The sequence below is a fragment of the Achromobacter sp. SD115 genome, assembly GCF_017355315.1.
GTDB classification, from domain to species: domain Bacteria; phylum Pseudomonadota; class Gammaproteobacteria; order Burkholderiales; family Burkholderiaceae_B; genus Achromobacter; species Achromobacter xylosoxidans_B.
The window spans coordinates 171451-226688 of sequence record NZ_JADIJM010000007.1 but is presented as its reverse complement, the minus strand read 5'-3'; the positions used below and the strand labels follow the sequence as shown (position 1 = coordinate 226688).

Sequence of the window (55238 nt, the reverse complement as noted above, 5' to 3'; positions counted from 1 at the left end):
TCGGCGGCCACCGTCGGGCCATCGGCGGGATTCATATCCGTGTCGGTCGACCCGGGATCGACAATGTTGACCGTAATGCCCCGGCCGCCGACCTCGCGCGCGAGGCCCTTCGTGAACCCGATGAGCGCGGACTTGCTCATTGCATAGAGCGTCACTCCTCCATACGGCACGCGTTGGGCGAAGCAGGAGCCGATGGAGATGATGCGCCCGCCGGCCCCCATGTAAGCCAGCGCGGCTTGCGAGGCCACGTACACCGCCTTGACGTGGATCGCCAGGGTGTCGTCGATTTCTTCGAGCGTGGCGTCCTCGACCGGCCCGTAAGGGAACACGCCGGCGCTATTGACCAGTATGTCCAGCCTGCCCAGCTCCGCGGCAGTCTGCTCCACCGCCGCCCGGACGGCGGCCGGATCGCGGCTGTCCGCCTTGATGGCCAGGATCTTGGCGCCGCTTTTGCCGAGTTCATGGGCGTAATCTTGCGCCGTCCGATCCGACCTGGCGTAGGTGAAGGCGACATCGGCGCCCCGTTCTGCAAACCTACGAACGATGGCGGCGCCGATGCCCCGCGTTCCTCCAGTGACCAGCGCGACCTTGCCTTGGAATTCCATTGCGAAAGCTCCTTTTATACCGATCGGTTAAAAAGATACTACGCGAGGCGGAATTCATCGTCAAGCATCACCGCCCGCGCAGGTACCCGTCCCGCGTTTGCGGCAGCTTCATCCCAAGCACCGCGGAAGCGACCTGGGTGCGCAGGATCTGCGCCGTGCCGCCCGCGATCGTGAACATGCGCGCATCGCGCACGTGGCGCTCCATCGGCATGTCGCGCCCATAGCCGGACGAGCCATGCAGCTGCAAGGCGTCGTTGGTCACGCGCTGCGCGGTTTCGGCGGCAAAGATCTTGGCCTGCGCGGCCAGCGACACGTCCGGAAAACCGAAGGTCCGCGGGGTACCGCTACGCGCGGCCGCGTGCAGCATGTGCCGCGCCGCATTCAGCTGGATGACCATGTCGGCAACCATCCACTGCAAACCCTGGAACTCCGCTATCGGCCGGCCGAACTGTTGGCGCTGCTTGACGTAGTCCACGGCCTCCTCGAAGGCGCCCTGTGCGATGCCCAGCGCCACCGTACCCGCGCCCACGCGCTGGGCGTTGTAGGCCTGCATCAGGCCGGCGAAGCCGCGCTTAAGCCCCTCCGGCGGGACTACCAGCATGGACTTGTGCACCTTGAGGTCATGGAACTTGATGTAGGTCTCGGGTATGCCCCGCACGCCCATGGCGTAGGAGCGCTTGGCGATCTCCAGCCCATCATCCGCGCCGTCCGGTTCGCGCACGTGGATGAACGCGCCTATGCCCAGATCCTCGCCATCGTCGATAACCCGCGCAAAGATCAAGTGCAGGCGCGACACCCCGCCTCCGGTGATCCAGTACTTCTCGCCGTTGATGAGATAGTCGTCGCCCTTACGGACTGCCCGGGTGCCCATTTCACTGGCTGCGCTGCCGGCCTGGGGTTCCGAGATGCAGATGGCGGGCTTGTCGCCCCCCAGAACGCAGCCGGCGGCCAGTGCCTTCTGCTCATGGCTGCCGTACTGCATGATGGCGCCGATTGCGCCCATATTGGCTTCCACCGTGATGCGTCCCATGGTGGCGCAGGCGCGGGCCATTTCCTCCACGACCAGGACAGTATCGAGATAGCTCAGCCCCTGTCCGCCGTACTCCCTTGGAATCGTCATGCCCATGAAGCCGCCTTCGCGCAGCAGGGCCACATTGTCCCAGGGATACTGTTCGGATTGGTCGGTGGCCGCGGCCGTCGGTTTGAATACGGTCTGCGCCAGTTCGCGCGCGCGCTGTTGCAGCGCCAATTGGTCTTGGGAAAGTTCAGTCATGGTTCATCCTTGCTACGTGCAAAACTCCGGCCGGGCCGCCTGGCCCGCCGGCATCAACCCACCTTGATATCCGCGCGCCGCGCCACCTCGGCCCAGCGTTCGACCTCGCTGCGCGTCAGCGCCGCCAGTTCTTGGGGCGTTCCTCCGCCCGCATCGGCGCCCAGCGCGATCCAGCGCTGCACGAAAGCCGGGTCGGCGAACGCGCCGTTGACCGCCGCGTTGAGCACGCGCACCACGTCCGCGGACGTGGACGGCGGCGCATAGATGCCATACCAGCTGGTCGCGTCGTAATTGGCCGCGCCGCTCTCCGCCGCCGTGGGCACGTCGGGCAGGCTGGGCGAGCGCACCTTGGACGTCACCGCAATGGCGCGCACGCTGCCGGCCCGGATGTGCTGGATGGCGGACGGCATGGTTTCGAACATCATGTGCACGTTCCCGGCGATGATGTCCACGATCGCCGGCGCTGAACCCCGGTAAGGAACATGCATCATCTGCGTGCCGGTGACGTTCTTGAAGTACTCGGCCATCAGGTGCTGCATGGTGCCCGCGCCCGGCGTGGCATAGCTGTACTTGTCCGGATTGGCCTTCAGCAGCGCCACCAGCTCCTGCACGTTCTGCGCGGGCAGATCCTTGTTGACGATCAGCGCATGGTTGACGCGTCCCAGAAAGCCCACGGCGGTCATGTCGCGGATGTCGTATCCCAGCTTCGGATACACGGATTGGGCGATCGCATGATGCACCGCGCCGAACAGGATCGCGTACCCGTCGGGACGGGCCTTGGCCACGGCGTCCGCCCCCAGCGTGCCGCCGGCGCCGCCCCGGTTCTCCACGATGACCGATTGGGCCAGGCTGGCGCGCATCGGCTCGGCCAGTTGCCGCGACAGGATGTCCACGGTTCCGCCCGGCGCGTAGGGCGCAATCAGCCTGATGCTCTGCGACGGGTACTTGCCTTGCGCAAACGCCTGGCTCAATGGCGTCAAGGCGGCAAGCGCCAACAACTGTCTCCTATCCATGCCTCTCTCCTCGTGTATCCGCCCTCGTCCGGGGCGGTGTTGTCTAAGGTGTGTGCCGCCAGGGTCCTGCGTGCAGGCTCTGTAAGCGCCCTACTCCGGGCGGCTGCCTTCCGCTGTCGTCCAATCGGCCAGGATCTGCTGCGCGTGCTCGTCCAGGCGGGGCGGCGGCCTGCGGTAGGAGACCGGCGTGGCGGACAGCTTCAAGGGATTCGCCAACAGGTTCAGCTCGCCGCCTTGCGCCCATGCGCAAGGCATGCGCAGATGCGCGCCGCGGGCCTGGACGTGCGGATCATTGAACACATCGCGCAAATCGTTGACCGGGCCGCAAGGCACGCCCACGGCTTCCAGCTGTTCCAGCCAGGTTTTTCTAGGACGCCGGGCCAGCGCTTCCTGTACCCGCTGGCAAAGCTCAGTGCGATGGGCGACCCGGGCCGCGTTGGAGGCATAGCGCACGTCGTCAGCCAGGCCGGCGACTCCGGCCACCTCGCAGAAACGCCGGAACTGCGCATCGTTGCCCACGGCAAGAATCATGGGACCGTCCGCGGCGTCGAACACCTGGTAAGGCACGATGTTCGGATGGCCGTTGCCCAGCCGCGCGGGCGGCTCCTGCGCCGCAAGATAGTTGGTCCCCGCATTCACCAGCCAGGCGATCTGGCTGTCCAGCAGCGAGATGTCGATGTGCTGCCCCAAGCCGGTCACGTCCCGATGGCGCAGCGCCGCCAGGATGCCGACGGCGGCATACATGCCGGTCATGACATCCGCAATGCCCACGCCCACCTTCATGGGCGCGCCCTGCGGCTCGCCGGTAAGGCTCATGATCCCGCCCATGCCCTGGATCAGGAAGTCGTAGCCGGCGCGCTTCGCGTAGGGACCCGTCTGGCCGAATCCCGTGATGGAGCAATAGACCAGGCGTGGATACTTGCTCTTGAGCTGCGTATAGTCCAGCCCATACTTGGCCAGGCCGCCCACTTTGTAGTTCTCGACCAGCACGTCGGCATGGGCCAAAAGCTGATGCAGCGTTTCGCGACCCGCTACGGTGGCGATGTCCAGCGCGATGGATCGCTTGTTGCGGTTGGCGCTCAGGTAGTAGGCGCTTTCCGTGGTCGCGCGGCCGTCCTGGCCGTTGATGTAAGGCGGCCCCCATTTCCGGGTGTCATCGCCCTCGTCCGGCTTTTCCACCTTGACCACGTCCGCGCCCAGGTCGCCCAACAGCTGCGTCGCGCTGGGTCCCGCCAGGATGCGCGAGAGGTCCAGAACACGCACGCCGCTGAGCGCGGAAGCTTCCACTGACTGCATACGCCTTCTCCATCAGAGTCGATCGATGCAGTCTAGAATTCGCAATCTTCACCTTCAATTGAGTTTTTATTCAATATGAAGGGAACTTGCCGCGCGTGCCGGGACCTGGCCGTGCGGCTTTACTTGACCGGGAACTTCAGCTTGGGCGCAGCCTCCCTGACCATGGTCCAGAAGGCATGCGCGGCGGGAGAAAGCCTGCGTTCGTTCAGGCATGCCAGGCCCATCCTGCGCTTGGAGGCGGGGCTGATCTTCCTGTAAACCAGCCCGTCGTAGGCCTGCGGCAGCACCAGCGACGCAAGCACCGAGATACCCTGCCCGCGTCTGACGAATTCCAGGATGGACATGATCTGCGAGAGGTCGTGCGCGATATGCGGCTTGGCGCCGGCGCGCTCGAACATGCGCGTGATGACCGGTTGCGAGCCCGCCCGCGTCATAATCAGGGGATAGTCGATCAGGTCCTTCACTGCAATCGTCTTAAGCGCCGCCAGCGGATGGCCGGCGGGAAGCACCACCATCAATTCATCGGTGACCAGCGACAGCGTGTCGAAATCCGGCTTGGGCAAGGCCACCACGCCGATCTCGATGCGGCGCTCGACCAGCGCGCGCTCCAGTTCGGGGTCCGGCTTCTCGGTGACGAACACGTCCACGCCTGGATAGCGGGCTTTGAACATCTCCAGCAGTTGGGGCAGGATGTTCAAGGAGGAACTCGCGCCCAGGGAACCGAGATTCAGCAGGCCCGAACGCAGGCCGGCGCTGGCGTTCGCCGTCGCCCGCACGATCTGCAGGGAGGCAAACACATCCCTGACATGCGGCAGGATCTGCTGCCCGGCATAGGTAAGCTGCACGCCCGACGCATTGCGGTCCAGCATGGGCGCTCCCAGCGTGGCCTCCAGCGTACGCAAGGCATGGCTGGTAGCCGATGGCGTCATCCCCAACCGCGCGCCGGCGCCCGCGATGCTGTCGGCCGACGCCAGCGCCAGCAACAGCTCGAGCTGTCTGAGGGAGAGGGATTTTGCTGCCTGATCCGGCATGGCCGTGGCTCCTTGGTTCTAATTCGCCAGCGCCTGCGCCAGCCCCAACGCCCGCGCCAGAAACGCCGACGCATCGTCCCTGCGATAACTGACGATCACCGGCGACACAAAGGTATCGGCGTCGATCGGCACATGCGCCACATCCTGGCGCTGCAGCCGCTGCACCGACGCCGGCACCACCGTCACCCCCAACCCCGCCGCCACCAGTCCGATGGCGGTCTGCAGTTCATTGGCTTCCTGCACCACTTGCGGCGCGTGTCCCGCCGCGCGAAACAACCCCAACACATGGTCGGAGAAATTCGGTCTTGGGCGCGCCGGGTACAGCACAAAGGGTTCGCGCGCCAGACGTTCGACCGACACCCGCCGCAGGCGCGCCAGCGGATGGCCCAGCGGCACCGCCGCCATCAGGGGCTCGGTCATCAGCACGCGCCGCTCGATGGCCGGATCGTCGAACAGGATGCGGCCGATGCCCAGGTCGATGCGTCCGGCCTTCAACGCCTCCAGTTGCGGCAAGGTGGTCATTTCCGTGAGGCCCACTTCGACCTGCGGGTCCGCATTGCGCAGTTGCCGGATCAACTCGGGTACGAAGCCGTAGAGCGTGGACGGCACGAAGCCTATGCCGAACCAGCGCCGCTGGGTCTGCCCCAGCCGGCGCGTGCCTTCCAGCACCTCTTCCAGGCGCGCCGTCAGCAGGCGCGACTGCTCCAGCAGGAAACGGCCCGCTTCAGTGAGGCGCAGCGCCCGCGTGGTGCGTTCGAACAACTGCACGCCCAGTTCTTCCTCGAACAGGCGGATCTGACGGCTGAGCGGCGGCTGGGCCATGTGCAGCCGGGCGGCCGCGCGCGTGAAGCTGCCTTCTTCCGCCACGGCCTGGAAATAGCGCAGTTGCCTCAATTGCATTGCATGGCCCCATACATACCAAAAAGGTATCAATCGGAACCCATATAGTCTTGGACTCGCACGGAAAACGCAAGCCATACTGAGCCATCGCACGAACCTGATCGTAAAAGTATGAATCCCGGGAGTTTCCTCCGGCGAGTCTGCGGACCATCGGCGCGCGGCGACACAATAATTCGAGCACTACGGAGACCCTCATGCGCTTGCGCCCTGTATTCAAACGACTCGCCCAGGCCTGCGTGGGCCTCGCGCTGCTGGGCGGCGCGTCCGCGGCGCTGGCGCAGACCTATCCGGATCATCCGGTCAAATGGATCGTGCCCTTCCCGCCGGGCGGCGCGATGGACAGCATCGCCCGCACCCTAGGCGAATCCATGGGCAAGCAGCTCAACACCACCTTCATCGTGGAAAACCGCGCGGGCGCCGGCGGCAATATCGGTGCGGCCAGCGTGGCCCGCGCCAAGCCCGACGGCTACACCATCCTGATCGTGGCCAACGGCATGGCCGTCAATCCGGCGCTGTACACGGATCTGAACTACGACCCGATCAAGGACTTCGCGCCGATCTCGCTGCTGGCCGTGGTGCCGAATGTGCTGGTCACCAATCCCGCGCGCACCGGCGCCACCAGCGTGCAGGACGTGATCGCCAAGGCCAAGGCGCAGCCCAACCACTACACCTATGCGTCGGCCGGCGTGGGTACCTCCATCCACCTGGCGGGCGAGTTGTTCCTGTCCATGGCGCAGGTGGACATGCTGCACGTGCCCTACAAGGGCAGCGGCCCCGCCGTCGCCGATCTGCTGGGTGGCCAAGTGGACTACATGTTCGACAGCATCACCTCCGCCAAGCCGCACATCGAAACCGGCAAGCTGCGGGCGCTGGCGGTGACCACCAGCAAGCGTTCCGCCGCCCTGCCCGACGTGCCCACCGTGGCGGAAAGCGGATTGCCCGGCTACGAACTGATGCCGTGGTTCGCGGCATTCGCCCCCGCCGGCACGCCGCCCGAGGTGGTCGCGAAACTGAACGCCGCCATGCGCGCCGCGCTGAATGATGCCAAGGTGCGCGCCACGCTGGATTCGATCGGCGCCGAGCCCATCGGCGGCACGCCGGATGAATTGCGCGACCATCTTGCGCGCGAGACCGCGCAATGGAAGACGCTGGTCAAGGAACGGAATATCAAGATCAATTGAGGCCCGTGCAGTCTGCGTCTACTCACCCATGATCGCCATCAACGCCCCCCTTGGTCGAACAATGCTAAATTCGGCTTCGACCAAGGATTGTCCGATCCCGCTCCGATAGCCACAGCCCAGAGCGACACGCTGTGCCAGGAGTGTCTGGAAGCCGCTGCCCGCAACGCCGCAACCACCGTGGCGCGAGGGTAGATCGGTGAATATGCAGGCAAAAGAGTACTTCGCAGCCCGTCTGAAGCAAACGCATTTCCCCCTGCGGCTTTACGGCCTGGTCGACGCGCTGCTGCACAATGAGGTTTCGGCTACCCATCCTTTATCCCGCTCCTCATCTTGCGTAGCGCTGTTCGACGGCACGCCTGATGAAGCGCTGGCCCATGCCGGCCCATGGCTGCTGGATTGCTCCGCCGACGGGAATCCCCACATCGCTGCGCTGCAACGCCTGGCCGAAAGCGGGCTTGGTTGTATCTGGATCCTCAGCAGCTACGCCATCGATGATCTGGCCGAAGCCTTGCAGGCGCGATTGAATGTACGCATGCCCAATGGATCCACTGCATTGCTGCGCTATTACGACGCAAGACTCGCGAACGACATCGCTGCGCTGCTAACCCCCGAGCAACGAGCCGCGTTCTTTGCCCCCGTCCACGATTGGCTGGCGCAACGCAACGGCGAACTCATCAGGATTCATCCCACCCATGGTGCTTGAACTCACCCCCCAGCAAGTCGCCGGCCTTTGCGCGATCGACGCCAAGGGATTTGTGCAGGGAGTCATGCGGGACATCCTGCGCGACTACCCCGGGCTGGCCGAGGCTGGCTTGAGCGCAAGACTTGCCACTGCTCTCTCGCAGGCGCGGGCCCTGGGAATAGACGAGGACGCGAATCTTGTCGAATTTCTCTGGACCGAGGCGCTGGTTCCTGGATTCTATAAACAGCCCGGGTTCCTTGCCTGGATCCGCAAGCCCGGACGCCCCGCGGATCAACGGTTTCATGACTACATGCAGGTGATGAAATGGCAGTCGCGCCAACAGCTCCGACAAGAGCATAGGAATTAAGGGAAATGCCTGGACCTCTCGCAATACCAATCGCAGGATGGGTGGCGGAAGCCATAGCAGCCGCGTTCGCTCGGGCGGCAGCAAGCGCCGCGGCAGGTGCAGTGCTGGGAGGCGTGGCCACTTTGCCAGGCGATACGCCTCGGGAAGACAGCGAAGCCAAACCAACCGACCGCGCCTTGCCCAGGACCGAAGAACCTTGCAAAAAATGCCCGCCGGACCTGGGGATGAAAGTCAGGCGCAGGCATGGGGAAAATTGGAACGCCTATGCATATCAAGCCCGGATTACCGGGTTCGACTACGACACCGAGTATTGTTTGTGGAGCGATGAATGGAACTGGAAGGGAGTCGCTCTAGGCAAGAAGTTTGATATCGACTTCGACGGCTTCGTGTCGGCGGAATGCCTGTTGCAAGAGACGAAGGGCGATTACGATCAGTTCATACTGGAAGACGGAAAATCGAAAAAGTGGTTCGCTGGTTTCGTTGTCATGGAAGACATCATTAGGCGACAGGCGCGCGCCGTTCGCACAAACCCGCCGACCAAACTCATGTGGTATTTCCAAACCCCAAGAACCAAGACCATGATGACAACCACGCTTGCAATGAACGGCGTGACATCCGTGTACCTTCCCTGAGATCCCGTCAAATGGAAATAAACGCTCAATTTAGAGACGAGTCGCTCATGTCGGACGATTTCGCTGAAATCCTCCACCGCCTGTACACAGTCACGTCAGCCATGAAATCCAAGGCAACGGATTCGGGCACATGGTATGCGCAAGGCAATAGCCTCGAGGAGGCCTATCTCTACCCCGCGTTTGAGGATGGAGGCCCTTCGCCTGCACTTCTCGCAATGCTCAAGCACAAGTATCGGAACGACTCCAGCCTGACGCACGTCGCGCTTTGGGACGGCTACGAGAACGAACGCAAGGGAGCTTCAATCGCGTGCCACGTCAGTGACAAGTTCTTGCCGGACTCACTGAGTATCACTTTGTATGATGACGCTCTGTCGGGTATTGCCTCATACGTCGAGGACATACTCAGATGTATCGTCGAATTGTTCCGCCCCTACTACGTATCAGTTTGTCCAAGCATGTACGCTGAAAAAAAAGTTTTCGACGACAAACCCGGCGTCGGCTGGATGCTATACCTTCCGCAAGTGATCACCGCCGAGCAAGTCCCGGAAGCCCAGGCTCTGATTCCCGTTCCTGCTGCCGGAAAGAAGCAGACCGGCACCATCATCGTCAGCGTCGCGAACGAAGTGTTTTCGCTGGACAACGCCAGCCACGTCGAATTGGCGAACCGCATCGAAATGCGTCTGGTGGACCAGGATCTGCTGCCGCGCTACGCGGACCTCTAGTCAACCCGCCGCCGCTTCGGCCTCGCCCCGTCCCACGGATACCCATCGAACGTATCCTTCACCAGCTCCCGCAGCCAGATGATCGCCGGGTCCTGGTGAAAGCGCGGATGCCAATGCTGCCTCAGCGCGAAGGACGGCAGCGGCAATGGCGGCTCCAGCACCTTGACCACCCCATAGCCGCCGAACACATTGCCCAGCTCCTGCGGCACCGTGGCGATCAGGTCCGGGTGCTGGTCCAGCAACAGCGGCACCACCAGGAAGTGCGGCGTGGACAGGAAGATGTTGCGCTTGACGCCCTGCTCCTCCAGCGCGCTGTCATAGGCTTCGGACGAACGCCCCGCCAACGTCACCACGATCTGCGGCATGCGCTGGAACTGTTCCAGCGTCAGCTCGTCGCCCACCTCCTTGTTCTTCACGCTGACCAGCGTCACGAAGCGATGCATGAACAGCTGCTGCTGAAACAGGCCCTGCGGCGCCGCGCGCAGCGATCCCAGCACCAGGTCCACCTCGCCCGAGGCCAGCAGCGGCTCGACCTGCTGCAGCGGCACCTGGCGCGTGCGCAGGGTGCAGTGTGGCGCCAGTTCGCGCAGGCGCTTGATCAGCGGCGGCAGGAACACCAGCTCGCCCATGTCCGTCATGCACAGGGTGAAGACGCGCATGGCCGAGGCCGGATCGAACTGCGCCTGCGACAGCACCTGTCCGCGTATGGTCGCCATCAGCGCCAGGATGGTCGGCGCCAGGCTCTCTGATTTCGGCGTGGGCTGCATGCCCTGGCCGGTTTTCACGAACAGCGGATCGTCGAAGAACGCGCGCAAGCGATTCACGGCATGGCTCATGGCGCTTTGCGACAGACCCAGCTGTTCGCCGGCGCGGGTCACGCTGCGTTCGCGCATCAGGCTGTCGAAGACCGCGAGCAGGTTGAGGTCCAGTTTCTCGTTATGCATAACGTGCATTTCCAGAATCAGGTTCATGATATTGACGCATATTCCGCCGCTATCTATCGTCTTGTCAAACGCCGCGCAGACCGGCGTTTCCACAAGGAGACAAGATCTTGAAGCCCCTTCTACACCCCGTGCGCGCGGTGCTGGTTTCGTGCGCCCTGCTGTCCTGTAGCGCCGCCTCGGCCGATGTCGGCGTAGGCGTCATCCTGTCGCTCACCGGCCCGGCCGCGTCGCTGGGCGGCCCCGCCAAAAATGCAATAGACCTGCTGCCACGCGAAGTCGCGGGCGAGGCGGTGCGCTACATCGTGCTGGACGACGCGTCCGACGCCACAGGTGCGGCCCGCGCCTTCCGGCGGCTGGTCGACGAGCACAACGTGGACGTGGTGCTGGGCACCTCGGTCACCCCCGCCACCCTGACCCTGCTGCCCATCGCGCAGGAGAAGAAGGTGCCCTTGATGAGCCTGGCGGCCGGGGCCAAGCTGGTCGACCCCATGGACGCGCAACGCCACTGGGTATTCAAGGTGGTGCAAAACGAGAACCTGATGGTGGCCAGCACCATTGCGCACATGCAGGCCGCCGGCGTGAAGTCGCTGGGCTACATCGGCTTCGCCGACGCCTACGGCGACAGCTGGCTGGCCGAAGTCTCCGCACAGGCTGCGCGCGCCGGCATCAAGCTGGTCGCCACCGAACGCTACGTGAAGACCGACACCAGCGTCACGGCGCAGACCCTGAAGCTGCTGGCCGCGAAGCCCGACGCGGTCATCGTGGCGGCCTCCGGCACGCCCGGGGCGCTGCCGCAGAAATCGCTGCGCGAACGCGGCTATGCCGGCCGCATCTACCAGACCTACGGCATCGCCAACCGCGAGTTCCTGCGCATCGCCGGCAAGGACGCCGAAGGCGCGCTATTCGCGGTGGGGCCGGTCGTGGTCGCCAGCCAGCTGGACACAGCCAATCCCATACGCGCGGTCGCCATGGACCTGACGCAGCGCTATGAAGCGGCCCACGGCAAGGACTCCATGTCGGTGTTCGCGGCCAACGCCTGGGACGCCGGCATCGTGTTGCAACAGGCATTGAAGACCACTCTACCCAATGCCAAGCCGGGCACACCGGAGTTCAGGGCGGGCTTGCGCGATGCGCTGGAAGCCACCCGCGACGCCGTCACCTCGCAGGGCGTGTCCACCATGTCGCCCACCGATCACGTGGGCTATGACGAACGCGCCGCTGTCATGGTGCAGATCAAGGGCGGCGCCTGGCGCTACGTCAAGTAAACACAGGAGCAAACCCATGTTCATCAAAAACACCTGGTACGTCGCGGCGTGGGACCAGGAAGTCGGCGCGGACGGCCTGTTCTCGCGCACCATCATCGGCGTGCCCGTGCTCATGTACCGCGACGCTGCGGGCCGGCTGGTGGCGCTGGAAGACCGCTGCTGCCACCGCGGCGCGCCCTTGTCGGTGGGCCGGCGCGAAGGCGATTGCGTGCGCTGCATGTACCACGGCCTGAAGTTCGACCCGACCGGCGCCTGTGTCGAGGCGCCGGCGCAGGCGCGCATTCCGCCGCAGGCCAGGGTACGCACCTTCCCGGTGGTGGAGCGGCACCGCTGGATCTGGATCTGGATGGGCGACCCGGAACGCGCCGACCCGGCCCTCATCCCCGACACCCAATGGCTGGATCATCCCGACTGGCGCAGCCTGGACGGCTACATCCATTACGACGTCAACTATCTGCTGATCGCCGACAACCTGCTCGATTTCTCGCATCTGCCCTTCGTGCATCCGACCACCCTGGGCGGCAGCGAAGACTATGCCGCGGTATCGCCCAAGGTCGACCGGCTGCCCGATGGCGTGCGCATCACGCGCTGGACGCTCAATACCGAAGCGCCACCCTTCGCAAGGAAGGTCCGTGAATGGCCGGGCCTGGTGGACCGCTGGAACATCTACAACTTCACGCTGCCCGGCATCCTGCTGATGGACTCGGGCATGGCTCCGGCCGGCAACGGCGCGCAGGAAGGCAATCGCGCAGGCGCCATCGAATTCCGCGGCTGCCAGGCGCTGACGCCCGAAACCGCCACCTCGACGCACTACTTCTTCGCGCACCCGCACAACTTCTCCATCGACCAGCCCGAGGTCACCGCATCCATCCACCAGAGCGTGGTGGAAGCCTTCGACGAAGACCGCGACATCATCACCGCGCAGCAGCGCTCCTTATCCCTGGCGCCCGACTTCAAGATGGTGCCGCTGTCCATCGACGCCGCGCTGTCCCAGTTCCGCTGGGTGGTGGCGCGCCGCGTCGAGGAAGAGCAGCAGCAGGCCGCGGCTGGCGGGTCCGGCGTGCGCGCGGCGCAGGCGGTGGCCTGAGATGCGGCGCTTGATCGTCAGCCGCATCGTGCGCGAAGCGAGCGGCGTGCTTGGCCTGCACCTGCGCAGCCCCGACGGCGCCATGCTGCCAGCCTTCGAAGCCGGCGCGCATGTGGATGTGGCGCTGGGCAATGGCCTGCTCAGGCAGTACTCCCTATGCGGCGATCCGGCAGAGCGGGACGTCTACCGGCTGGGCGTCGGCCTGGCGCCCGACTCGCGCGGCGGTTCGCGCTACGTCCATGATCAGCTGCGCGCAGGCGACCTGGTGGATATCGGCGAGCCCAGACAATTGTTCGGACTGCACGCGCAGGCCGCCAGCCATGTCTTCATCGCGGGCGGCATAGGCATCACGCCCATCCTCAGCATGATCCATGCGTGCGTAAGGCGCGGCGAGCCCTGGCGGCTGCTGTACTGCGTGCGCGACCGCGACGCGGCCGCCTACCTGTCCGAATTTGTCGTGCACGGCGAGCGCGTGGCGCTGCACGTCGACCGCGAACAAGGCGGCGCGCGCTGCGACCTGGACGCCTACCTGGGCGGGCAACGGGAACCGGGCCAGCATATCTATTGCTGCGGACCCGGGCCGCTGATGGACGCCGTGGCCGCCGCCTGCGAACGCGCCGGCATCGCCGCGGCCCGCGTGCATTTCGAACGCTTCAGCGCCGCCACCGCCGCCGCGCCCGAGCCCGGCGCGGCCTTCACGGTACGACTGGCGCGCAGCGGCGGCTGTCATGAAGTGCCCGCGGACAAGTCGGTGCTGGATGTACTGGAAGCGGCCGGCGTCGCCTGGCCATACTCCTGCCGCGAAGGCCTGTGTCGCAGTTGCGAAGCCGGCGTGCTGTCCGGCGCGGTGGATCACCGCGACTACGTGCTCAGCGACGAAGAACGCGCCGCCAACCGCAGCATGATGGTCTGCGTGTCGCGCGGCTGCGGCACGCTGGAACTGGACGTTTAAGCGTCAGGCCGGTTCCTGCAATGCCGACGCATCCAGCAGATGGTCGACGATGGCGAGTATCTGCTCGGCGGCCTCGGCGATGTGCCGCTCCAGCGCGGCCTCGGCCTCTTCCGCCCGGCCCTGGCGGGCGAGCGCGATCAGTTCGCTGTGTTCATCATGGGCCTGTTGGCGGATCGGCGCGTTGACGATCTGGAAGCGGAAGTAGCGTTCGGATTTTTCGTGCAGCGCGCGCACCATGGCCAGCGCGGCGGGCCGTTGCGCCGAGCGGTACAGCAATTCATGCAGCTGCCAGTTCAGGCGGCCCCATTGCTCGGGCTCGGCGGCGTCCATCTGCGCCACCACCTGGCTGGCCAGGTCCAGATCCTGGACCTCGCGCTGCTGCACGGCCAGGCGGAACAGCCACGGCTCCAGCCGCAGGCGGATATCGAAGAACTCCTGCACCTCGGCCCGCGACAGCATGGACACATAGGCGCCGCGGTGCGGGATCATGTCGATCAGCCCTTCGGCGCTGAGCTGGCGGATGGCCTCGCGCACCGGCAGGCGGCTCACGCCCAGTTCCTCGGCGAACAATTCCTGGCGCAGCGCGGAGCCGGGAGGAATCGCGCCCGACAGGATGCGGTCGCGCAGTTCGTCGACCACCAGTTCGACGGCGGTCTTGCGCACGAGGCGGCCGGGTGTAGCAGCCTGGGGACGGGACTGCGGAGGAGCGGAAAGCGGCGAATTCTGGGACACGTATAACCTGCCTGGTTGAGCCGCCGGGCGGGTGCCGCACGGCGTCGGGTTGCCGGAAACGGCCCCGTCCATGCCCAGGAAAACCCCGAGAGACAGCCGGTGCCCGCAGCCCGTTTAATGTGAGTATATTGGATCCATGATCCAGTTCAAGCCGCCACTCCCGGAGCGACGGTCCGAGGCCCCAGCCTCGTTTTTTTAAGTCCCATATTTTTGGATCCAATATCCAATAACCAACATCCAACCGGAACAAGCCGGATGGACCACGCATCAGGAGCCGCAGCATGAGCATTCAATGGCAAGGCGTATTCCCCGCCGTCACCACCAAGCTGAAACCCGATTTTTCGCTGGACCTGGAGGCTATCCGCCAGGGACTGGAACGCCTGATCGAGAACGGCGTGGGCGGCGTGGTGATGATGGGCATGGTCGGCGAAAACGCCCAACTCTCGGCCGAAGAGAAACTGCAGGTGCTGCGCACCGCCGTGGAGACCGTGCGCGGCCGGGTGCCGGTGGTCTCGGGCGTGGCGGAAACCGGCACGGCGCGCGCCGCCGCCTTCGCCCAGGAAGCCGCGCGCATCGGCGTGAACGGCCTGATGGTGTTCCCCGGCCTGACCTACAAGTCCGACGCGCGCGAGACCGTGGCCTTCTACCGCACGGTGGCGCGGGCCAGCGCCCTGCCCATCCTGCTCTACAACAACCCGCGCGGCTACGGCGTGGACCTGACTCCGGACCTGGTGGCCGAACTGCTGGAAGAGCCGACCATCGTCGCCATCAAGGAGGAATCCTACGACACCACCCGCGTGACCGACCTGATCACGCGCTTTGGCGACCGGCTGGCCGTGGTCTGCGGCGTGGACGACCTGATTCTGGAAAGCGCCGCGCTGGGCGTGACCGCCTGGGTGTCGGGCATGGCCAATGCAGTGCCCAAGGCGTCCGTCGACCTGCTGAAGCTGGCCGTCGAGGGCGATTTCGCGAGGGCCCGCAAGCTCTATGCCGCGCTGACGCCGCTGTTCCACCTGGACACCGTCGTCAAGCTGGTGCAGCACATCAAACTGGCCGAACACCTCATCACCGGCAGCGCCGAAACCGTCAAGCCGCCGCGCCTGGATCTGGCCGGGGCCGAACGCGAACGCACCATCGCCATCACCAAGCAGACGCTCGCGGACCTTTCCGCCCTGGGCTACTGATACCGGAGCCGCCACCATGCGCCCCTACCGCCTGTCCGCGCTGGCCCTCAGCGCCCTGTCCGCAGTTTCCGTCCTGTCCGCCGCGCATGCCGCGGACTACCCCGCCCGCTCGATGGAACTGGTGGTCGCCTACCAGCCAGGCGGCGGCAGCGACAACACCGCGCGCGCCATCGCCGAGGCGGTGCGCCCGCCGCTGCTGGCGCAGCCCACGGTGGTGATCAACAAGCCCGGCGCCAGCGGCTCCATCGGCTGGGCCTACGTCGCCAACGCGCAGCCCGACGGCTACCGGCTGGTGCTGATGACGCCTGAAATGCTGGTGGTGCCCTTGATGGGCATAGGCAAGACCACGGTCGGCGACTTCCAGCCCATCGCGCGCTTCACCGACGATCCCTCGTCGGTCACGGTACGCGCCGATGCGCCCTGGAAGACGGTGGAGGAATTCCTGGCGGACGCGAAGAAGAATCCCGAGCGCGTTGCCGTGTCCAACGCCGGCATAGGCACCGTGCCGCACATGGCGGCGGCGGCGCTGGGCGAGCAGGCCGGCGTGAAGTTCGTGCACGTGCCCTACCAGGGCTCGGCCCCGGCCATCATGGGCTTGCTGGCGGGCGACGTGCAGGCCACCACGGTCGCCTACGCCGAACTGCAGCAGCACGTCGAGACCGGCAAGCTGCGCACCCTGGCCGTCATGGCGCCCAAGCGGCTGGACAACCTGCCCGCCGTGCCCACCATGAAGGAAAAAGGCGCGGACCTGCAATTCAGCGTCTGGCGCGGCATCGGCCTGCCCAAGGCCACGCCCGCGGACGCGGTGGAGAAATGGCGGGCCGCGGCGCGCCAGGTGGCGCAATCGCAGGACTTCCAGGCGCTGATGCGCAAGCAGAACCTGACGCCCTCCTACGCCGACCTGCCGCAGTTCACGGCTGACGTGGCGCGCCAGGAGGAAGCGTTCAAGGCCCTGGTGCCGAAGTTGAATCTGAAGCCCTGAGCTTGAATCCCAGGGATTGAAGCCCTGGGTTTGGCGCTGTAACAAGGCAGCGGGCGCGGCGCCGAGACCACGCGCCCGCAAGCGCGCTGATAGCCTACTCGACCGTCGCGCCCGACTTCTTCACCACTTCCGCCCAGCGCGGGATTTCCGTCGCCATCAGGTCGCGCAGCTGGTCCGGCGTGCTGCCGACCAGTTCCATCCCCATGGTCTTGCCCAGCTTCTCCTGCACGTCCGGCTCTTTCAGGATCACCGCGATTTCCTGCGCCAGCTTGTCGAGGATGGGCTTGGGCGTGCCCTTGGGCGCGTACACGGCCTGCCAGGACGCCATCTGGAAACCCGGCACCCCGGCCTCCTGCATGGTGGGCACCTCGGGCGCCAGCGCGATGCGGTCCTTGGTCGTCACGGCCAGCAGCTTGAGCTTGCCGGTCTGCAACAGGGGCAAGGCCGCCGTCATCTGGTCGAACATGAAAGTCACCGCGCCGGAAGACACGTCGACCATGGCGGGTGGCGTACCCTTGTAAGGCACATGCGTGAGCGGCACCCCTATCATGCTGGAGAACAATTCACCGGCCAGGTGCGTGGAGGTGCCAGCGCCCGAGGACGCGAAGGTGCGCTTGCTCGGGTCGCGCTTCAACAGCGCGATCAGGTCGGCGACCGAGTTCACGCCCAGGTTGGGATCCACCAGCAGCACGTTGGGTAAGTAGGCGATCAGCGAGACCGGTTCGAAATCCTTGACCGGGTCGTACTTCAGGTTCTTGTACAGGCTGGCGTTGATGGCATGCGTACTGATGGTGCCGCCGAACAGGGTATAGCCGTCGGGCGGGGCCTTGGCCACATAGGTAGCGCCGATGCCGCCCGCCGCGCCCGGCTTGTTTTCGACGATGACGTTCTGATGCAGGCGGTCGCCCAGCTTCTGCGCCAGCACCCGGCCCACCACGTCGGTCGAGCCGCCCACGGTGAACGGCACTACATAGGAAATCGGCTTCTGCGCGGGCCAGTCGGCGGCCTGGACGGGCGCCGCCAGCGCGCCCAGCGTGGCGGCGGCCAGCAGCGCGGCCAGCGCGCCGCGTCGTTGCGTATTCATGGTTGTCTCCTGCCTCTTGTTTGGCTTATGGGGTTGCCGGCTGCGCCGGCGGCAAGGCTCAGCGGCCCTGTTGCTTGCGCCACGCGGCGAACTTGTCCTTGGTGCCCGGATCCGTAGGCGGATACAGCCCGAGGATGGATGCGCCCTGCTGCACCTCACTGGTCACGAAGTCCTCGAAGGCCGTCATCTCCACGGCCTCGATGGCGATCTCGTCGGCCAGGCTGGCGGGTATCACCACCACACCCTCGCGGTCGCCCACGACGATATCGCCCGGCCACACCGCCACATCGCCGCAGCCGATGGGCGCGTTGATGTCCAAGGCTTGGTGCAGGGTCAGGTTGGTGGGAGCCGAAGGCCGCTGGTGATAGGCGGCAAAGCCCATTTCGGCAATCTCGGGCGAATCGCGAAAGCCGCCGTCCGTCACCACGCCGGCCACGCCGCGCTTCATCAGCCGCGTGACCAGGATGGAGCCCGCGGAAGCGGCGCGCGCGTCCTTGCGGCTGTCCATCACCAGCACCGCGCCTTGCGGGCAGGTCTCGACCGCAACGCGCTGCGGGTGCGCGCGGTCCTCGAACACCTTGATGGTGTTCAGGTCCTCGCGGGCGGGGATGTAGCGCAGGGTGAAAGCCGGGCCGACCATATTGGGCAGCGTGGCGTTCAGCGGACGCACGTCCTGGATGAACTGGTTGCGCAAACCGCGCTTGAACAAGGCCGTGCACAGGGTGGCGGTACTGACGCCAGCCAGGCGGGCGCGGGTTTCGGGATTCATTGGGGACACGATGGCTCCGGGGGGCTGAAGACTGTGGGGATGAGGCGCGCGCGGCGCCTAGAAGATCTCGGGCTCGGGCACGGGCGCGCCGAAGCCGGTTTCCAGGAAATCGAAATCGCAGCCGTCGTTCGCCTGCAGAATGTGTTTCGAGTACATCCAGCCATAGCCTCGCTCGTAGCGCTTGGGCGGCGGCGTCCAGGCGGCGCGGCGCGCGGCCAGTTCCTCGTCGCTGACGTTCAGGTGGATGCTGCGCGCGGGCACGTCCACGGTGATCAGGTCGCCTGTCTGCACCAGGGCCAGCGGGCCGCCGATGTAACTTTCCGGCGCCACGTGCAGGATGCAGGCGCCGTAGCTGGTGCCGCTCATGCGGGCGTCCGACAGGCGCAGCATGTCGCGCACGCCCTGCTTCACCAGCTTGGTCGGAATGGGCAGCATGCCCCATTCCGGCATCCCGGGGCCGCCCTGCGGACCAGCGTTGCGCAGGATCATGATGTGGTCGGCGGTGACGTCCAGGTCCTCGTCGTCCACTGCCGCCTTCATGCTGGGGTAGTCGTCGAACACCAGGGCCGGGCCGGTATGGCGCAAGTACTGCGGCGCGCAGGCGCTGGGCTTGATGACGCAGCCGTCCGGCGCGATATTGCCGCGCAGCACGGCCAGCGCGCCTTCGTCGTAGATGGCGCGGTCCAGCGGGCGGATCACGTCGTCGTTGTAGACCTCGGCGCCGGCGATGTTCTCGCCCAGCGTCTTGCCCGTGACCGTCATGGCGGACCTGTCCAGATGGTCGTGCAAGCGCGACATCAGCGCCGGCAGCCCGCCCGCGTAGAAAAAGTCTTCCATCAGATAGGTGTCGCCGCTGGGCCGGATGTTGGCGATGACCGGCACCTTGCGGCTGGCGGCGTCGAAGTCGTCCAGGCCCACGGCGCAGCCGGCGCGCCGCGACATGGCGACCAGGTGCACGATGGCGTTGGTGGAGCAGCCCATGGCCATGGCCACGTTGATGGCGTTCTTGAAGGACGCCAGGCTCAGGATGCGTTGCGGCGTCAGGTCTTCCCAGACCATCTCCACCGCGCGCCGGCCGCACTCGGCCGACATGCGCATGTGGTTGACGTCCGCCGCCGGGATCGAGGACGCGCCCGGCAGCGTCATGCCTATGGCTTCGGCGATGGCGGTCATGGTGCTGGCCGTGCCCATGGTCATGCAGGTGCCGTAGCTGCGGGCGATGCCGCCTTCGACCTCGGTCCATTGCTCCTGCGTGATCTTGCCGGCGCGGCGCTCGTCCCAGAGTTTCCAGGCATCGGAGCCCGAACCCAGGATCTTGCCCTTCCAGTTGCCGCGCAGCATGGGGCCGGCCGGCACGTAGACACAGGGCAGCCCGGCGCTGACCGCGCCCATGATGAGGCCCGGCGTGGTCTTGTCGCAGCCGCCCATGAGCACGGCGCCGTCCACCGGATGGCTGCGCAGCAGTTCCTCGGTTTCCATCGCCAGGAAGTTGCGATAGAGCATGGTGGTCGGCTTGACGAAGGATTCCGACACTGAAATCGCCGGCAGTTCCACCGGAAAGCCGCCCGCCTGGAATACGCCGCGCTTCACGTCCTCGACGCGCTGCTTGAAATGGCTGTGGCAGGGATTCAGGTCCGACCAGGTATTGATGATGGCAATGATGGGGCGGCCCGCCCAGTCGTCGGGGCCGTACCCCATCTGCATCATGCGGGAGCGATGGCCGAAGGAGCGCAGGTCGTCCTTGGCCATCCAGGCGGCGCTGCGCAGGTTTTCGTAAGAGCGTTTCATAGGGGCGTGGCGGTGTTTACGTATTGCGATCGGGCCATTTAAACACTAATACATTAGTGCGTCAGCTAGGTAAAAACCCGCTAAACTCCGTTACTCTTCAGGCCCCACTTCGCACGCGCCCCGATGCAAAGCACCAAGCTCAGACTGGACCGCTCGCGCCACGCCGCGCCGCAGGTCTTCGAACATCTACGTGAACAGATCGTGTCGCTGGAACTCGCGCCCGGGGCGCCGCTCTCGCGCATCACCCTGGCGGAAACCTACGGCCTGAGCCAGACCCCGATCCGCGACGCGCTGATGCGCCTGGCCGAGGAGGCGTTGGTCGAAATCTACCCGCAGCACACCACGGTAGTCAGCCGCATCGACGTCGCCGCCGCCCGCGAGGCGCATTTCCTGCGCCGCTCGCTGGAGCTGGAAATCGTGCAGATGCTGGCGCAGCGCCCCGATCCCCTGCTCTTGCAGCGCCTGCAGGCCAGCATCGACCTGCAGCGCGCCAGCCATGCCAGCGCCCAGTACCAGCGCTTCATCGACGCCGACCAGGCCTTCCACCGCGACATGCACGAAGCTGCGGGCGTGATCCGGCTGTGGGAACTGGCGCAGCGCTACAGCGGCCACCTGGATCGGCTGCGCCGCCTGCACCTGCCCGAAGCCGGCAAGGCCGAGCGCATCCTGGACGATCACCAGCGCCTGCTGGACGCCATCGCCGCGCAGGATCCGCAGCGCGCCCAACAGGTGCTGCGTGAACACCTTTCGGGCACCCTCAGCCAGGTGGCCGAGATCTGCAAGCGCTATCCGGACTATGTGCTGACGGCTTAGGAGCCGTCACCCCTAAGGCGTTTGTGCGCCACGCGCCTCCGCCCTGCCCGGTATGATCGGGTACACGCCATGGCCACAAGCCGGGCGCCGGCGCGCCGCGCCACCACCGGAAAACACCAATGACCGCAAGGCACGCAACCCTGATCGCCCTGGCCGTAACCGCCTGGGTCCACCCCGCCCAGGCCGCCCCGCCCGGCGCCTGCGAAACCGTCACGGTCCGCGAAGGCGACCCGGTGCCCGCCGACGCCTGCGCCGTGAACATCGTGCCGCGCGATCCCGGCCCCGGCGGCATGCTGTCCGCCGAACCCGACTGGCTGCCGGTAGACCCGCAAGCCATGCCGGGCGTGTTCTACGACAGCGCATCGATCAAAGTGGTATCGGAGCGTCCGGCCGTCATGGCCGTGAACGTGGCCTGGTTCTACGCCCAGCCCAAGATCTCCGCGGCCAATGGGCAACCCTACCGCTCCGTGACCCAGCCGGTCACCATGAACTGCACCGCCGGCACCTATACGGTCAGCCAGGTCGTGCACCATGCGGGCGAGAACGCCACTGGCCACATTGTGGAGTCGCTGCCCCCGCCCACCATCCGCAATGCGCCGATCGCGCAAGACCCGGTGCAGCGCAAGCTGCGCGAGATGGTTTGCCCGGCCAATGGCAAAGGCGCGCGCAAGTAAGGCGCCGCCGGCGCGGGCGGTCCCGCGGCCGGCTTCAGCACATGGCCAGGCCGGTCACACTTGCGCCAGGGCCTGATCCAGATCGGCCAGCAGATCGTCGATGTGCTCGATGCCGATGGACAGGCGCACGGTCTCCTCGCGCACGCCGGCTTTCTGCAACTCTTCGGGATTGAGTTGGCGGTGCGTGGTGGACGCAGGGTGCGTGGCCAGCGACTTGGAGTCGCCGATGTTGACCAGGCGGGTGAACAGCTGCAGCGCGTCCTGGAAGCGCGCGCCAGCCTCGCGGCCGCCCTTCACGCCGAAGGTGAACAGGCCGGGCGCCTTGCCGCCCAGGTACTTCTGCGCCAAGGCGTGGTCGGGATGGTCCGGCAGGCCGGCATAGTTGACCCATTCCACCTTCGGATGCTCGCGCAGGTAGTTGGCGATCTTGACGGTGTTCTCGACGATGCGGTCCACGCGCAGCGCCAGGGTCTCGATGCCTTGCAGGATCTGGAACGAGTTGAAGGGCGAAATCGCCGCGCCGGTATTGCGCAGCGGTACCACGCGGGCGCGGCCGATGTAGGCAGCCGCGCCGAAGGCTTCGGTGTAGACCACGCCGTGATAGCTGACGTCCGGCGTGTTCAGGCGCTTGAAGCGCTCCTTGTGCTCGCCCCAGGGGAACTTGCCGGAGTCGATAATGGCGCCGCCCAGGCTGGTGCCGTGGCCGCCCAGGTACTTGGTCAGCGACTGCACCACGATGTCGGCGCCGTGCTCGATGGGACGCAGCAGGTAAGGCGACGGCACGGTGTTGTCGACGATCAGCGGCAGGCCGTGGCGGTGCGCCAGTTCGGCCAGTGCGGCGATATCGGTGATGTTGCCCAGCGGGTTGCCGACGGATTCCGCGAAGATGGCCTTGGTGCGGTCGTCGATCTGGGCCTCGAAGGCGGCCAGATCGGACGGATTGGCGAAACGCGTGGTGATGCCGTACTGCGGCAGCGTGTGCGCGAACAGGTTGTAGGTGCCGCCGTACAGCGTGCTGGACGAGACGATGTTGTCGCCCGCTTCGGCGATGGTCAGGATGGCGTAGGTCACCGCAGCCTGGCCCGAGGCCAGCGCCAGCGCGGCGATGCCGCCTTCCAGCGCCGCCACGCGCTGCTCCAGCACGTCGGTGGTCGGGTTCATGATGCGGGTGTAGATATTGCCCGGCACCTTGAGGTCGAACAGATCGGCGCCATGCTGCGTGTCGTCGAACGCATAGGCCACGGTCTGGTAGATGGGCACGGCCACGGCGCGCGTGGTCGGATCGGGGCGATAGCCGCCATGCACGGCAATGGTCTCTAGCCGCCACGGCTTATTCGATTGGGTCACGCGTGTCTCCTTTATTGATGCTGATAGCGGTGTATGCAGTCCAGGCCGATTGTAGTTATGCGGGCGGGATATGGATACCGCTCGGGGCTCATAACCATATCACCGCGCGTAGCGGCGCTCAGAACCGCTCGTCCATCAGCGCCGGCATCACGATCTCCCGCACGAACGACGCATCGGACAGATTCAGCAGCGCGCGCGTCATCGCCACCACATCGTGCACCGGTATCAAGCCGCCCTCTCCCCGCACGCTGGCCGCGTCGCGCGGCACGTCCAGGCCGTCTTCCGTGTTCAGGTAGCCCAATTGCAGGCAGGTCACCGCCAGCCGGCGCGACCTGAAGCTTTCGCGCAAGGCATCGGCGATACCGCGCAGCGCGTGCTTGGACGCGCCGAACGTGACCTCGGGACGGCCGCTGCCGGTCAGCGCGGAGGTCGAGCCGGTCAGGACGAGCTGTGGCCTGCGCGCGCCCAGGACACGCGGTATCAGGCGTTGCAGCAACAGGATGGTCGCGGTGACGTTGATGTCGACCATGCGCGCGATCTCTGCCGGCGTATCAGCCAGAAAGTCGTAGTCCTGGCTGAACGCATGCTCTTCCCACACGCCCAGGTTGTAGAGGATGGCATCGAGCTCATCCGGCGCCTGCGCGGCGATCTGTTCGACGGCGGCCTCGGGCTGCGACAGGTCCGCTTCGATCCAGCGCAGTTCGCAGCCCGGTGGGACGACGATGTCCAGCGGCGCGCGGCGCGCCACGCCCACGATCAGCGAGGCATCCTGGCCCAGCCCCTCCACGAATGCCCTGCCCAGTCCCTTGCTGGCGCCCACAACCATGACCCGCATTGCTACCTCCGTCCGATCACACCCGGGAAAGCGGCGACGCTCCCCGCGGCAAAGACGCCCGGTATAGCACGATCCGTGGTGGATTCCCGCAATGCCCGCAGGCGCTGGCGGACATTGCGCGCCGCTAGCGCGCCGCGCCTTGCAGCCACGCCGGCCGCGGCGCGGCGTCCAGCCAGTTCTTGACGATCAGCCCCAACTCGGTATCGCCCGAGATCCGCAACCTGCGCTGGAAGAACAAGGTATCGGCGTCCGTCTCGGAACGCATCAAGGCCAGCAGATCGGCCAGCCTGGCGCCCAGTTCCAGTTCAGCGGCCGCGCCGTTCCATACCGGGCGAAAGGCGCCCTGGCGCACCCCGAAGCTGCTGCGCAGGCCCAGGTCCTCGACCGTGATGGCGAAGCTGCGACCTTCCAGTTCGGCGGGCGGCGTCAGCCACTTCAGCCGCCGCGCCAGTTCCAGCCCCGCGGTGAAGTGCAGCGATACGAACGGCGCGGGCAGGCGCCGGCCCAGCCTGGCGAACACGCCGGGCACCTGGATCGCGGCGCTCATGCGGCAGCCTCCAAGAGATCGATGCCGGGCTTGCCGTGGAAATAGCCGTTGCAGCGGGCCATGCCCGCAGGCGGTTGCGCCTCTGTCGGCACCAGGCCGCGCCGCGTCGCATCGAGGGCGGCGATCGCTTCCAGCGTGCCGGCCGATTGCGGGCTCACCCGCAGCACCTGCACCCCCATGGCAGCAAGCTCTGGCGCCTGCGATAGCAGATCAAGACAGGCGCCCGACTGCACCTGGATGCCGTTGATCGCCAGGAAGTCGCGCGATTCCCGCGTGCGCATGTCCAGCCCGTCCGGATGTTCGATGCAGCGAAAGCCACAATCGTCCTTCTTCAGCCGGAAATGCCGCGCCGTGAAACAGCGCGCAGAGAATGCCAGCGCCATGCGGCCCCACACCATGACTTCCGCCTCCAGGCCGGCCGGCTTTTCGGCCATGAGGCGGGCCAGCGTCTTGCTATCCATTTCCAGCGGCGCGACGAAGCGTGCCGCTCCGCGCCCGGCCAGCCATTCCAGGGTGCCGCCGTGATAGGCATTGATATGGGGACCGGCCACGAAGAAGCGGCCGTTCAGGTGCCGCACCGCGCCCAGTTCGCCAGCCTCGACCATGAAGTCGTCCTGCCCGCAAAGCTTCTTCAGCGCGCTGGCTTCCGCGCCGGTCTCGATCAGGGTGCGGCCCGACAGCACCACCGTCTTGCCCGCGTCGCGCAGGTCGCGCGCCAGCTCCAGCCAGTCCTCGGCGCGCAGTTCGTGCCTGCGGCTGCAGACGGTTTCGCCCACGTAGATGATGTCGGCGGGACTGTCGGCCAAGGCCGCGTAGAAATCCAGCGTGTGCTGGCGCGGCCAGTAGTACTGCAGCGGTGCAACCGATATCTGGTATGCGCTAGGTTTCATTTCCATGGACGTTCGAATGCGCCTTGCGTGACTTGGGAACCCTCTGAATGGCGCGCCAGCATGGCGTTCCATTCGGGACGGGGTGAAAAGCGGGAGGCGTCCGCGTGCGCGCCATCCAAGGCCGCGCGCAGCGTCGACACCACCTGGGTGACATAGGCCGGGCTGCGTTGCCGCCCTTCGATCTTGACGGCCGAAACGCCCATCTCCGCCAGGCGAGGCAAGAGGCCGATGGCGTTCAAGCTGGTGGGCTCCTCCAGCGCGTGGTCGGCCTGGCCGTCCACGTCGAAACGGCCCTTGCACAGGGTGGGATAGGCCGCCGGTTCGCCCGGCTCGTAGCGATCGATCAGGATGCCGTTCAGGCGCGCGTCCATGCGGCCGTTCTCTTCCGACCAGCGCACCGCATGCGCGGGCGAACAGACGCCCTTGTTGTTGGGCGAATCGCCGGTGGCGTACGACGACAGCAGGCAGCGGCCCTCGGCCATGACGCACAGGCTGCCGAAACCGAACACCTCGACCTCGACGCTGACGTTGGCGCAGATGCGCGCGATCTCGGCCAGGGTCAACACGCGCGGCAGCACCACGCGGCGGATGCCGAACTGTTCCTTCATCAGCTCGATGGCGTCGGCGTGGGTGGCGGACCCCTGCACCGACAAGTGCAGGCGCAGGTCGGGATAGCGGTCGCTGGCGTAGGCCAGCAACCCGGCGTCGGCCATGATGACGGCATCGGCGCCCAGCCCGTGGGCCGCGTCCACGGCGGCGCGCCACTCCGGCGCCCTGCCCGCCTGCACAAAGGTGTTGATGGCGAACAGCACTTGCCGCCCGCGGCTGTGGGCCAGCTCCACGCCTGCGCGGATGTCGCTTTCGGTGAAGTTGAGCCCGGCGAAGTTGCGGGCGTTGGTGGCGTTCTTGAGCCCGAGGTAGACGGTGTCGGCGCCGGCGTCGATGGCGGCCTTCAGCGCGGCCAGGCTGCCGGCGGGGGCCACGAGCTCCATGGGAGAGGTTCGAGTTTCCATGCCGGCCAGTCTATGGGGCCGCCACGCCCCTGGCCTTGTCGCAGATCAAACGGCGACATCACCCTAGCCGCCATTGATCGCGGCGGACGAGTCCTTCAGCAACTTGATGAAGCGATCGAGCAGCATGGGCCTCAAGCTCGGCGCCCGCCGCGCCAGCAAGACCAGTGGAGGCAATTTCGGCTCGGAAACCATGGACAGGACTTTCAGGCCTCCCAGCCTCGCTTCTTCCTTGGCGTGCGCCATGCGCAACAATCCCAATTCGACGGTGTTCTGAGTGATCAGCGAGCGGGTAGTCAAGGGCGACAGGGCTTCCACGCGGTGCTCGGGCGGACTCATGCCAAGCTCCAGATAGACCCGCATGAAAGCCCGCCGCAACACCGACTCCGGCGGAGGGAGTATCCAGCGTTCGCCACTGAGATCGCCCCATTTGATGCGCCGACGCTTGCACCAGGGGCTTTTCGGCGACGCGACCACCGCCATCGAATCCTCAACCAGCCGCTCCAGACGCAGCTCATCGATGCGCGGATTCCGCAGCTCTTCGTCGGTGATGGGACCTACCACGCAATCCAGCTCTCCTCCGAGCAAGGCCGCAATCAGAAGATTGATCTGCCCTTCCCGGATCGACACTTGCACCGCCGGGGCCTGCTTGAGCAGCTGGGCCACGGCGAGCGTCGCATTGAGGTTGCCGCTTAGAGCGCCGACACGCAGCAGCCCCTGCTGCCCTTGGCGCTCAAGCTCAACTTCCTTCTCGATCGTCGCCAGTTCGCGCATCAGTATCGCCGCGCGCGCGATCAGCGCGGCTCCCGACCGGTTCGCCGCAATGCCTCGCGCGCTCCTTTCAAACAGCTGGCCGCCGAACATCTCTTCCACTTCGCGGAGCATGCGCGTGGTCGCCGGCTGCGACAGGTTCATCTGCTTGGCGGCCGCGTGAACCGTAGAGACTTCTCCGAGGATCTGCAACAACTCCAGATGGCGTGCGCGCAGACGGCGGACAAGTGAAGTGGGCATGTTCATGGCAATACCTAAAACGTATCGATTGATAAAAACAAATGACTAATACCGGATCAATCGCAAGCCTACACTTCTTCGCATAGCTCGGGAATAGCGAGTTCAGCGCTACAGCTGGATGCCGAACTCGCACCCTGCCGAAGCAATGGCGGCGGACCGACATCAAACGAACAATCAGGAGACCAGCCATGCCTTCCTCAATTCCGCCTGCAGTCAAGGGCAGCGCCATCGCGCGTGCCCTGTCGGACTGTGGCATCGATTCCGCGACCGTCGTGCCCGACTTCGTGCAGATCGCCACCCATCAATACCTGGATGCCGACCGCGGCCGCATCGACGTCACCTACTGCGCCAATGAGAATCAGGCATTGCACGTCGCCTCCGGCTTGTACATCGGCGGCCGCCAGCCGGTGATCATGATGCAAAACCAGGGGCTCTATAACTGCGTCAATTCATTGAGGGCCTGCGGACTGGACGCGCGGATCCCTCTGCTCCTGATGATTGGCCAGTTCGGACGGGAGTTCAGCAACTTCGGCCAGGAGATGCGGGCGTCCCGCCGCCACATGGTGAGTTTGCTGGAGCCGGTACTGGACGCGCTGACCATCGCCCATTGGAACATCGAGACCGAGGCGGACCTGGGCGTGGTCGAAACAGCGTGGAACCACGCAAAACGCTCGCATACACCCGCTGCCGTCATTGTCGGCCGCCACACCGAATGGGATTGAAACGCATATGCCTATGACTACATTGGAAGCCTGCCGCGCCATCCACGCGGCCCGCGGCGACGCCGTCGTGGTAAGCACCATGAGCGCCATGAAGGCCATGGACGAGGTCGCTCCGGGCGCGCCTCTCGCCTTGTCGTCCGTCCCGCTGATGGGCGGAGCGGCGGGGCTGGCGCTAGGCATCGCGCTGGCGCAGCCGGCGCGCGCCGTCCTTGTCCTGGACGGCGACGCCAGCCTGCTCATGGAACTGGGAGTCCTGGCCACCGTGGCGGGCGCCGCGCCGCGTCGCTATATCCACTTCGTATTTGCCAATGGCGTGCAATTCAACGGCAACGCCAATCTCGGCATGCCCGGTGGCGGCAGGGTCGACTTCGCCGCCGCGGCGATGGCCGCGGGCTATGCCGCCGCATTCCACATCGGCGACGCGCGGGAGTTGGCGACCTCGTTGCCTGACATCATGGCCGCCGCTTCGCCTGTCTTGGTGGAACTGGCTATCACGCCCTGCCCCCCCGTCCTGGGGAAAGACAATCCCTTTCCGGAACAACCGGACAAGCGCTTCCAGCGCATGGGCGACGAAGCCGCGCGACTGCGCGAGCAATTGGGAGCAGACTCGTGAATCGGCCCGAGAACTATGAGTACATCGTCGTGGGCGCAGGCTCGGCCGGTTGCGCGCTGGCTGCCAGGCTGGCCGCGAGCGGCCGCTCGGTACTGCTGCTGGAAGCGGGCGAGGATGACCGGTGGATCTGGATACGCATACCCGCGGGCGTTGCATACATACTTCGCGGCGAACGCGGGCTGCGCCGGTTCCACACCGAAGCCGAAAGGCATATGAACAACCGCAGCATCTTCTGGCCGCGTGGCAAAGTCGTGGGAGGATCGTCTTCGGTCAATGGCATGATCTGGGTGCATGGCGACCCGGCCGAATTCGACCGCTGGCGCGACGAATTCGGCGCGACCGGCTGGGGCTACGATGACCTGAAACCGATTTTTCGTGAGATCGAAGGCTATGCGGGCGGCGATCCCGCCGTGCGCGGGCGCAGCGGGCCGGTTTCAGTGACTGAGTTCCGGTCGCGCCATCCGCTGATGGACGCCTTCGTCGATTCCTGCGTTTCCGCTGGCATCCCGCGCAATCCCGATTACAACGGCGCCGACTACGAGGGCGTGGGCTATATCCAGCACAACATCCGCAAAGGGTGGCGCTGGAGCAGCCGCGAAGCGTTCATCCGTCCCTTGGCGCAAAACGCGAACCTGCGCCTGCAAACGGGCGCGCTGGTGTCCAGGATCCTGTTTGACGGAACCACGGCCACGGGCGTCGAATACCGTCATGGGGGCCAGCTCGTCAGGGCCAACGCCAGCCGCGAGGTCATCCTCTGCGCCGGCGCGATCCAGTCGCCCCAGATCCTGGAACTGTCCGGCATCGGCCAGCGCGGCTTGCTGGAAAAGTTTGGCATCCCGGTCCTGCACGATGCACCAGCGGTTGGCGAAAATCTGCAGGACCATCTCCACACGCGGGTGACCTACGAATGCCGCAACGCCGTTACCCTGAACCAGATCATGCGCAATCCGCTGCGCAAAGCCTGGATGGCGGCCGATTTCGCGCTGCGCGGACGCGGCCTGATGAGCTGCGCCAGCGCAGTCGCGCATGCGCTGGCCAAGTCCGACCCGGCGCTGGCGCAACCGGACGTCAAACTGCAGCTGCATTGGCTATCCAGCCCGGATGCGCGCGACCCCAAGAAGCTCGTGCTGGACGACTTTCCCGGCTTCTCCATCGGAACCTTCCCCTTGCGGCCGACGTCACGCGGCTCGGTGCACATCCGATCGCGCGAACCGGGCGAAGCGCCGACTATCCATGCCAACTATCTCTCCAGCGCGGAGGACCAGCGCGTCACCGTGGCGGCAATCGAATTCGCGCGCAAAGTGGCGGCGCAGCCCGCGCTCGCCCCTTTCGTCGTCAGGGAAACCCGCCCCGGCCCCCTGCGGTTGAAAGGATCCGATCTGCTGGACTATGCAAGAACCATAGGTCAGACCTCATACCATCCCGTGGGCACCTGCAGGATGGGGTCGGATGCGCAAGCCGTGGTGGACGCCAGCCTTCGGGTCAAGGGTGTTTCCTCGCTGCGGGTGGCGGACGCGTCAATCATGCCGACGATGTGTTCGGCCAACACCAATGCGCCCTCGATGATGATCGGGGAAAAAGCCGCACGCCTGATCCAGTCAGGCAGCTGATTCAGGCCAGACCTGAGCAACAGGAGGAGAGAAAATGTCGACGGCAACGTTCACCCGCATTCTGGCCCCGGCCATCTTGAGCGCAACTCTGCTTGGACCCGGGCCTGCCCAAGCCGAATCCGAATACCCGGCGCGCCCGATCACGCTGGTCGTGCCCTTGCCCGCAGGCAGCGATACCGACACCATCGCCCGCCTGATGGCGGACGGGCTGGGACGCAGCCTGAAACAGCCGGTCGTAGTCGAGAATCGCGTCGGCGCTGGCGGCCAGATCGCGATGAAGTACGTGGCTACCGCCAAACCGGACGGCTATACCCTGGCCGCCCCGTTTCAAGCGGCGCTGACCTTGGTTCCGCATATCCGCAAGACGCCGCCCTACGATCCTCGGACGGATTTCACGCCGATCGGCCGTTTCGGCAGCCTGGGCATCGCCGTCGTGGTCCCGGAAGACTCGCCCTTCAAGTCCTTTGACCAGCTTATCGCCAAAGCCCGCGCCGAGCCGGGAAAACTGACGTTCGCCTCGTTCGGCGTCGGTAGCGGCGGCCATCTGGCAGGGGAAATGCTGAACGCCGCAGCCGGCCTCAGCATCGTCCACGTGCCCTACAAGGGCACCTCCGAAGCCCGCGTCGGCTTGCTGCGCAAGGAAGTCGACATGGCGATTCTGGGCGACGGACTGGCGGCGCTGCTGGTCCACGACGGCAAAGCCAGGGTGCTAGCCGTTCCCCAGGCGGCGAGATCCCCGTTGTTCCCGGATGCGCCCACGTTCCGGGAGGCAGGCATCCCTCTGGCAACTCAGGGCTGGGTAGGTCTGGCAGGACCGGCTGGTCTGCCCGCCGAGGTCGTCAAAAAGCTTGAGGCGGCATTGCAGGAGGCTGCGAGCACTCCTGGCCTGAAAGAACGCCTGAGCCAAATCGGCCTGCAACTGGCGCCGACTGACGCCGCCGGATTCTCCAGGATCATTCAGGACGACTACGTGCTTTGGGGCAAGGCGGTTGATATCGCCGGCATAGAAAAGAACTAGGCCGCCAGACCCCGGCCCGGCCTCCTGACTTTACCCGGTGACAGCCGCCCTACTCTTCGGTGTACAGCCCGTGCTCCACGGCGTACACCGCGACTTGCACGCGGCTGGTCAGGTTCAGTTTCTTCAGCACGTTCTGCACGTGGATCTTGACCGTGCTTTCGCTCACGTCGAGTTCGCGCGCAATGACCTTGTTGCTGGCGCCACGCGCCAGCCATTGCACGATCTGGGTCTCGCGCGCGGTCAGGCGATGGCGCTCGGCGCTGCCTGCCGCCTGCGGCGCCTGCGCCGCCAGGCTGGCTTGGCCCCGGAACTGCTCCACCAGCTTGGCGGTCATGCTCTCGGCAATGACCGGCTCGCCGCCCGCTGCGCGGCGGATCGCGGCCGTCAACGCGTCGGCGTCGATGTTCTTGACCAGGTAGCCGCGCGCGCCGTCGCGCAGCGCCTGGCCCAGTTCGTCCGCCTCTTCCGACACCGTCAGGATGATGACCGCACAGGCAGGCAGCTCCTGGGTCAGCAGCTGCAGGGTTTCCAGTCCGGACAGGCCCGGCAGGTTGAGGTCCAGCAGGACCACGTCGGGCTTGAGTTCCTTGGCGCGCTTCAGGCCTTCGACGCCATCGCCGGCCTCGGCCACGACCTCGAAATCGGGCTGGCGTTGCAGCAGCAGGCGCACGCCCGAGCGGAACAGGGTGTGGTCGTCGACGAGGAGGATACGGATGGGCATGGTCGGAATGTTCAGGCGGCCTGGCGTTCGCTGCCGGGCAGGGTCAGCGCGACGCGCGTGCCGGCGCCGGGTTGCGATTCAAGTTTTATCACGGCGCGCATGCGTGCAGCGCGCTCGCGCATGATGTGCAGGCCCACGTGCGATTCGCCGCGCTCCGCGACCTCGGCGGGATCGTAGCCCTGGCCGTCGTCGGCGATGACCAGGCTGAAGTCGCGGTCATTGGCGACATCGATGCGCACATGGCTGGCTTCGGAATGCTTGCGCACATTGGACAGCGCCTCTTGCAGGATGAACAGCACCTGCAGCTGCTCGTCGGGCGGCAGCGGCGCGCCTTCGCCCCGGCCGAACCTCAATTCGGTCTCGATCCCGGTCTGACGCCGGAAACGCGCCACGGTGTCTTCGATGCCGGCCTGCAGGTCGCCCTGCGACAGCTTGGTGCGGAAGTTGGTCAGCAGCTCGCGCACATCCTGGTAGCTTTCATCCACACCGGTGCGCAGCAACGGCAGGATCTCGTCGATCTCGGCCTGGTCGCCGCGCTTGACGGCGGCGTCCAGCATCTGCAATTGCAGGTTCAGGAAGTTCAGGCCCTGGGCCAGACTGTCGTGCAGCCCCTGCGCCACCAACCCGCGCTCGCGCACCACCGCCAGCTGCCGCGCCTGGGCGCTCAGGCGGCGGTTGTCCAGGGCCACGCCCAGATGCTGGCCCAACGTTTCCAGCAGCTGCGATTCGGCTGGGGACAGGCGGCGTTGCTGGCGGAAATGCAGAGAGTACGACCCCAGCACCTCGTCGCGCGTGACAATGCGGAACACGGCCACGCTGGCAAAGCCGTCGCGCTGGCAGTTCAACTCCATCGCCGGCGGCGACTCGCGGAAGTCCTGGATGACGATGACCCCGGCCTGCCGCGTGGCGACGCCGCAATAGCAGTCGTTCACCCGCATGCAGTGCTCGGATTCGACCAGTTCATCGGACAGCCCCACCGACACCATCAGGTTGAGCTTCTCGTTGTTGGGATCCAGCGCCCGGATGCTGCCGCCCTCGGCATCGAACTGCAGCATCACGCGCCGCAGGAAGCCGTCGCACAGCGCTTCGATCTCGTTGGGCTGGTTCAGGAAGGCGGCCATGTCGTAGAGCGCGCCGATGTCGCGGTTCTGCGCGGCCAGCTGGGCGGTCTTCTCTTCGACGCGCCGCTCCAGGCCGGTGTACAGATCCTGCAATTCATCGGCCATGCGGTTGTAGCCGCGCGCCAGCACGCCGAATTCGTCCTTGCTTTCCACCGGCAGCCGCGTGCTGAACTCCCTGGCGGCCATGCGCTGCAGGCCGTCGCGCAGGCGCAGCACCGGCGAGATGATCCAGAGATACAACAGGTAGATCATTGCCAGCGTGCCGGCGCTGGCGATCGCCGCCAGCACGCCTTGCGACAGGCGCAGCGAGGTCGTCTTGCCGGCATTGTCCTGTTCGATCATGCGCACCAGCGTATCCGCCCGGGACACGAATTCCGGCAAGGTTTCCAGATAGGTCGTGGACTCCGGCTGCTCCAGGGCGCGCCTGGCCGCGGGCTTCATGATGTCGTACCAGTAGGCGGCCACGTCATGCCATTGCTTGCGGATCGCCTCGTCGTTCGGAATGAACAACGGGCGGGCAGGATTGCCGCGCGCCAGTCGGGCGATGGTGTCGTCCATCAGCTGGACCTGTTCATTGGTGCGGAATTCGCGCCCCGCCTGCGGACGCATCAGTTCCACCGCCACACGATTAGCCCGCATGCGCAGGCTGCCCGTGTCGTTGATGGCCGCGCCCGCGCCTTCCAGCTGCCAGGACAGCCACAGCGTCCAGCTGACCATGGACAGCACCACCACCAGCGCCACCAGGGAACTGATGACGATGCGCGTGGACAGGCGATGCCGGGGCGAAGGCAGGCCGTCGGGTCCGGCGGCGGCGGTATCGGTAGGCTTCATGGCTTTCAACGCGGGCTTGCTTGAGGAATGCGGCGGGTTCCAGTGTAGCCGCTGCGCCTCCAGCGCCGGCCGCGGGCCGTCAAGCCAGCCCAAGGGTGCGGCAAATGAAATCCGCGACTTGCGCCGGCTCGTTGACCGGCAGGCAAGGCAAGCCGGTGGCCAGCGGCGCGTCGGTGGCTACCGCCAGGAAACTGCTGTCCTCCGCATGCAGGGGAGGCTTGCCCAGGGCGGGCCGGTACACCTCGATGCGCGGAATCGCGGCCTGTTTGAAGCCTTCGACCAGCACCAGGTCGGCCGGCGACAGGCGCGCCAATTGGTCCTCCAGCGTGGGTTCGGGCGCGTCGCGCAGCTCGTGGACGATGGCGTAGCGGAACGGCGAGGCCACCATCACCTCCAGCGCGCCCGCCTGCCGGAAGCGGGCGCTGTCCTTGCCGGGAGGCTCCATTTGGAAATCGTGGTGGCTGTGCTTGATGACGCTGACCCGCAGGCCGCGCGCGGCCAGCAAGGGCAGCATGGCCTCGATCAGGGTGGTCTTGCCGCTGCCGGAACGGCCGGCGATGCCGAAAACTGGGGTCATGCAAGCTCCGTGAACAAAGGGCATACGATGGGCAGGAAGGCATCCGCCCGCGCCGAGTATGCCAGCAAAGCGCCCGCCACCAGGTCGAAATACCAGCCATGCAAGGTCAGGCTGCCCGCCTCCACCGCGCGCCGCACGAAGGGCAGTTCCTCCAGGTTGCGCAGCGAAATCAGGATGGACGCCTGCTCGCAGGCCCGCCTGCGCTCGGCGGCCGTCGCCTCCGGCATCTGCTGCAGCACCTGCTTGCGCGCCGGTTCGGCGATGTCCATCCAGCGCTCCAGGTAGTCGGTCTCGCCGTCGCCCCGGGTGCGCCGGTCCATCAGCGCGCGGATGCCGCCGCAGTGGGCGTGGCCCAGCACGATGATGCGGCTGACCTGCAACTGTTCGACCGCGAACTGTATCGCGGCCAGCACGCCCTGCAGGCCCCGGTCCGTGCTGGCCGGCGGCACCAGGTTGGCCACATTGCGCACGGTGAAGATGTCGCCCGGGTCGCAGCCCAGCAGCATAGCGGGATCCACCCGCGAATCGCAGCAGCCGACCAGCAAGGTGCTGGGATGCTGGCCTTCGCAAAGATTGCGGTAGAGCGACGGCGCGTCCTCGTAGTACTGCTGCTGGAAGCGCTGGAAGCCGTCGACCAGCCGTTCGATATCGCGCATCTCAGCCTCCCGTCTGCGCCATGAAGCGCACGATGCGTTCCGGACGGGCCACGAAATCGTGGCGCTCCGGCTTGGCGGCGATACCGGCCTGGATCGCCCGGATCAGATCGGCATCGCTGGCGCCCGCGCGCAGCAGGCGGCCCAGCGGCACCTGGTCTTCCTGGCCCAGGCACAGGTACAGGGTTCCGTCCACGCCCAGCCTGACGCGGTTGCAGGCGGCGCAGAAGTGGCGCGACATGGGCGTGATCACGCCCAGCACGGGCGTTCCGTGGCCCGTGGTCCAGTAGCGCGCCGGCCCCGCGCCCGTCCCGTCCAAGGCCGGCAGCAGGCCGGCGTCGGCCGCCAGCCGCGCGCCCATGGCGTTCATATCGGTATGCGCGTAACCCTGGCCGCAGCTGCCCATGGGCATGGGCTCGATCAGGCGCAGCACGAAGCCTTGTTCCACCGCATAGTCCAGCAGCCTGCGCACCTCGGCCTCGGGCGTGGCCGCGTGCACCACGCTGTTGAGCTTGATGGGCGCAAAGCCCGCGTCCTTGGCCGCGGCCAGCCCCGCCAGCACCGATTCCAGGCAGTCCCGGCCGGTGATCTGGCTGAAGGCGGCGGCATCCAGCGTGTCCAGGCTGATATTCAGCCGATCGACCCCGGCGGCGCGGAGGTCCTGCGCATGGCGCGCCAGCTGGGTGCCGTTGGTGGATACGGACAGGTCTTTCAAGCCGGGCATGGCGGCGATGACGCCCACCAGACCGGCCACGCCGCGGCGCAGCAGGGGTTCGCCGCCGGTCAGCCGGACCTTGCTGACACCCAGACCGACGAATAGTCCCACCAGCCGCGCCATTTCCTCGTGGCGCAGCCAGTTGGCGGGGGTTTCGAAGCCCTTGAAGTCCTTGGGCAGGCAGTAGCTGCAACGCAGGTCGCAGCGGTCCGTGACGGACACGCGCAGATAATCGATGCGGCGGCCGTGGCCGTCCACCAGAGGTCCCGCAGCCGGCTCGTCCATCATGCGGCGCTCCCGCTGTAGACGCGCTCCGGCTCCCCGCCCTGCAAGTCTATGCCCTGGATGTCGGCGCGTTCGACCAGCAGCTTGGCGTACTGGCGCCAGGCGGTATCGCGGCTCATGGACGACAGCGCCGTGGCGATCTGTGCGGCCACGTGCTCGTAGGGCTGCATGCGGCCCTCGATGCGCCGCGTCACCCGCACGATGTGCAGGCCATGGCGGGTTTCCAGCAATTGCGGCAGCAGGCCGCCGGCCGGCAGTGCGAACACCGCGCGCTCGAATTCCGGCACCGTGTCGCCGCGGCCCAGCTGGCCCAGGCTGCCGCCCAAGGCGGCCGACGGACAGTTCGATTGCTCGCGCGCCACCTCGGCGAAGCGCGAGGGATCCTCGAGCAATTCGGCCAGCACCACATTGGCATGCGCCCGCAGCATGTCCAGGTTCACGCCGGGCGTGACCTGGAACAGGATGTGGTCCGCTTCGATCAGCTCGCCCACCATGAAGCGTTGCGGGTGCATCTGGTAGTAGCGGCGGCAGGCGGCGTCGTCGGCCTCGGGCGCGGGCGCCTCGCGGGCCAGCAAGGCGCCGATGGCGCCCTCCTCGTCCGCGGCGTCCAGGCCCAGCCGGCCGGCCTCGTCCAGCAGCACGCGGCGCAGCACCAGGGCGGTGATCGCTTCGCGCATGGGATTGCCAGCCTCGGCATGCAGCGGCAGTTCGCGTTCCAGATCCGCGTCGTTCAGTTCGACGCCATTGACGATGACAGGCATGTTCGGCTCCTAGGACCTGGAATCAGCGCGGGCGGACCAGCTGCCAGGCGCGGCCCAGGTAACCCACCGAGGCGAAGCCGCTCCAGACGTGCACCAGGCGGGTGAACGGGAAGATCACGAACAGCGTCAGGCCCATGAACAGGTGCGCCTTGAACAGCAGCGGCACGTCGGCAATATGGCTGGCCGCGTCGCCCTGGAAGGTGACGATGTGCTGCGCCCAGGTCATCAGGCGCACCATCATCTCGCCGTCCATGTGGCCGGCCGACAGCACGATGGTGGACAGCCCCAGCAGCAAGGTGACCAGGATCCACAACAGCAGCAGCTTGTCGCCGGGCCGCGTGGTGGCGCGGATGCGAGGATCGCTCAGGCGGCGATGGATCAGGATCAAGAGGCCGATCAGGCACAGGCCGCCCATGACGCCGCCGGCCACCATGGCCACGGTCTGCTTCAGCGTGTGCGATACGCCCAGCGTATCCCACACCACCACCGGCGTCAGCAGGCCGGCCAGATGCCCGAAGAACAGGCCCAGGATGCCGATGTGGAACAGGATGTTGCCCAGGCGCAGTTGCCCCCGGTGCAGCAGCTGCGAGCTGTCCGTCTTCCAGGTGTATTGCTCGCGCTCGAAGCGCACCAGGCTGCCCAACAGGAAGATCGTCAGCGCGATGTAGGGATAGATGCCGAAAAGAAACTGATTCAGGGAGTTCATGATGCGTCGTCCTGAAGATTAATGAGCCGCGGGCGCACGGGGATAGAAACGCACGGTCTGCGCGCCATCGCCCGAGAATGGCCGCAGCAGCGGTTCCACGCCGTCCGGTCCGGTGCCGAAGGTCTCCATCGCCTCGTCCATGTCGCGCACGGGCGCCTCGGTCTGTTCGCGCGGAATCACGCGGGACTGCGCGCGCAGCACCGCGAAGATGCAGGCGTAGGGGCTTTCGCCCTTGGCCAGGCGCGCGCCGATGGCGGCCAGTACGTGGATGGCCTCGTCCAGCAGGTCCTGCGCCTGGGCCGGGTCGATCACGCCCAGGAATTCCAGGAACAGCGGCACGTGGTCCGGCAGCTCGGACACCACCGGTTCGAAGCCGTGCTCGCGGTAGGTGTCCAGCAGGTCCACCATGGCCTGGCCGCGGTCGCGGCTTTCGCCATGCACATGCTCGAACAGGTGCAGCGAGTGCGAGCGGTTGCGGTCAAAGGTAGCGACGTAGTTTTCCTGCAGCGCGATGAGATCGTTGGTGGCCAGGTAGGCGACCAGCGGCTGCAGGGTTTCCTCCGCATCGGGATAGTCGGACAAGGCGGCTTCGACCTCGCCCAGCGCGTCCAGCAGCTCAGGCTCGGGGTAGCACAACAAGGCGGAAAGCAGGCGGTACAGACTCATGGTTTTTCTCCTTTCCTAGGCCGTGGCGGCCTTCTTGCGCGATTTCGGCATCTCGATGAAGATCTCGCTGCCCTGGGGCTTGCGTCCGAACAAGGTGCCTTCCGACACCCCGCCCGAGCAGCCGTTACCGAAGGTGAAGCCGCAGCTGCCCTTCTCGTTGAAGCTGTCCTCGACCACTTCCTTGTGGCTGCTGGGCACCACGAAGCGATCCTCGTAGTCGGCGATGGCCATGATCTTGTACATGTCCTGCACGGTCGCCTCGGTCAGGCCGACCTGCTCCAGCAGGGCCGTATCGCGTTCACCGTGCACGGTTTCGGAGCGCTTGTAGGCGCGCATGGCCAGCATGCGTTCCAGCGCCTGCACCACCGGCGCTTCCTTGCCCGCCGTCAACAGGTTGGCCAGGTAGCGCACCGGGATGCGCAGGCTGGAGACGTCCGGGATCATGGCGCTCTTGCCCACCGTGCGCTGCGGCATCTGGCCGGACTCGGCGGCCGTCTGGATAGGCGACAGCGGCGGGATGTACCAGACCATGGGCAAGGTGCGGTATTCCGGATGCAGCGGGAAGGCGACGCGCCACTCCATCGCCATCTTGTAGACCGGCGATTTACGGGCGGCTTCCAGCCAGGATTCGGGAATGCCCTGTTCGCGCGCGGCGGCGATCACCTCGGGCGAATGCGGATCCAGGAACAGGTCGAGCTGCGACTGGTACAGGTCCTGCTCGTTGGCGGTGGACGCGGCGTGCTCGATCTGGTCGGCGTCGTACAGCATCACGCCCAGGTAGCGGATGCGGCCCACGCAGGTTTCCGAGCACACGGTCGGCTGGCCGGCCTCGATGCGCGGATAGCAGAAGGTGCACTTCTCGGCCTTGCCGCTGCTCCAGTTGTAGTAGATCTTCTTGTACGGGCAGCCGGAGATGCACATGCGCCAGCCGCGGCACTTGTCCTGGTCCACCAGCACGATGCCGTCGTCTTCACGCTTGTAGATGGAACCGGACGGGCAGCTGGCGACACAGGCCGGGTTCAGGCAGTGTTCGCACAGGCGCGGCAGGTACATCATGAAGGTGTTCTCGAAGGTCGAGTACATCTCCTTCTGCACGCCTTCGAACAGCGCGTCGCGGCTGCGCGCGCTGAACTCACCGCCCAGGTCGTCTTCCCAGTTCGGGCCCCAATGGATCTTGTCCATCTTCTTGCCGGTCAGCACCGACACCGGACGCGCGGTGGGCGGGGTCTGCGACAGCGGCGCCTTCTGCAGGTGCTCGTAGTCGAAGGTGAAGGGCTCGTAGTAGTCGTCGATCTGCGGCAGGTTCGGGTTGGCGAACAGGTTGGCCAGGATGCGCAGCTTGCCGCCCTGGCGCGGTTCCAGCTTGCCGGCGGCGGTACGCTTCCAACCGCCCTTCCACTTCTCCTGGTTCTCCCATTCCTTGGGATAGCCGATGCCGGGCTTGGTTTCCACGTTGTTGAACCAGGCGTATTCGACACCGTCGCGGCTGGTCCAGACGTTCTTGCAGGTGACCGAGCAAGTGTGGCAGCCTATGCACTTGTCCAGGTTCAGCACCATGCCGATTTGGGCGCGTATCCTCATGATTGCTTCTCTTCTTGTTGCGTTTCGACCAGCGGACCTTCCAGCCAGTCCACCTTCTTCATCTTGCGCAGCACCACGAATTCATCGCGGTTGGCGCCCACCGTGCCGTAGTAATTGAAGCCGTAGGCCTGCTGGGCATAGCCGCCGATCATGTGCGTGGGCTTGAGCACCGTGCGCGTGACCGAGTTATGGATGCCGCCGCGCTTGCCGCTGGTTTCCGCGCCAGGCACGTTCACGATCTTTTCCTGCGCGTGGTACATCAGGCACATGCCGACCGGCACGCGCTGGCTGACTACCACCCGCGCCGTCAGGGTGCCGTTGACGTTGAAGACTTCGACCCAGTCGTTGTCGACCAGCCCGGCCTGCTTGGCCTCGGCCTCCGAGATCCACACGTGGGGACCGCCGCGGCTCAGCGTCAGCATGCGCAGGTTGTCCGAGTACGTGCTGTGGATGCCCCACTTCTGGTGCGGCGTCAGCCAGTTCAGGACCAATTCCTTCTCGCCATTCGGGTAGCGGCCCAGCATGGGCGCAACCGTCTTGGTGTCGATCGCCGGCTTGTACACGCAGGAGCCTTCGCCGAAGTCCAGCATCCAGCGATGGTCCTGGTAGAACTGCTGGCGGCCCGTCAGGGTGCGCCATGGGATCAGTTCATGCACGTTGGTATAGCCGGCGTTGTAGCTGACCTCTTCGCTTTCCAGGCCCGACCAGGTCGGCGCGGAGATGATCTTGCGCGGCTGCGCCTGGATGTCGCGGAAGCGGATCTTGTCGTGCTCGCGGCCGATGGCCAGGTGCGCGTGCTCACGCCCCGTGATCTTGCCCAGGGCTTCCCAGGCCTTGACCGACACATGGCCATTGGTTTCGGGCGCGAAGGTCAGGATCATCTCGGCCGCGTCGATGGCGGTGTCCAGCTTGGGCCGGCCCTGGCTCACGCCGGGCTCGCTCACGGCCTCGTTGATGCCAGCCAGCTCTTGCACTTCGTGCTCGGTGTTCCAGTTGATGCCCTTGCCGCCGTTGCCCAGCTTGTCCAGCAGCGGTCCCACCGAGGTGAACTTGCGGTAGATGTCGTTGTAGTCGCGCTCGACCACGGTCATGTTGGGCGCGGTCTTGCCGGGGACGAGGTCGCATTCGCCCAGCTTCCAGTCCTTGGGCTCGAACGCCTGGCCCAGCTCTCCCGGGGTGTCGTGCATCAGCGGCGTCAGCACCACGTCGCGGCGCTTGCCCAGGTAGGGGCCGCCGATTTCGCTGAACTTCTTGGCCAGCAGCTTGTAGATCTCCCAGTCAGTCTTGCTTTCCCACAAGGGCTGCACGGCCTCGCTCAGCGGATGGATGAACGGGTGCATGTCCGAGGTGTTGAGGTCGTCCTTTTCGTACCAGGTGGCCGTGGGCAGCACGATGTCGCCGTACAGGCAGGTGGTACTCATGCGGAAGTCCAGCACGGTCAGCAGGTCCAGCTTGCCTTCGGCCGCGTCTTCCTGATAGGTCACCTCGGTAGGCTTGATCGCGTCGGCTTCGTCGCCGAACACCGCGTTCTGCGTGCCCAGGAGGTACTTCAGGAAGTACTCGTGCCCCTTGCCGCTGGAGCCCAGGATGTTGGAGCGCCACACGAACATATTGCGCGGGAAGTTGGCCGGATCGTCCGGGTCCTCGCAGGACATGCGAAGGTCGCCCGACTTGAGCTGTTCGGCGACATACGCCACCGGATCCTTGCCCTGGCTTTCCGCTTGCGCCACCACGTCCAGCGGGTTGGTGCGCAATTGCGGCGCCGACGGCAGCCAGCCCATGCGCTCGGCGCGGGCGTTCAGGTCGATCATGCTGAGGTCGCCGTAGCGGCCGCGATCCGCCGTCGGTCCCAGGATTTCCTGGACGTTCAGCTTCTCGTGGCGCCACTGGCTGGTGTGGGCGTAGAAGAAGGAGGTGCCGTTCATCTGGCGCGGCGGGCGGACCCAGTCCGAAGCGAAGGCCAGCGGCGCCCAGCCGAACTGCGGGCGCAGCTTTTCCTGGCCCACATAGTGGGCCCAGCCGCCGCCGCTCTTGCCGACGCAGCCGCACATCATCAGCATGTTGATGATGCCGCGGTAGATCATGTCCATGTGGTACCAGTGGTTCAGGCCGGCGCCGACGATCACCATGGACTTGCCTTCGGTGTCATGGGCGTTCTGCGCGAACTCGCGCGCCACCTGGATCACCTGCGCGCGCGGCACGCCGGTGTGCTTTTCCTGCCAGGCGGGCGTGTACGGCACGTCGTCGTCATAAGAGCTGGCGACGTTGCCACCCCCCAGGCCGCGATCCAAGCCGTAGTTGGCCATCTGCAGGTCGTACACCGTGGCCACCAGGGCTACGCTGCCGTCGGCCAGGCGGATGCGACGCGCCGGCACGTTGCGCACCTGCAGTTCGCCATGCTCGCTGCCGAAGTACGGGAAGCCCACGCCGATCACGGCGTCGGACTGGTCCAGCAGGCTGAGCGTGGGCTCGATCTCGCGGCCGTTGCCGCCGTCCTTGGACTCCAGGTTCCAACGGCCGACCTTTTCGCCGCCGTTGATCGCGCCCTCGCCCCAGCGAAAGCCGATGCTGCCGTTGGGCGCAACCAGGTCGCCGCTCTTGGCGTCCAGCACCAGCGTCTTCCAATCGGGGTTGTTCTGCTCGCCCAGGGCGCCGTCCAGATGCGAGGCGCGCAGGAAGTGGTCGGGCGCATAAAAGCCGTCGCGCTCCTGCAGCAGCACCAGCATGGGCATGTCGGTGTAGCGCCGCACGTAGTCGCGGAAGTAGTCCGAAGCGCCCGACAGGTGGAATTCCTTCAGGATCACATGGCCCATGGCCATGGCCAGCGCGGCGTCGGTGCCCTGCTTGGGGGCCAGCCAGATGTCGCCGAACTTGACCATTTCGCCGAAGTCACTGGACACGGCCACCGTCTTGGTGCCCTTGTAGCGGACTTCGGTGTAGAAGTGCGCGTCGGGCGTGCGGGTCTGGGGCACGTTGGAGCCCCACACCATCAGGTAGGTCGAGTTGTACCAGTCGGCCGATTCGGGTACGTCGGTCTGTTCACCCCAGATCTGCGGGCTGGCCGGCGGCAAGTCGCAGTACCAGTCGTAGAAACTCAGGCAGGCGCCGCCCAGCAGGCTGAGATAGCGCGCGCCGGCGGCGTAGCTGACCATGGACATGGCCGGAATCGGCGAAAACCCGATCACGCGGTCGGGGCCGAACTTCTTGATCGTCAGCGCATTGGCGGCGGCGATGATCTCCATCGCCGTGTCCCAGTCGGCGCGCACGAAGCCGCCCAGGCCGCGCACGGCCTTGTAGCGCTTGGCGCGCTTGGGATCCTGGCTGATCCATTCCCAGGCCGCGATCGGGTCCATGGTCTTGCGGGCCTCGCGCCACATTTCCATGAGGCGGCCGCGGATCATCGGGTACTTCACGCGCTGCGCCGAATACACGTACCAGCTGTACGAGGCGCCTCGCGGACAGCCGCGGGGTTCATGGTTGGGCAGGTCGGGCCGCGTGCGCGGGTAGTCGGTCTGCTGGGTTTCCCAGGTGATCAGGCCGTTCTTGACGTAGACCTTCCACGAGCAGGAGCCGGTGCAGTTGACGCCGTGCGTCGAACGCACCACCTTGTCGTGCTGCCAGCGGGCGCGGTAGGCGTTTTCCCACTTGCGGTCCTCGTTGACCGTTACGCCGTGACCGTCCGCGAAGGTGGACTGCACCCGCGACATGAACTTCAAGCGGTCCAGGAAATGGCTCATTCTCTATTCTCCAAGAGCGCCGGTCCGGCCGGCGCGTACTGCGATCAATGCTGTTGAATCCATTGTGGGCGCGGCCCGCCTGCCGGACCATTCGCCGGTGGCACAGGCCGGGCGCGGCAGAATGACTAGTCACTCCGGCCGCGTCCGTTTCGCGCTAGCAAGGCACCGGCGCATTGCGGCGGGCGTAGTACCACCAGGTGATGACCATGCAGGTGGCGTAGAAGCCGATGAAGCAATACAGGGCGGCCTGCACGCTGCCCGTCATCTCCAGCGAGGTGCCGAAGCTGCGCGGGATGAAGAAACCGCCGTACGCGCCGATCGCGCCCGAGAAACCCAAGACCGCGGCCGATTCCTTGGCGGCGTCCGCCTGGGCCTGCTTCTGCGCCGCGGCGCCCTTGCCCTCGGCCGCCTGCGTGCGTTCGCGCAGGAAGATCACGGGAATCATGCGGAAGGTCGAGCCGTTGCCCACGCCGGTCAGTGCGAACAAGACGATGAACATGGTCAGGAAGCCGGTGAAGTTCCCGGTCTGTCCGGCCACCGGCAGGAACGTCACCACGCCCAGCACCGCCGCGATCATGGCCGCAAAGGTGAACAGCGTGACCCGCGCGCCGCCCAGCTTGTCCGACACCCAGCCGCCGAACGGCCGCGTCAGCGAGCCCAGCAGCGGGCCGAGGAAGGCATAGGCCATGGGATCGACCTGCGGGAACAGCGTCTTGGTCAGCATGGCGAAGCCTGCCGAGAAGCCGATGAAGGAACCGAAGGTGCCCACGTACAGCCAGCACATCAGCCAGTTGTGCTTGCGCTTGAAGATGACGGCCTGGTCCGCGAACGAGGCGCGGGCGTCGGCGATGTCGTTCATGCCGAACCAGGCGGCAATGGATGCCAGCGCGATCGGTATCACCCAGATGAAGCCGGCGTTCTGCAGCCACAGGTTCTGTTGCGCGCCATTGGCGGTGATGACCTGGGGCTCGCCGCCCGCCACGCCGAACACGCCGATGGAGATCACCACCGGCACCACGAACTGCACCAGGGATACGCCCAGGTTGCCGATGCCGGCGTTCAGCCCGGTGGCCAGGCCCTTCTTTTCCTTGGGAAAGAAGAAGCTGATGTTGGCCATGCTGGAACTGAAGTTGCCGCCGCCCAGGCCGCACAGCAGCGCCAGGATCAGCAGGGTCGGAAAGGTGGTGGTCGGGTCGCGCAGGGCGAAGCCCATGCCCAGCGCCGGAATCAGCAGCGAAGCGGTGGAAATGGCCGTCCACTTGCGCCCGCCGAAGACCGGCACCAGGAAGGAGTAGAAGATGCGCAGGGTCGCGCCCGACAGCGCCGGCAGCGCCGTCAGCCAGAACATCTGGTTCTTGGACAGCATGAAACCGGCGCGGTCCAGGTTGACCACCACCACGCTCCACAGCATCCAGATGCTGAACGCCAGCATCAGCGCAGGAATCGAGATCCAGAGATTGCGGTTGGCGACGCGGGCGCCGGTCTGCTTCCAGAAGCCGGGATTATCCGGCTCCCAGCGCGCAAGGACTTGAGTGGAAGACATAGGGATACTCTCAGGAGGTGGTGGAAGGAGCGGCAGCGTGTTGCCGGGCGACGGCCGCGCTTTCCGGCCGGAAACTGAAGTGCATGAAGATGAGGGAGACGCAGACGGTGCCGTACAGCAGCATGAAGGCGCTGGAGCGCACGCCCGTCAGGTCCAGCAGGATGCCGAACATGATCGGCAGCACGAAGCCGCCCAGGCCACCGGCCAGGCCGACGATGCCGGAAACCGCGCCGATGTTTTCGCCGAACTCGTCCGAGATGAACTTGAAGACCGAAGCCTTGCCGATGGCCATGGCGATGCCGACCACGAACAGCAGCACGGTGAAGGCGACCGGTCCCAGCGCGATGCCGAAGCTGCGCGGGCCATTGGCGGTCGCGACGGTGAATTCCGTTTGCGGATAGCTCAGCAGGAAGAACGCCACCCAGCACACCCACATCACCCACCAGGTGGTCTTGTAGGCGCCGTAGCGGTCCGAGATCCAGCCACCCAGGGCCCGCAGCACGCCGCCAGGCAAGGAGAAGCAAGCCGCCAACAGCGCCGCCAGCTTCATGTCGAAGCCGTACTCGCCGATGTAGTACTTGGTCATCCACAGCGCCAGCGCCACGTAGCCGCCGAACACCACCGAGTAGTACTGGCAATAGCGCCAGACGCGGGGATCCTTCAGCATGGCCATTTGCGCCGACAGGCTGGCGCCGCTCTTGACGCGGTGCGACGGGTCGGAAGCAGAGAACAGCCAGAACAGTACGGCCGTGACCAGCAGCGCCACGGCATAGACCTGGGGCACGATGACCCAGGCGCCGCCGGCCGCCGCGATCAGCGCGGGGGCCACGAACTTGGTGATGGCCGAACCCGAATTACCCGCGCCGAACACGCCCATCGCCAAGCCCTGCTTGTTGCGCGGGAACCAGCGCGCCACATAGGGCGTACCCACCGAGAACGAACCGCCCGTCAGGCCCACGAACAGCGCCAGCACCAGGAACTGCCAGTACTCGGTGGCATAGGACAGCAGCCAGATCGGCACCACGGCCAGCAGCATCAGGATGAAGAACACCGGCCGGCCGCCGTAGCGGTCGGTCCAGATGCCCAGCGGCACCCGCACCAGCGAACCGGTCAGCACCGGCATGGCGGCCAGCAGGCCGAACTCGGTTTCGGACAGGCCCAATTGCTGCTTGATGGGTATGCCCAGCACCGCGAAGATCATCCACACCGCGAAACAGATGGTGAAGGCGAATGTGCTTGAAATCAGGACCCGCATCGGCGCGCCGGCCGAGGAATGACTTGCTGCCATGGTTACTCTCGCTTTACTCACGAAGACATGTGGCTAGCCTAGGCATCGCGAGCCTTGCGGACCATTCGCCAGCCGACCAGAAGCCCCTTGCCGATGTGACTAGTCACCCCCTTCTTGCCGGCCCGGCTTGCGCTGGATCAAGCCGCCGCGCTGGCGGCGACGCGCTGGACGCATTAATATGTATTTCAAATACACCTTTAAACGCGTGCCGAAACGGCACCGCGCAAACCTCATGAGTACGCTGCTTAGCATCGAAGAACCCGCCGCGGCCCCAAGCCGTCCGCGCCCCCAATGGCGCGCCTTCACGGAAATGGGCTTCCGGCCGCTGTACCTGGCCGGCTGCTTCTGGGCGCTGGCGTCCGTGCTGTTGTGGGTGCATGCCCCTGCCCGCCTGACGGGCGTGTTGAATGGCATGTTCTGGCATGCGCACGAGATGCTGTGGGGCTTCGTCGCCACCATCGCCGTGGGATTCCTGCTGACGGCGGGCGCCAACTGGACCGGCAAGAACCCCTTGCGAGGCACGCCGCTGGCGGTCCTGTGCGCGGTATGGATCGTGGCGCGCGCGGGCTATCTCGTACCTGGACGCCCAGCCTTCGTGGTGGCTGTGTCGGCGGATCTGCTGTTCTTCCTGTGGGCCGCGGGCGCGCTGGGCCGCGCCGTCGCCGTCACGCGCAATCAGCGCAATTACGGCATTCCCTTTCTGCTGCTGGGCCTGGCCGCCACCAATGCGCTCTATCTCTGGGCCTCGGTCCAGGGCGACTACTTCGCGCTGATGCGCTACTTCAACGCCGGCCTGCTGTGCATGGCGGTGCTGACGCTGCTGATCGCCCGCCGCGTCATCCCGTTCTTCGCCAAGCGCGCGGTGGCCGGGCTGGATATCCCACCCCACACCCGCAGCGGCCATTGGCAGTTGGGCACCGGCATCGTCGCCATCGCCTGCCTGCTGGCGGGCCAGCCGCAGGCGGCCGCGCTGGCGCTGGCCGCGACCGGGCTGATCGCGCTGGCGCAGTGGATATCGTGGAAGCCCTGGGCGGTGCGCAAGGTGCCGCTGCTATGGATCCTGTACGCGGGTTATGGCGGCCTGGGCATAGGCCTGTTGGTGGGCGCGGCGCAACTGGCCGGCTATGTGCTGCGGCCCGCCTGGCCCGCGCACGTGATCGGCGTGGCCGGCTTTTCGGTGCTGATCCTGGGCATGGTCACGCGCACCGCGCTCGGCCACCTGGGCCGGCCGCTGCGGACCGACCGCAGCATGGTCTTGAGCTATGCGCTGATGATATTGGCGGCGTTGCTGCGCCTGGCCGCCCTGCTCCCGACCGCCGCCACCATCGGCTTGCTGCATGCCTCGGCGACGGCCTGGGCGCTGGCGTTCGGGCTGTACCTGTGGCGCTTCTTCCCGATGATGATCCGGCCGCGCGCCGATGCGGGCAAGAGCGCCGCGCCTGTCATGAAGGTCGTGCCGGTGGCGCGGCGCCCGACCGCCTGAGACTCGCTCAGCGTCCTTCGCGCCGGCGCGTGGCCGCCAATTGCTGCTTCATGGCCTTGAGCCAGGCCTTGACCTGCTGCATGTCCGCGAACTGCGATAGTTCGAATTCGAGTTCGCCTATGTATTCCTGGGCGTCGGCGATCTCCGCGTCCAGGTCTACCATCAGGTCCGCCGGGTCGATGGATTGCGCGGGATCGAAGTGGTACCGGGCTTTGAAGCCATCTTCCTCGGCCGCGATGTCGCCGGCCAGGATGGCGAGCTGCGCTTCCAGCGCCTGGTTGTACTGCGCGTAGCGGTCCTCACCGATTTCGGCCAGCCGATCGGGGCCGGCAGCCACCAGCGCCTCGATTTCCGCGAGCGCCTCGGGAGACGGTGCGACTCCCGGCAGCGCCGCTTCGTCTGCCTCCCCGTCCTTATCGTCCTCCAGCTCAGCGTCGTAATCCGAGCCGCCATGCTTGAGATACAGGGCCTTCAACCTCTCCACGTCGCATTCCGCCGGCGTGCCGTCCAGCACGATGGCGTCGAGCGTCTCCTCTGCCAGCTGCGCCGCGATCTCGGACGCCAGGGCGCGTTCCGCCTTGGTCAATTCCTTCTGCTTGCAGGCATGGTCGAAGCAGGCCACCAGCCTGGCCTTCAGCTCGACCTCGTCCGTCTCCAGCGGCGCCAGCGCGTCCTCGTACTTCTTCTGGTATTCCGGCTGCACGGTCTGCCACAACCGCAGGCGGGCGCGCTGCGCCTCCAGCGTCTGCGCGAGCGACTCGAATCTCTGGCGTTGCGGCGTTCCGGATGCCGGCTGCGCGGCGGACGTGTTTTCTTGCATGGGGAACCTGGGCAGGCGGCGCCATGGGCGCCTTGAAATGATCGGAGCGCCATTTTAGGTTACCTGTCGGCCGAACCCTCGGCGGCGTTGTCCTCGGACGTCGTGTCGGCGGGCTCGATGTCCTCGTCTGGCACTTCGTCGCCCTGAGCGCTGTCGCTGGCGTCGTCCGGGTTCACCGGCGGCGGACGATGGGCCGCAGTCCCGGGTGGCGGCGCGGACGCCATCATTATCGGATGCAAGGCCAACTCAAACTGGATCTGGGGCATCGCGTCACCTATCAGGAAATGCGGCGAAATCCGCCGCAGTCCGGAATCAGCAAGCGCCATGCCACCAAGCCTGCGCAAGAGGCTTCAGAAGCGCGGATTCTTGCCGAACGGCACTTCCGTATCCGTCGGTTTCTCGAACGACGCCGTGTCGCCGTTCAGGTCCGCCACGTGAATCTGCGCCAGCCGCGTCGCTTCATCGATGGCCACCTGGGCCGAAACGAAGCGCTCCTCGATGGCTATCCGCTCTTGCGGCGCACCCGCGAGCGGTGGCACCAGCACGTATCCTATGCTCCAGCTGCCCTGGTCCTCGATCGGACGCTCAAGTTCGAAATCCCATTTGGCGTTTTCCATGGGGCCTCCTGTCTGTTCCTGCTTTCATGCTACTGCGGTTTACTTGGGGCGGGGATTGCGGATGCCCTGGTCCTGTGACGCGCATTCGCCCTGCCGCAGGCGCGGCAGGAAATTGGCCATGGCCCGCGCCACATTGCGCACTTCCTGCTGCACCGCCAGATCCTGGTCCAGGTCGTCGTGGCTGGTGGCATACGGGCGGTAATAGCCGATGTAGCGATCCAGGCGCGATGCCGCTCCCGCGTCGATCAGCCCCATCCAGTCCAGCCAGTCGGTGAGCGCGCGCCGCTGCGATTCGATCCCCGCCACGTCCCCGTGCACCACCAGGCCGTACGCGCGGCCGGCCAGATGCTTGGGGTACAGCCAGCCGGCCAGTTCGACCTGCTTGGCCTTCAGCGGGTCCTTGCCGCCAGTCAGCGTGGGATCGGGATTGCCGCCATCCGCGCAGACCAGCCTGTCTATCATCAACTTCAAGGGGCTGGGCGATTGGTACCAGTAGGTGGGCGCAATCAGGATCACGCCGTGGGCCGCGACCCATTGCTCGTAGATGCCGGCCATGGCGTCGTTGTCCTGCCCCAGCGAGTGGTTCGGGTAACAGCTGCATGGCCAATGGCATAAAGGCATCGCGGTCGACACGCAGCCTTTGCAGGGATGGATCTGGTATTGGTACTCGGATGTCAGGCGGCTGAGGTCCAGCATGTCGGTCTGCACGCCGGCCGCCTGCAATTCGTTCAGAACGATGCCCGCCAGCCGCCAGCTCTTGGAGACTTCGCCCGGACAGGTGCCGTCATTGCGCGCGGCGCCGACGACGACCAGGACGCGCGATGCCGCGCCCGGATCCCGCTGCGCCACGGCGGCTCGCTCCAGCCGGTCGCGCGTTTCCTTCCATTCGGTCGACAAGTCGTAGTCGGGATCGGCGTAGCCCGGTCCGGCCTTGGCGGTGACGGGCGATTTGCGGCCCTCTTCGTAGGCGTTCCAGGCGATCGCTTCCAGGCGCTCCAGCGCCTCGCCCTCAACCTGGAAGGCGGGATCGTAAAAGCGCCGCATGAAGCGCAAGCGGAACTCCTCGCGCGTAAGCGGGCCTGCGTATTGTCCCTTGCGCACCATCGGTTTGGTTTCGGTCATGGCTTTCTCCGGCTATGCATGCGCTGGCGCCTTTCCTTCCTGGCGCGCGCCGTGCAGGCGGCGGCCAGGGCCAGCAGCTTGTCTTCGTCCAGGCGCTCGGCGTCGACCAGCCGTTCGTCCGCGCCCTTGAGCGCGATCAGCAATTCATCCAATTTCAGATGCAGCGCCTCGCTATCCTTGTTCTGGCTTTGCTGGATAAGGAAAACCATCAGGAAGGTCACGATGGTCGTCCCGGTATTGATCACCAACTGCCAGACTTCAGAATAGGCAAAGGCCGGCCCGGACGCGCCCCAGATGATCACCGTGATGAGCGCCAGGCCGAATGCGATCGGCGACCCCGCCCACCTCGTGACATGGGCGGCGAAATGATCGAAAAAGCGGGATATTGGATTGGCGCGGCCGGCTGAGGCGCGACCGGCTGAGGCGCGGCGGGCTACGGCTCGGCGGGCTTTGGCACTGCCGACTTTGGCGCGGCCGGCTGCGGCATGGCCGGCTGAGGCTCGAGCAGTACCTTCGGCGCGGTCCGATCGCTTACCGGGTGACTGCCGTTTGGAAATGCGGGTGCTCGGCATGGTGGTGTTCCAGTCCAACCGGACATGACACTCAGCAAGCCGCGTGCCCGCAGTCCCCTTCAGACGCGATACAGGCTGCCGAAGCCCATTTCCTCTTCCGCCGATACATCCAAACCGCCGGGCATCGGCAAGTCTTGAGCCCATCCTCGCGCCAGGGCTTGCGCGTCGCGCACGGGATCGGACGCCTTGGCGCGCTCGTCCCGCATGCGGCAGGTTGCGGGATCGGTGGCGAACAGGCCGCGCGCAAACCCCCGCGCCTGTTCGATCAACTGCGTGGTCTTGGGAACGCGTATCCGGGCAAAGTCCCGCAGGGCTGCATCCAGCCCCTGGTCCGCGCCGTCCAGGCATCGGGCCAGATGCCAGGCATCCTCCAGCGCCTGGCACGCGCCCTGCCCCGATGTCGGCAAGGGCGCATGCGCCGCATCGCCCACCAGCAGCACATTGGCCCGGCTCCAGGTTTTCAGGGGCTCCAGATCATGCACGGCGATCAGGTGGATGGCGTGCGCCGGCGTTGCGCGGATGATGCGGGCGACAGGCTCGGGCCAACCGCCAAACAAGGTCTCGACCTCCTGGCGCAAGTCCGCGGCAGAAGCCGCCGCGCGCAAGGGCCGCGCCTGCGCCCCCGCCCAATAGACCAGTCCCGGCCGCACCGCCACGGCGCCGAAGCGCTCGCCCGCGCCCCAATAGTCCTGAATGGCGATTTCCTCGACCAGCGCGCTGTCCGCCTGCGCCACGCCTATCCAGTTCACGAAGCCCTGATACACCGGCTTGCTATCGCCCGCAACGAATCGGCGAGCCACCGAATCCATGCGGCCATCGGCGCCGATGAGCAGGTCCGGACGGATACTCAGGCCATTCTCGAACCGGGCCAAGGCCCGGCCATCCTCGTCCAGATCGATCGCCAGCGCCCGATGCCCATATTCCACCGGGATGCCGGCGCGCGCCACGTGGTCCAACAGCACTGCCAGCAGATCGCGGCGCAGTATCGTGTGGCTGGGATATCCCATTATCCGGTCCAGCAACGCGATATCAAGGCCGCCCAAGGGATTGCCTGCCGCATCCTGGCGGCGCATCGCAACCGGCCGCCCGCCCACCGCCGCGATGTCTTGCAGCAACCCCAGTTCCTCCAAAACAAAGCCGGCATTGGGCCAGAGCGTCACGCCAGCCCCCATGGTCGCCGGCCCTGCCCGCCGCTCGTAGACCCGCGGCATGTGCCCCTGCTTGCGCAAAGCCAGCGCCACGCTCAAACCCGCAATGCCGCCCCCCAATATTCCGATTTCCACGCTGCAGCGCTCCAGTAAAGACCGCCCTCACGCACCACCGGCGGCGGCACATCAAACGGTGACAACATCTTAGGTTTCGCCACTGAAGAGAACTAGCATGTGAAAATGGGTCGGTTTAATACCTAAAATGGGATAATCATGCGCGACGCCCTGGACCTGAACACCGTCCGCGTCTATGCGGCGGTCGTCGACGAACAGAGCTTCGCCGGCGCGGCCCGGCTGCTGGCCCTGCCTTCGTCCAACGTCAGCCGCCACGTCGCCTCCCTGGAACGCAAGCTGGGCGTGCGCCTGCTGGAACGCAGCACCCGCCACCTGCGCATGACCGAAGCCGGCAGGCTGCTGTACGAACGCGCCAAACCCTTGCTCGACGTCCTGCTCGCCACCGAGGAAGAACTGGGTGCGGCGCAACGCGAGCTGCGCGGCCCCCTGAAGATGTGCATGCCCGGCGAAGCCCCAAGACTGTTGGCTCCCATCCTGGCCGAATTCTGCAGCCTGCACCCCGGCGTGGAACTCGAATGCGACACGCGCATGAACGGCCTGGAGGCGCTGCGGGAGGAAGACGTGGATCTCGCCATCGTTTTCCATCGGGGCCGCCAGGACGACAGCGCCTTCATCACCCGCGAACTGGCCACGCTGCCCAGCGTCGTCGTCGCCGCGCCTGGCTTGCTGGCCAAGACCGGCACGCCGCGCCACACGCGGGAGCTCAAGTCCCTGCCTTGCATCACCACGCTGAGCGCGCTCAAAGGTCAGCCCTGGCAATTTATCGACGCCGCCGGCGAGATCGTCAAAGTGCCGGTCCGCAGCCGCTATCGCGTCAATAGCGGCGAGCTCGCGGGCGCCGGCGCGCGGCAAGGCATAGGCTTCGCCATACTGGCGGCCTTCGGCTGCCAGGAAGACCTTGCGGCAGGCCGCCTGGTGGAAGTGCCGCTGGATCTGCAGCCCGCGCCGCTGCAATTGCTGGGGGCCTATAGCCACCGGCATTCAGCGACGGCGCGGGTGCGGGGGTTACTGGAGTTGATGCAGGCGCGATTGAAAGGGATATGACACGATTTTTGACATCTCCCCCTTCCGTGGTTGCGGATAGCGCCACTGGCCTCTACGCGCGCAGACCGAGCACGACCACCCCAGACATCAGGCAAGCCACCGCGATCAGCGCCCACGCCCGTCCCGCGCTACGGGCGCCGAATACGCCCACCCCGATCGCGGTATACACGACAAAGCTCAAGAGCGTTGCAGCCAGCACGCCGACTGCCGGCGATGCGCCAGCCGCCGGCCACGTCAGCGCCAGCGCCGACATGGCCAAGGCGGAAAGCAGATAGCCGCCTGCGGCCGCCGCCAGCACGCGGCTGACGATCCCCCATCGATGCGCCGCGGCGCCGCCACTGACGGCCTGCGCCTTTCGTGACGGCTGCGCGACACCTGCCGGCGCATCCTTCCAGTGCCGCCGCAGCGCGCGGACCATGTATGCCAGCAGCAGGCCGGATGCGAGCGCGGTGAGCTCCACTGCCGCCGGCAGACTCTCCCCGCTTGCAGCGTAGGTCCACAAATGACGGCCCGTCGTAGCCCAGTTCAATATCGGCAGCCCCAGGCAGAGCACGGCCGCCGCGGCCAGTTGCTCGATCCAGGCCAGGCGCGGCGCGCGCCAGAAGGCGTGGACCAAGGTGGCCGCCCACGCGGCAAAGAAGAAACGGATCTCCCAGGCGCTGCGGTCCGGCCAGGCCGCCGGAATCAGCCGGTTGCCGTAGAAGTAGGCGATGCTTGCCAGGGCAATGCCCGCCAGCGCCGCGACGTTCAGGGCCTCGACGCAGCGGTAGACTCGCGCCGTGGCTTCGCCGAACTCATGCTCGCTCTTCTTGCGCCGCTTGATGGAGAACAGCAGCGTACCGATGGCGATCATGGCGGTGCCCATCAGGCCGCTGAAGAAGTACAGCCACTTGATGGTCCATCCGCCGAAGTCCGCCTTGTGCAGGGCTTCGATCGTCTCATGGACCTGCTTCGCTGCCAGCTCCTCGTGATGGGCGGGCACAAGCTGCAAGACCGTTCCGCTGGCCGCAGCGAATGCGACCCGGCTGCTCTCGGTGAGCAGGCGCGGCGCGGCGCCGGCCAAGGGCTTGCGGCCGGACACCAGGACAACGCTGCGCGCGTCGCCCGGACGATCGATGGTGATCCGCGCCGCGTCCTGTCCCGTCAGCTCGCGTGCTCGCGACAGCAAGGGGTAGAGATCCGGAACTGCGCCAACGCCCTGCCCGGCGATGCGAGGCGCCGGCGGCGTGGGCGCAAGCTCCGCCTGGTAGCGGCGATAGGCGCCGGCGTCGTCGCCATACGCCGCATGCAGCGGCCAAGGCATGTAGCTGGAGTAGAAGAACGCCAACCCGGTGTAGCCGATCATGAACAGGAACGGCAGCGTCAGCACCGCCGTGGCATTGTGCGCGTCCAGCCAGCTGCGCAGTCCCTTGCCCGGCCGGAAGGTGAAAAAGTCCTTGAAGATGCGCTTGTGCACCACCACGCCGGAGACCAGCGCGACCAGCATGCACATGGATATCCAGCCCACCAGCCAGTAGCCCGGGAGGCCGCCGT

54 protein-coding genes and 1 pseudogene (2 of these 55 only partly in view) are annotated in these 55238 nt (G+C 66.1%); 19 read left to right on the top strand and 36 right to left on the bottom strand.

The genetic code is table 11. The features are described from left to right. The 6 genes from IPU70_RS12810 to IPU70_RS12785 all read right to left on the bottom strand — a co-directional run. On the bottom strand, positions 1 to 605 hold the 5' portion of the coding sequence (locus tag IPU70_RS12810) for an SDR family oxidoreductase (protein WP_207467726.1). It extends 133 nt beyond the left edge of the window; only the first 605 of its 738 coding nucleotides appear in the window; it begins with the start codon at positions 603 to 605; its stop codon lies beyond the left edge, outside the window. Positions 606 to 672: 67 nt separating this feature from the next. After that, positions 673 to 1878, bottom strand: a complete 1206-nt coding sequence (acdA, locus tag IPU70_RS12805) for a 3-sulfinopropanoyl-CoA desulfinase (RefSeq protein WP_207467725.1) — start codon at positions 1876 to 1878, stop codon at positions 673 to 675. A gap of 53 nt (positions 1879 to 1931) precedes the next feature. After that, complete coding sequence (locus IPU70_RS12800; protein WP_207467724.1) at positions 1932 to 2891, bottom strand: tripartite tricarboxylate transporter substrate binding protein; 960 nt, start codon at positions 2889 to 2891, stop codon at positions 1932 to 1934. Between the two features lie 90 nt (positions 2892 to 2981). Further along, positions 2982 to 4187, bottom strand: coding sequence for a CaiB/BaiF CoA-transferase family protein (locus tag IPU70_RS12795; protein ID WP_207467723.1), 1206 nt, complete (start codon positions 4185 to 4187; stop codon positions 2982 to 2984). 119 nt (positions 4188 to 4306) lie between these two features. Next, positions 4307 to 5218 carry a LysR family transcriptional regulator gene (locus IPU70_RS12790; protein WP_207467722.1) on the bottom strand — a complete coding sequence of 304 codons (912 nt, stop codon included), beginning with the start codon at positions 5216 to 5218 and terminating at the stop codon, positions 4307 to 4309. Between the two features lie 18 nt (positions 5219 to 5236). Further along, positions 5237 to 6118, bottom strand: a complete 882-nt coding sequence (locus IPU70_RS12785; RefSeq protein WP_207467721.1) for a LysR family transcriptional regulator — start codon at positions 6116 to 6118, stop codon at positions 5237 to 5239. Between the two features lie 194 nt (positions 6119 to 6312). On the opposite strand from IPU70_RS12785, the gene IPU70_RS12780 reads away from it, so the two are divergent. From IPU70_RS12780 to IPU70_RS12760, 6 genes and pseudogenes are all read left to right on the top strand, one after another. Further along, entirely contained in the window at positions 6313 to 7299 is a 987-nt protein-coding gene (locus IPU70_RS12780) for a tripartite tricarboxylate transporter substrate binding protein (protein ID WP_207467720.1), read from the top strand. A 105-nt stretch (positions 7300 to 7404) separates the two neighbouring features. After that, positions 7405 to 7491, top strand: a pseudogene (locus IPU70_RS33090) (PAAR domain-containing protein); the annotation flags it as partial. A gap of 10 nt (positions 7492 to 7501) precedes the next feature. Then, positions 7502 to 8002, top strand: coding sequence for a DUF4123 domain-containing protein (locus IPU70_RS12775; RefSeq protein ID WP_207467841.1), 501 nt, complete (start codon positions 7502 to 7504; stop codon positions 8000 to 8002). Next, the gene (locus IPU70_RS12770; protein WP_207467718.1) at positions 7992 to 8348 is read left to right on the top strand and encodes a hypothetical protein; all 357 of its coding nucleotides are present in this window, start codon (positions 7992 to 7994) and stop codon (positions 8346 to 8348) included. The genes IPU70_RS12775 and IPU70_RS12770 overlap by 11 nt, the downstream gene beginning before the upstream one ends. 5 nt (positions 8349 to 8353) lie before the next feature. After that, positions 8354 to 8980: a restriction endonuclease fold toxin 5 domain-containing protein gene (locus IPU70_RS12765; protein ID WP_207467716.1), complete on the top strand. Its 627-nt coding sequence runs from the start codon at positions 8354 to 8356 to the stop codon at positions 8978 to 8980. 11 nt (positions 8981 to 8991) lie between these two features. Continuing rightward, positions 8992 to 9702, top strand: coding sequence for an immunity 52 family protein (locus tag IPU70_RS12760; protein ID WP_207467714.1), 711 nt, complete (start codon positions 8992 to 8994; stop codon positions 9700 to 9702). Here the strand turns inward: IPU70_RS12760 and IPU70_RS12755 are convergent. After that, the gene (locus IPU70_RS12755; RefSeq protein WP_242702457.1) at positions 9699 to 10646 is read right to left on the bottom strand and encodes a LysR family transcriptional regulator; all 948 of its coding nucleotides are present in this window, start codon (positions 10644 to 10646) and stop codon (positions 9699 to 9701) included. The two genes, IPU70_RS12760 and IPU70_RS12755, sit on opposite strands and share 4 nt — an antisense overlap. Positions 10647 to 10753: 107 nt before the next feature. Here IPU70_RS12755 and IPU70_RS12750 point away from each other — a divergent pair, with 107 nt between their 5' ends. From IPU70_RS12750 to IPU70_RS12740, 3 genes are read left to right on the top strand one after another with little or no spacing between them, the layout of a single operon-like run. Next, positions 10754 to 11911: an ABC transporter substrate-binding protein gene (locus tag IPU70_RS12750; RefSeq protein WP_242702456.1), complete on the top strand. Its 1158-nt coding sequence runs from the start codon at positions 10754 to 10756 to the stop codon at positions 11909 to 11911. A gap of 16 nt (positions 11912 to 11927) precedes the next feature. Next, positions 11928 to 12998, top strand: a complete 1071-nt coding sequence (locus tag IPU70_RS12745; RefSeq protein WP_207467710.1) for an aromatic ring-hydroxylating dioxygenase subunit alpha — start codon at positions 11928 to 11930, stop codon at positions 12996 to 12998. Between the two features lies 1 nt (position 12999). After that, a complete protein-coding gene (locus IPU70_RS12740) occupies positions 13000 to 13950 on the top strand; it encodes a PDR/VanB family oxidoreductase (protein ID WP_207467708.1) in 951 nt (316 codons plus the stop codon). 3 nt (positions 13951 to 13953) lie between these two features. Here IPU70_RS12740 and IPU70_RS12735 read toward each other — a convergent pair whose 3' ends face one another. Then, the gene (locus IPU70_RS12735; protein WP_207467706.1) at positions 13954 to 14613 is read right to left on the bottom strand and encodes a GntR family transcriptional regulator; all 660 of its coding nucleotides are present in this window, start codon (positions 14611 to 14613) and stop codon (positions 13954 to 13956) included. 350 nt (positions 14614 to 14963) lie between these two features. Here IPU70_RS12735 and IPU70_RS12730 point away from each other — a divergent pair, with 350 nt between their 5' ends. Continuing rightward, positions 14964 to 15866 carry a dihydrodipicolinate synthase family protein gene (locus IPU70_RS12730; protein WP_207467704.1) on the top strand — a complete coding sequence of 301 codons (903 nt, stop codon included), beginning with the start codon at positions 14964 to 14966 and terminating at the stop codon, positions 15864 to 15866. Between the two features lie 16 nt (positions 15867 to 15882). After that, a complete protein-coding gene (locus IPU70_RS12725) occupies positions 15883 to 16848 on the top strand; it encodes a tripartite tricarboxylate transporter substrate binding protein (protein ID WP_207467702.1) in 966 nt (321 codons plus the stop codon). Between the two features lie 94 nt (positions 16849 to 16942). Here the strand turns inward: IPU70_RS12725 and IPU70_RS12720 are convergent, their stop codons facing one another. From IPU70_RS12720 to araD, 3 genes are read right to left on the bottom strand one after another with little or no spacing between them, the layout of a single operon-like run. Next, positions 16943 to 17932 (bottom strand): tripartite tricarboxylate transporter substrate binding protein, encoded by a 990-nt coding sequence (locus IPU70_RS12720; RefSeq protein ID WP_207467700.1) that lies wholly within the window; start codon positions 17930 to 17932, stop codon positions 16943 to 16945. Positions 17933 to 17990: 58 nt separating this feature from the next. Then, on the bottom strand, positions 17991 to 18701 hold the full coding sequence (locus tag IPU70_RS12715) for a ribonuclease activity regulator RraA (protein WP_207467698.1): 711 nt from the start codon (positions 18699 to 18701) through the stop codon (positions 17991 to 17993). A gap of 57 nt (positions 18702 to 18758) precedes the next feature. Next, positions 18759 to 20489, bottom strand: a complete 1731-nt coding sequence (araD, locus tag IPU70_RS12710; RefSeq protein ID WP_207467696.1) for an L-arabinonate dehydratase — start codon at positions 20487 to 20489, stop codon at positions 18759 to 18761. Positions 20490 to 20612: 123 nt separating this feature from the next. Between araD and IPU70_RS12705 the strand changes: the two genes are divergently transcribed. Together IPU70_RS12705 and IPU70_RS12700 are read left to right on the top strand one after the other, a co-directional pair. After that, positions 20613 to 21302, top strand: a complete 690-nt coding sequence (locus tag IPU70_RS12705) for a GntR family transcriptional regulator (RefSeq protein ID WP_207467695.1) — start codon at positions 20613 to 20615, stop codon at positions 21300 to 21302. 119 nt (positions 21303 to 21421) lie between these two features. Then, positions 21422 to 21976, top strand: a complete 555-nt coding sequence (locus tag IPU70_RS12700) for a surface-adhesin E family protein (RefSeq protein ID WP_207467694.1) — start codon at positions 21422 to 21424, stop codon at positions 21974 to 21976. Between the two features lie 54 nt (positions 21977 to 22030). Here the strand turns inward: IPU70_RS12700 and IPU70_RS12695 are convergent, their stop codons facing one another. The 6 genes from IPU70_RS12695 to IPU70_RS12670 form a co-directional block, all read right to left on the bottom strand. Continuing rightward, entirely contained in the window at positions 22031 to 23323 is a 1293-nt protein-coding gene (locus IPU70_RS12695; RefSeq protein ID WP_207467693.1) for an O-acetylhomoserine aminocarboxypropyltransferase/cysteine synthase family protein, read from the bottom strand. Between the two features lie 118 nt (positions 23324 to 23441). Next, positions 23442 to 24158, bottom strand: coding sequence for an SDR family oxidoreductase (locus tag IPU70_RS12690; RefSeq protein ID WP_207467692.1), 717 nt, complete (start codon positions 24156 to 24158; stop codon positions 23442 to 23444). A gap of 124 nt (positions 24159 to 24282) precedes the next feature. Next, positions 24283 to 24705, bottom strand: coding sequence for an SCP2 domain-containing protein (locus tag IPU70_RS12685; RefSeq protein ID WP_207467691.1), 423 nt, complete (start codon positions 24703 to 24705; stop codon positions 24283 to 24285). Beyond that, positions 24702 to 25595: a U32 family peptidase gene (locus IPU70_RS12680; protein WP_207467839.1), complete on the bottom strand. Its 894-nt coding sequence runs from the start codon at positions 25593 to 25595 to the stop codon at positions 24702 to 24704. The genes IPU70_RS12685 and IPU70_RS12680 overlap by 4 nt, the downstream gene beginning before the upstream one ends. Further along, the gene (locus tag IPU70_RS12675; protein WP_207467690.1) at positions 25592 to 26608 is read right to left on the bottom strand and encodes a peptidase U32 family protein; all 1017 of its coding nucleotides are present in this window, start codon (positions 26606 to 26608) and stop codon (positions 25592 to 25594) included. Before IPU70_RS12675 ends, IPU70_RS12680 begins: the two co-directional genes overlap by 4 nt. Positions 26609 to 26671: 63 nt before the next feature. Then, positions 26672 to 27622 (bottom strand): LysR family transcriptional regulator, encoded by a 951-nt coding sequence (locus IPU70_RS12670; protein WP_207467688.1) that lies wholly within the window; start codon positions 27620 to 27622, stop codon positions 26672 to 26674. A gap of 182 nt (positions 27623 to 27804) precedes the next feature. Between IPU70_RS12670 and IPU70_RS12665 the strand changes: the two genes are divergently transcribed. From IPU70_RS12665 to IPU70_RS12650, 4 genes are read left to right on the top strand one after another with little or no spacing between them, the layout of a single operon-like run. Then, positions 27805 to 28338: a thiamine pyrophosphate-binding protein gene (locus IPU70_RS12665; protein WP_207467686.1), complete on the top strand. Its 534-nt coding sequence runs from the start codon at positions 27805 to 27807 to the stop codon at positions 28336 to 28338. 13 nt (positions 28339 to 28351) lie between these two features. Further along, positions 28352 to 28951 carry a thiamine pyrophosphate-dependent enzyme gene (locus IPU70_RS12660; protein ID WP_237710008.1) on the top strand — a complete coding sequence of 200 codons (600 nt, stop codon included), beginning with the start codon at positions 28352 to 28354 and terminating at the stop codon, positions 28949 to 28951. Next, positions 28948 to 30561 (top strand): GMC family oxidoreductase N-terminal domain-containing protein, encoded by a 1614-nt coding sequence (locus IPU70_RS12655; RefSeq protein WP_207467684.1) that lies wholly within the window; start codon positions 28948 to 28950, stop codon positions 30559 to 30561. Before IPU70_RS12660 ends, IPU70_RS12655 begins: the two co-directional genes overlap by 4 nt. Positions 30562 to 30595: 34 nt before the next feature. Continuing rightward, positions 30596 to 31579, top strand: coding sequence for a tripartite tricarboxylate transporter substrate binding protein (locus IPU70_RS12650; RefSeq protein ID WP_013393603.1), 984 nt, complete (start codon positions 30596 to 30598; stop codon positions 31577 to 31579). 49 nt (positions 31580 to 31628) lie between these two features. Here IPU70_RS12650 and IPU70_RS12645 read toward each other — a convergent pair whose 3' ends face one another. From IPU70_RS12645 to IPU70_RS12590, 12 genes are all read right to left on the bottom strand, one after another. After that, on the bottom strand, positions 31629 to 32300 hold the full coding sequence (locus IPU70_RS12645; RefSeq protein WP_013393602.1) for a response regulator transcription factor: 672 nt from the start codon (positions 32298 to 32300) through the stop codon (positions 31629 to 31631). An 11-nt stretch (positions 32301 to 32311) separates the two neighbouring features. Next, on the bottom strand, positions 32312 to 34252 hold the full coding sequence (locus IPU70_RS12640; RefSeq protein ID WP_207467682.1) for a type IV pili methyl-accepting chemotaxis transducer N-terminal domain-containing protein: 1941 nt from the start codon (positions 34250 to 34252) through the stop codon (positions 32312 to 32314). Between the two features lie 79 nt (positions 34253 to 34331). Then, positions 34332 to 34829 carry a molybdopterin-guanine dinucleotide biosynthesis protein B gene (mobB, locus tag IPU70_RS12635; RefSeq protein ID WP_207467680.1) on the bottom strand — a complete coding sequence of 166 codons (498 nt, stop codon included), beginning with the start codon at positions 34827 to 34829 and terminating at the stop codon, positions 34332 to 34334. Then, positions 34826 to 35485: a carbonic anhydrase gene (locus IPU70_RS12630; RefSeq protein ID WP_207467677.1), complete on the bottom strand. Its 660-nt coding sequence runs from the start codon at positions 35483 to 35485 to the stop codon at positions 34826 to 34828. Before IPU70_RS12630 ends, mobB begins: the two co-directional genes overlap by 4 nt. A gap of 1 nt (position 35486) precedes the next feature. Continuing rightward, positions 35487 to 36485 (bottom strand): GTP 3',8-cyclase MoaA, encoded by a 999-nt coding sequence (gene moaA, locus IPU70_RS12625; RefSeq protein ID WP_207467675.1) that lies wholly within the window; start codon positions 36483 to 36485, stop codon positions 35487 to 35489. Then, a complete protein-coding gene (locus IPU70_RS12620) occupies positions 36482 to 37243 on the bottom strand; it encodes a peptidylprolyl isomerase (RefSeq protein WP_207467672.1) in 762 nt (253 codons plus the stop codon). Before IPU70_RS12620 ends, moaA begins: the two co-directional genes overlap by 4 nt. Before the next feature lie 22 nt (positions 37244 to 37265). Then, positions 37266 to 37949, bottom strand: coding sequence for a respiratory nitrate reductase subunit gamma (gene narI, locus IPU70_RS12615; protein WP_207467670.1), 684 nt, complete (start codon positions 37947 to 37949; stop codon positions 37266 to 37268). Between the two features lie 18 nt (positions 37950 to 37967). Then, a complete protein-coding gene (gene narJ / locus IPU70_RS12610) occupies positions 37968 to 38615 on the bottom strand; it encodes a nitrate reductase molybdenum cofactor assembly chaperone (RefSeq protein WP_013393595.1) in 648 nt (215 codons plus the stop codon). Between the two features lie 15 nt (positions 38616 to 38630). Then, positions 38631 to 40196: a nitrate reductase subunit beta gene (gene narH, locus IPU70_RS12605; RefSeq protein ID WP_013393594.1), complete on the bottom strand. Its 1566-nt coding sequence runs from the start codon at positions 40194 to 40196 to the stop codon at positions 38631 to 38633. Further along, positions 40193 to 43933, bottom strand: a complete 3741-nt coding sequence (locus tag IPU70_RS12600; protein WP_207467668.1) for a nitrate reductase subunit alpha — start codon at positions 43931 to 43933, stop codon at positions 40193 to 40195. Before IPU70_RS12600 ends, narH begins: the two co-directional genes overlap by 4 nt. A 154-nt stretch (positions 43934 to 44087) precedes the next feature. Continuing rightward, a complete protein-coding gene (locus IPU70_RS12595) occupies positions 44088 to 45476 on the bottom strand; it encodes a NarK family nitrate/nitrite MFS transporter (RefSeq protein WP_207467667.1) in 1389 nt (462 codons plus the stop codon). A gap of 10 nt (positions 45477 to 45486) precedes the next feature. After that, the gene (locus IPU70_RS12590) at positions 45487 to 46764 is read right to left on the bottom strand and encodes a nitrate/nitrite transporter (RefSeq protein ID WP_242702455.1); all 1278 of its coding nucleotides are present in this window, start codon (positions 46762 to 46764) and stop codon (positions 45487 to 45489) included. A gap of 232 nt (positions 46765 to 46996) precedes the next feature. On the opposite strand from IPU70_RS12590, the gene IPU70_RS12585 reads away from it, so the two are divergent. Then, positions 46997 to 48247 (top strand): NnrS family protein, encoded by a 1251-nt coding sequence (locus tag IPU70_RS12585; protein ID WP_207467665.1) that lies wholly within the window; start codon positions 46997 to 46999, stop codon positions 48245 to 48247. A gap of 7 nt (positions 48248 to 48254) precedes the next feature. Here IPU70_RS12585 and IPU70_RS12580 read toward each other — a convergent pair whose 3' ends face one another. The 6 genes from IPU70_RS12580 to IPU70_RS12555 all read right to left on the bottom strand — a co-directional run bounded on the left by IPU70_RS12580 (position 48255) and on the right by IPU70_RS12555 (position 52661). Then, positions 48255 to 49067 carry a hypothetical protein gene (locus tag IPU70_RS12580; RefSeq protein ID WP_207467663.1) on the bottom strand — a complete coding sequence of 271 codons (813 nt, stop codon included), beginning with the start codon at positions 49065 to 49067 and terminating at the stop codon, positions 48255 to 48257. A gap of 59 nt (positions 49068 to 49126) precedes the next feature. Next, entirely contained in the window at positions 49127 to 49333 is a 207-nt protein-coding gene (locus tag IPU70_RS12575; RefSeq protein WP_207467661.1) for a hypothetical protein, read from the bottom strand. 84 nt (positions 49334 to 49417) lie between these two features. Then, on the bottom strand, positions 49418 to 49684 hold the full coding sequence (locus IPU70_RS12570) for a hypothetical protein (RefSeq protein ID WP_013393587.1): 267 nt from the start codon (positions 49682 to 49684) through the stop codon (positions 49418 to 49420). A 39-nt stretch (positions 49685 to 49723) separates the two neighbouring features. Continuing rightward, positions 49724 to 50806 carry a flavodoxin family protein gene (locus IPU70_RS12565; protein WP_207467659.1) on the bottom strand — a complete coding sequence of 361 codons (1083 nt, stop codon included), beginning with the start codon at positions 50804 to 50806 and terminating at the stop codon, positions 49724 to 49726. Continuing rightward, positions 50803 to 51378: a low affinity iron permease family protein gene (locus IPU70_RS12560; RefSeq protein ID WP_242702454.1), complete on the bottom strand. Its 576-nt coding sequence runs from the start codon at positions 51376 to 51378 to the stop codon at positions 50803 to 50805. The genes IPU70_RS12565 and IPU70_RS12560 overlap by 4 nt, the downstream gene beginning before the upstream one ends. Before the next feature lie 59 nt (positions 51379 to 51437). Further along, positions 51438 to 52661, bottom strand: a complete 1224-nt coding sequence (locus IPU70_RS12555) for an FAD-dependent monooxygenase (RefSeq protein ID WP_207467658.1) — start codon at positions 52659 to 52661, stop codon at positions 51438 to 51440. A gap of 138 nt (positions 52662 to 52799) precedes the next feature. Here IPU70_RS12555 and IPU70_RS12550 point away from each other — a divergent pair, with 138 nt between their 5' ends. Beyond that, on the top strand, positions 52800 to 53705 hold the full coding sequence (locus tag IPU70_RS12550) for a LysR family transcriptional regulator (RefSeq protein ID WP_207467657.1): 906 nt from the start codon (positions 52800 to 52802) through the stop codon (positions 53703 to 53705). A gap of 52 nt (positions 53706 to 53757) precedes the next feature. Here IPU70_RS12550 and IPU70_RS12545 read toward each other — a convergent pair whose 3' ends face one another. Continuing rightward, positions 53758 to 55238 carry the 3' portion of a PepSY domain-containing protein gene (locus tag IPU70_RS12545; RefSeq protein WP_207467656.1) on the bottom strand. The gene runs 379 nt beyond the window's last position, so the window shows 1481 of its 1860 coding nt (coding positions 380-1860); its start codon lies off the right edge, out of view; the stop codon is at positions 53758 to 53760.

Excerpts from the sequence above, each read along its gene's own strand:
- IPU70_RS12730 (WP_207467704.1), top strand. The coding sequence starts at position 14,964 with ATGAGCATTCAATGGCAAGGCGTATTCCCCGCCGTCACCACCAAGCTG.
- IPU70_RS12725 (WP_207467702.1), top strand. The coding sequence starts at position 15,883 with ATGCGCCCCTACCGCCTGTCCGCGCTGGCCCTCAGCGCCCTGTCCGCA.
- IPU70_RS12685 (WP_207467691.1), bottom strand. The coding sequence starts at position 24,705 with ATGAGCGCCGCGATCCAGGTGCCCGGCGTGTTCGCCAGGCTGGGCCGG.
- narI (WP_207467670.1), bottom strand. The coding sequence starts at position 37,949 with ATGAACTCCCTGAATCAGTTTCTTTTCGGCATCTATCCCTACATCGCG.
- IPU70_RS12715 (WP_207467698.1), bottom strand. The coding sequence starts at position 18,701 with ATGAATCCCGAAACCCGCGCCCGCCTGGCTGGCGTCAGTACCGCCACC.
- IPU70_RS12570 (WP_013393587.1), bottom strand. The coding sequence starts at position 49,684 with ATGGAAAACGCCAAATGGGATTTCGAACTTGAGCGTCCGATCGAGGAC.
- IPU70_RS12590 (WP_242702455.1), bottom strand. The coding sequence starts at position 46,764 with ATGGCAGCAAGTCATTCCTCGGCCGGCGCGCCGATGCGGGTCCTGATT.
- moaA (WP_207467675.1), bottom strand. The coding sequence starts at position 36,485 with ATGATGGACGAGCCGGCTGCGGGACCTCTGGTGGACGGCCACGGCCGC.
- IPU70_RS12665 (WP_207467686.1), top strand. The coding sequence starts at position 27,805 with ATGCCTTCCTCAATTCCGCCTGCAGTCAAGGGCAGCGCCATCGCGCGT.
- IPU70_RS12755 (WP_242702457.1), bottom strand. The coding sequence starts at position 10,646 with ATGCATAACGAGAAACTGGACCTCAACCTGCTCGCGGTCTTCGACAGC.
- mobB (WP_207467680.1), bottom strand. The coding sequence starts at position 34,829 with ATGACCCCAGTTTTCGGCATCGCCGGCCGTTCCGGCAGCGGCAAGACC.
- IPU70_RS12600 (WP_207467668.1), bottom strand. The coding sequence starts at position 43,933 with ATGAGCCATTTCCTGGACCGCTTGAAGTTCATGTCGCGGGTGCAGTCC.
- IPU70_RS12560 (WP_242702454.1), bottom strand. The coding sequence starts at position 51,378 with ATGCCGAGCACCCGCATTTCCAAACGGCAGTCACCCGGTAAGCGATCG.
- IPU70_RS12620 (WP_207467672.1), bottom strand. The coding sequence starts at position 37,243 with ATGCCTGTCATCGTCAATGGCGTCGAACTGAACGACGCGGATCTGGAA.
- IPU70_RS12575 (WP_207467661.1), bottom strand. The coding sequence starts at position 49,333 with ATGCCCCAGATCCAGTTTGAGTTGGCCTTGCATCCGATAATGATGGCG.
- narJ (WP_013393595.1), bottom strand. The coding sequence starts at position 38,615 with ATGAGTCTGTACCGCCTGCTTTCCGCCTTGTTGTGCTACCCCGAGCCT.
- IPU70_RS12720 (WP_207467700.1), bottom strand. The coding sequence starts at position 17,932 with ATGAATACGCAACGACGCGGCGCGCTGGCCGCGCTGCTGGCCGCCGCC.
- acdA (WP_207467725.1), bottom strand. The coding sequence starts at position 1,878 with ATGACTGAACTTTCCCAAGACCAATTGGCGCTGCAACAGCGCGCGCGC.
- IPU70_RS12800 (WP_207467724.1), bottom strand. The coding sequence starts at position 2,891 with ATGGATAGGAGACAGTTGTTGGCGCTTGCCGCCTTGACGCCATTGAGC.
- IPU70_RS12690 (WP_207467692.1), bottom strand. The coding sequence starts at position 24,158 with ATGCGGGTCATGGTTGTGGGCGCCAGCAAGGGACTGGGCAGGGCATTC.
- IPU70_RS12760 (WP_207467714.1), top strand. The coding sequence starts at position 8,992 with ATGGAAATAAACGCTCAATTTAGAGACGAGTCGCTCATGTCGGACGAT.
- araD (WP_207467696.1), bottom strand. The coding sequence starts at position 20,489 with ATGAAACGCTCTTACGAAAACCTGCGCAGCGCCGCCTGGATGGCCAAG.
- narH (WP_013393594.1), bottom strand. The coding sequence starts at position 40,196 with ATGAGGATACGCGCCCAAATCGGCATGGTGCTGAACCTGGACAAGTGC.
- IPU70_RS12790 (WP_207467722.1), bottom strand. The coding sequence starts at position 5,218 with ATGCCGGATCAGGCAGCAAAATCCCTCTCCCTCAGACAGCTCGAGCTG.
- IPU70_RS12780 (WP_207467720.1), top strand. The coding sequence starts at position 6,313 with ATGCGCTTGCGCCCTGTATTCAAACGACTCGCCCAGGCCTGCGTGGGC.
- IPU70_RS12595 (WP_207467667.1), bottom strand. The coding sequence starts at position 45,476 with ATGTCTTCCACTCAAGTCCTTGCGCGCTGGGAGCCGGATAATCCCGGC.
- IPU70_RS12585 (WP_207467665.1), top strand. The coding sequence starts at position 46,997 with ATGAGTACGCTGCTTAGCATCGAAGAACCCGCCGCGGCCCCAAGCCGT.
- IPU70_RS12775 (WP_207467841.1), top strand. The coding sequence starts at position 7,502 with ATGCAGGCAAAAGAGTACTTCGCAGCCCGTCTGAAGCAAACGCATTTC.
- IPU70_RS12640 (WP_207467682.1), bottom strand. The coding sequence starts at position 34,252 with ATGAAGCCTACCGATACCGCCGCCGCCGGACCCGACGGCCTGCCTTCG.
- IPU70_RS12785 (WP_207467721.1), bottom strand. The coding sequence starts at position 6,118 with ATGCAATTGAGGCAACTGCGCTATTTCCAGGCCGTGGCGGAAGAAGGC.
- IPU70_RS12795 (WP_207467723.1), bottom strand. The coding sequence starts at position 4,187 with ATGCAGTCAGTGGAAGCTTCCGCGCTCAGCGGCGTGCGTGTTCTGGAC.
- IPU70_RS12675 (WP_207467690.1), bottom strand. The coding sequence starts at position 26,608 with ATGGAAACTCGAACCTCTCCCATGGAGCTCGTGGCCCCCGCCGGCAGC.
- IPU70_RS12565 (WP_207467659.1), bottom strand. The coding sequence starts at position 50,806 with ATGACCGAAACCAAACCGATGGTGCGCAAGGGACAATACGCAGGCCCG.
- IPU70_RS12705 (WP_207467695.1), top strand. The coding sequence starts at position 20,613 with ATGCAAAGCACCAAGCTCAGACTGGACCGCTCGCGCCACGCCGCGCCG.
- IPU70_RS12630 (WP_207467677.1), bottom strand. The coding sequence starts at position 35,485 with ATGCGCGATATCGAACGGCTGGTCGACGGCTTCCAGCGCTTCCAGCAG.
- IPU70_RS12745 (WP_207467710.1), top strand. The coding sequence starts at position 11,928 with ATGTTCATCAAAAACACCTGGTACGTCGCGGCGTGGGACCAGGAAGTC.
- IPU70_RS12680 (WP_207467839.1), bottom strand. The coding sequence starts at position 25,595 with ATGAAACCTAGCGCATACCAGATATCGGTTGCACCGCTGCAGTACTAC.
- IPU70_RS12580 (WP_207467663.1), bottom strand. The coding sequence starts at position 49,067 with ATGCAAGAAAACACGTCCGCCGCGCAGCCGGCATCCGGAACGCCGCAA.
- IPU70_RS12550 (WP_207467657.1), top strand. The coding sequence starts at position 52,800 with ATGCGCGACGCCCTGGACCTGAACACCGTCCGCGTCTATGCGGCGGTC.
- IPU70_RS12765 (WP_207467716.1), top strand. The coding sequence starts at position 8,354 with ATGCCTGGACCTCTCGCAATACCAATCGCAGGATGGGTGGCGGAAGCC.
- IPU70_RS12660 (WP_237710008.1), top strand. The coding sequence starts at position 28,352 with ATGACTACATTGGAAGCCTGCCGCGCCATCCACGCGGCCCGCGGCGAC.
- IPU70_RS12700 (WP_207467694.1), top strand. The coding sequence starts at position 21,422 with ATGACCGCAAGGCACGCAACCCTGATCGCCCTGGCCGTAACCGCCTGG.
- IPU70_RS12740 (WP_207467708.1), top strand. The coding sequence starts at position 13,000 with ATGCGGCGCTTGATCGTCAGCCGCATCGTGCGCGAAGCGAGCGGCGTG.
- IPU70_RS12670 (WP_207467688.1), bottom strand. The coding sequence starts at position 27,622 with ATGAACATGCCCACTTCACTTGTCCGCCGTCTGCGCGCACGCCATCTG.
- IPU70_RS12645 (WP_013393602.1), bottom strand. The coding sequence starts at position 32,300 with ATGCCCATCCGTATCCTCCTCGTCGACGACCACACCCTGTTCCGCTCG.
- IPU70_RS12770 (WP_207467718.1), top strand. The coding sequence starts at position 7,992 with ATGGTGCTTGAACTCACCCCCCAGCAAGTCGCCGGCCTTTGCGCGATC.
- IPU70_RS12650 (WP_013393603.1), top strand. The coding sequence starts at position 30,596 with ATGTCGACGGCAACGTTCACCCGCATTCTGGCCCCGGCCATCTTGAGC.